We start from the raw sequence: 57,671 nt of genomic DNA on the forward strand, positions 1-57,671 counted from the left end.
CCTTATTTATTTAGGGTAAATCAGGTGTCTCGGTCAGGGACAGGACATGGTCGAGAATCTGTCCTGCAATATTTTTTCTTGTTGCCCCTTCAAGCCCCCTAAATCCAGGGGAATAGTTGACCTCAAGAACCTTGACCCCATGGTCCGGGGTGAGGATCATGTCGACCCCGGCGATCTCAAGGGAACAGGCCCGGGCCGCTGCAACCGCTATTTTGGCCATGGATTCGGGCAGATCAAATTCACAGGCACTGGCCTGCTGGTGAATATTGGCCTTAAACTCTCCAGGTGCCGGAGTCAATGCCATGGCAGCGGCAATTGTATTTCCCGTGACCAGCACCCTTAACGCCTTGACATGGTCTATGAAAGACTGAACCACCACCCCTTTTTGGGCAAGAAAATTTGAGGCCATAAAATCCGCGGCATCCTGGTCGCAGGTGAGCATGGCCACCCCGTCCCCGCCCATGCCGTCCACCTGCTTGGCCACCACGGGAAATCCGCCCAGCCGCTCTATGGACTTAAAAAACATGGATTTGCAGGTCACAAAAAAAGACTTGGGTATGGGCAGGCCTGCCCGTAAAAGCTGCTGAAGACTGATATATTGATTCCGGGCAATCATAACCCCTTCAAGTGAGTTGACCAGAGGGATGCCAAGGGCGGCAAACTGCCCAAGCAGCACAAATCCGTATTCTCCCATGGGAGAGCCCTGTCTGGGCATGACAAGGTCGGGCAGGCGTTCATCCTTGTCCATGAATATGGCGGGGCCAATGGTTTGGTCAAGAACACAGCCCATGCCGTAAGGATCGATAAGCAGGATCTTATGGCCTTTTTTTTCAGCCTCGGCCCTGAACCTTGAGTTGGGGTGAAAATCAAAATTATTCACCGTCATGATACCAATCTTCATTTTTCAGCCCCTGTTGGATCAGGATTCATATGGGCCGGCATCCACACCCCCATTTCCTTTTTAAGTTTTTCTGAAAAATAGGTGGTGATTTTCCGGGTATTGTTTCTCTCGGCAATTTTCTGGGTGGCCAGATTATCCTCTGAAATAATGGAAAACACCTTTTTATCTTTTGCCCGTTTGGTCAGTCCTTCGAGCAGTCTTGCCCCGATTCCCATGGCCCGGTATTCTGGCCTGACCGAGGTATATCCTCGCTCCACGCAATGGGTAAAGTCAAGGCCGGTAATCCCTTTGATCCGGTCAATAAACACCTGCCGGGGATGCTTGAGACTTGAATTACCCACAATACACCCGTTTTCAACTCCATACCCGATCAAAAAGGCCCGTTCAAGATTGGCACGGACATGGGTGATATCCACAGACCCGCCCGCATCAACCATGGCCACAATCTCATCTAAAATAGGGGGGGATATCTGCCCGGGCTTTTTAAAATAAAATTTAATGTTCTGGCCCAGCCGGGACAGGGCCCCGTTTGCAGGACTCACTCGCATTCCGGCCAATTGCTTTTTTTCCATCTGCCCTAAAAAGGTCAAAATAAGGCCGGGATCCCGGACCGCCTGCCAAAGTGGAATATTGGGCAGGCAGCCAAGCCTGCCATAGTCCAAAAGATCGTCAGGCACCTGAAACCGATCAGACATGGTCCCATTTGCCGGGCTTAAATTTTCAAAAGAATGGACAATATTGGGAGTATTGCCAATCCAGGCGGCCAACGTTTTTTTTTCAGGATCTGACCCAAAAAGATCTATACCTGACACATGGTTCCAGACGCCCTGTTTTGACACCTGCCACAAAAGGGCTCTTGGCAGCTCTTTTCCATGGGGACCAAGACGCCAGTGAATCATCCTCAACCCCTTTTGATACCAGAAGGCCAGCCTTGATTTGACCCGGGTAAAATCCATTCCAGGAAAAAGACAGATTTCCAGACTAAAGGGGGAGGAATCTGATTTTTGATTCAGCCAGGGAGCTAAAAAAGCATCAAGCGCTTCAAGTTCTTGGCCCGGATCTTTTCCTGGCATACAGGTCTCGGACTTTCCTTTTAGATCAACGGCCCATAAAAATGAAATGGCGTGGGGTAAAATTGTTTTTACACCTGTTTCAATATAGTTTAAAACCCCATGACCATCCTTGAATCCCCACACACAGACCGGCAATACCGCCATGGGCATTTGTCCGGACAAAGGCCTTGTTTTGGCCGCAGAACACAAAACAAACCCGTGATCCCCCTTCTTTGACATTTGGATGCCCGGACAGGCCTCAAAAATCATCCGTTCAAGAACAGGCCCCCAACAATCATTAGGGGGTAAAAGTATCAAAGCAAAACAAGGGACCTGGCACAAAAGGATCTGATCCAAAGCGGTTTTTAAATCTTTGATAATTTCTTGCTCACCCTGGACATCCACAACCCTGCGAATGAAAAAACCATCGGCGTTGTGAGAAAAGGACAGGCCTGCACAGACCAGTTCAATTCCGGCAAAAAAGCCTTGGGAGCATGGTGCAAGTCCTTGGGTGATATTTGTTTCAGGTCTGCGGACAAATAAGATAGGTGACAAATTCATGGTGGAATATTATTAAACACAGGGCCGGCATTAAGTAAACCCCTTTCAAGCTTTTATTGACAATGAACAACCCCATGGCCTATTTTAAAGTAACTGACCCCACTTGTGACCCCGGCTAAGGAGGCAATTGATCCATGATCAGACACATGCTGGTATGGGCTTTTTTTTTAATTTTCCTGTTCCCGGCAGGCAGCATTGGCCGGACAATACCAAGGTGGACCGGGGATTTTGACCAATTGGTTGATCATAGAGTCATCCGGGCCTTGGTCCCCTACAGTAAAACCTTCTACTTCCTTGACAAGGGCCGGCCAAGGGGACTGACCTATGAAAGCCTCACAGCCTTTGAAAAAATGATCAACACCCGCCTTAAAAGCCGGCATCTGAAAATTCACCTGGTCATCATCCCCACCCCGAGAAAAGAATTAATCTCATCCCTTGTTGAGGGCAAAGGAGATATAGCTGCCGGAAACCTGACCATGACTGAAGAACGGTTGAAAAAGGTATATTTTTCCCATCCTTTTTTTACCCAGGCCACTGAAATCCTCGTCTCAGGCCCGAAAAGTCCCAAAATGACAGATATCCAGGACCTTGCCGGCCAGACAATCCATGTCAGGTTCTCTTCAAGCTATTATGCGAGTCTGGTCAAACTCAACACCCAATTCAGGCTTCAAAAGAAAAAAGCGATCCAGATCATCCGGGTTGATGATTTTTTAGAAGATGAAGATCTTCTGGAAATGCTGAATGCCGGAATGATCTTTCATCTGGTTATGGACAGCCACAAGGCAAAATTCTGGGCAAAAATTTTTGACCACATTGTTCTCCACCCCAAAATCGTGTTGAGAACCAAGGGACAAATTGCATGGGCCGTAAGAAAAGGCAGTCCCAAACTGATGGAACAGATCAACGCCTTTGTGGAAACAAACAAAAAAGGCAGCCTTCAGGGCAATATCTTGTTTGAACGCTACCTTAAAAATACCCGGTTTGTAAAACCTGCCGATCAACACCGGACAAATTTTGAAAAAACAGCTCAGATTTTTAAAAAATATGGGGACCAATACCAATTTGACTGGCTCCTGCTCAAGGCCCTGGCCTTCCAGGAATCAGGCATCAACCAAAATAAAAAAAGCCATCAAGGGGCGGTGGGAATAATGCAGGTTATGCCCTCGACCGCAAAAGACCCCAATGTCAACATTGGCGACATCCACCTTTTGGACAATAATATCCATGCCGGTACAAAATATCTCAGATTTTTAAAAGACCGGTATTTTTCCGATGCCCAAATAGATGACAGAAACCAGACGCTGCTGGCTTTGGCAGCCTATAACGCCGGTCCAAGACAGGTGGCACGCCTGAGAAAAAAGGCAAAAGAATTAAACCTGAACCCGAATATCTGGTTTAAAAATGTAGAAGTTGCCGCGGCCATGCAGATTGGGCGGGAAACGGTTCAATATGTAAACAATATATTTAAATATTATATTGGCTACAGCCGTATCCATACAATTCAGGATCAAAAAAAAGAGGAGAGATAAGCCTTTCTCCTCTTTCTTTAACAGATCGAACAAATGGCTTATTCAGCCGTCTTGGTTTCACTGGTGCTTGAGGGTCTGCGAAGGTAATATTCCCAGCCAAGCTCTCTCATGCATCGCCTGGCATGATCTGTCTCATCTTTATAGGTCATCTGCTCACGACGCTCCATGGTATATTCCCGGGCTTTTTTCTCGCAATAGGCCTGATCTTCATAATATTCCTGATTGCTTTTTTCAGGGTGTTTGGCCATAAACTGATAACATCCGGCCAGTCCGAGACTTAAAACCAATACCATTAATGCAAATAATAATCTTTTCATTTTTTTTCTTCCGTTTGTTTTAAATCAGACTTTTTTTATTGTTTTTCTTCTGTGATCACGACCACCAGCTGTTTTGATATAAGCTTGCCTTTGACTCTGAGGGCAAGACGAATACCATTTTCACCCGGAGGAAGAATACCGCTGTATATCCCGGACTTATCCTTGCCTGCGGCATAATCACTGCGATGGGCAATGGCCAGCTTCTCCACGGGAGAAATCTGCCTGGAAAAATGTTGCCCGGGAGCAATCTGGGTTTCCGGGATGGTCAATTCTTTGATTTGCTCGGGGTTTATGCCTTTCCACACAAAAGGCCCCGGTGTTTTCCATTCAAAAGGTAGGCGGTCTTGTTCCAGTCAATCTCAATGGGATCCTGGGACAGGTTCTTTAAATCAAGCTTAAAATAGGTAAAATAACGGGTTTGATTTTTCTCTGGTGTAAACCTGGCTTGAAACAACTCCGTTTCAAGATTCTGGGATACGGGTGCGCTTTGATAATCATAAACAGCAACAGAGCACCCGGCCAAAACCAGGGCCAAAATACAGATTTTAATTACAAAAATTATTGGGATCTTCATTGAACCTCCGGGCAGATGTGGCAACTTAGGGTTACAATTGATACCCTAAATTGTATTCAAACTTGAGGATGAAGTCAAGATGAGAAAATTTTGTTTAGCATGGACAAATCCGGTATAAAAAGGTATGACCCAGATAGAAGCAGGCGCAAATCAGGCTCTGCTTTACCTGCTTTTGTCCTCTGAAACCAAAAAAATATTGACAAGCCAAAGAAATAATTATAGAATTCAGAGTTTTTTAAACTTGCAAAAAAGTATTGAGATAATGAAGGAGAGTGTAACATGTACGCAGTAATCAGAACCGGTGGAAAACAATACAAGGTTCATGAAGACCAGGTACTGAGAGTTGAAAAACTGGACGGATCCGAAGGATCTGAGATTGAATTCAACGATGTCCTCTTGTACTCTGATGGTGAAACCGTCACCCTTGGAGCGCCCCAGGTCGAAAATGCAATTGTCAAAGCCCATGTTCTTGAACAGGGCCGGGACAAAAAACAATTGGTATTCAAGTACAAACGGCGCAAAGGCTATCGTAAAATGAGAGGCCACAGGCAGCATTACACTGAAATCAGGATTGAATCCATTTCAGCATAATTCAGGCCTGTTGGTTAACTTAAATCAAGATTTACAAGAGAGAAAAAAATGTCACATAAGAAAGCAGCAGGTAGTACTAAAAATGGTCGTGATTCAAACGCCCAGCGGCGTGGAGTTAAAAAATTCGGCGGAGAAAAAGTAGTTGCCGGAAATATTATTGTCAGACAGGTCGGCACCAAAATCCATCCGGGCAACAATGTAGGTGTGGGTAAAGACTATACCATTTTTGCTAAAATGGACGGTGTTGTGACCTTTGAAAGAAAAGGCCGCGACAGAAAAAAAGTCAGCGTTTATGAAGCGTGAAATTTGTAGATGAAGCAATTGTTACCATCAAGTCCGGTGACGGTGGAGCTGGCTGCGCCAGTTTCAGGCGGGAACGGTTCATTGAACGGGGCGGACCTGATGGTGGAGATGGCGGCGATGGAGGGGATGTACTTTTCCGGGTAAACCCGGCAAAACGGACCCTCTACGATTATCGCCGTCAAAAGCTCTTTAAGGCCAAAAACGGGGCTCCCGGGCTTGGCCGCCAAAAACACGGCAAAAACGGTCCTCACTGCGTTCTTGAACTTCCGCCAGGCACTCTGGTTTCCGATGCCGAGACCCTGGATCCCATTATGGATCTCACCGACCTTGACAGGGAATTTGTCATTGCCCAGGGCGGTAAAGGCGGGCGGGGAAATAAACGGTTTGCCTCGGCCACCAACCGAGCCCCCCGATATGCCCAGCCCGGTCTTCCAGGCATGGAAATGAAACTGCGCCTGGAACTCAAGCTTTTGGCGGATGTTGGCCTTGTAGGCCTTCCCAATGCAGGAAAATCCACCCTTATTTCAGCCATGTCTGCAGCCCGTCCCAAAATTGCAGATTATCCTTTTACCACCCTGACCCCCACCATCGGCATGGTCGAGCCTCCCTTTGGAGAGCCTTTTGCCGTGGCAGACATCCCAGGGCTGATTGAAGGGGCCCATGAAGGCATCGGTCTTGGAATCAAATTTTTAAAACACATTGAACGGACCGGTATCCTCATCCATCTCATTGATTGTGGTGGTATTGATCCTGAGGACCCTTTGGCCGCCTTAAATCTGATCAACAATGAATTGTCCATGTACTCCAATACCCTGGCAGGAAAAACCCAGATACTGGTTCTTAACAAAATCGATCTCACCGGAACCAAAAACCGGATCAATGCCTTTAAGGAACAACTGCCGGACCGTGACATTCTGACCATTTCCGCGGCAACCGGTCAAGGGGTAAAGGCCTTGATCAAAACCCTGGCAAAAAAATTAAAAAAAGACTAGGCCGACAATGGATGCAGGACTTTTTGGAGGGACATTCAATCCGCTTCACAATGGTCATTTGGGTATCATCCAATATGTAAAAGACCATTGCGGCCTGGATAAAATCTTTTTATTCCCGTCTGCAACACCGCCCCACAAACCAGATCATAACCTGGCCCCGGCAGAAGAACGGCTGGCCATGGTGACGGATGCCATAGAGGAATTGCCCGGTTTTTTTGCCTCGGATATCGAACTCAAACGCCGGGGGCCCTCGTTCACCATCGACACCATCCAGACCTTTAAAAAAATCCATGGGCCCCATTTAAACTTTTCTCTTTTGATGGGATCTGATGCTTTTTTTGATATCACCACCTGGAAGGAAAAAGAAAAAATTTTTAAAATTGTCCCGATCATTGTCATGCTCAGGGGCAAACCCATTGGACTTGATTCCATTGTATCCTTTATTGACGAACAGATTTCAAAAGGATACACATTAAAAGCAGAAAATTTTTTTATCCATGACCAACTTAAACCCATCCGTATCTGCAAGGTACCCAGGATAGATATCTCATCCACCCAGATCCGGAACAGGGTTAAGGCAGGACGCCCCATCACGGGGTTGGTCCCGCAAATCATAGAGACACGCATTAAAACAAAGGATTTATATAGATGACTTTTCTGACCCAAGAGTACCTCCCTTATATCACCCCGATATTTGAACGCAAACCCAAGGCTGTTACGGCGATCAATGTAAAGGACATGACCTCGTATACGGATATGGTGGTCATTGTGGAGGCAGGATCCAACCGCCAGGTCACCTCTTTGGCTGAACATCTGATCAAAACGCTCAAAGGACAGAATATCAAGGCCATGGGGGTTGAAGGGGTAAAACAAGGAGAGTGGGCCCTCTTGGATTTCGGCCATATCATCATTCATTTTTTTGAATCCCAGGCCAAGGGATTTTATGATATTGAAGGGTTGTGGAGCGATGCGCCAAGGGTGGACCTTGCCGAATTTGCCAAAAACATCCCGGACCCAGAGGACGATGATGAGTTCTGAAGCCTTGCCCGTAAACATCCTCATGATTCTGGACGGATGGGGAATCAGTGCACCCGGTCCGGGCAATGCCGTTGCAAAAGCCAACACCCCGTTTCTGGACCATTTGACCGAACAATTTGCCCATACCCATCTTAAATGCTGCGGCCCTGATGTGGGTCTGCCCGACCGGACCATGGGCAACTCAGAGGTGGGGCATATGAATATCGGTGCCGGACGCATTGTCCCCCAGGACTTTGTCCGGATCAATACCGCCATTGAAAACAAGCGCTTTTTTGAGAATTCAACCCTGAAAAAGGCCATGGTCCAAATCAAAGCCCAAAATCAATCCCTCCACCTTCTCGGCCTGCTGTCCGATGGCGGTGTGCACAGCCATATTTCCCACCTTTTTGCCCTCATGGACATGGCCAAGGCCATTGGCATCCAAAATCTGTATATTCACCCCATCCTTGACGGCAGGGACACCTCTCCTCGGAGCGGAATCAGCTTTATCAGACAGGTCCAGGAAAAAATCAAGGCCTTGGGCTTGGGCAAAATTGCCACCCTTGCAGGACGGTTCTGGGCCATGGACAGAGATACCCGGTGGGACCGGGTTCAAAACGCCTATGATCTTTACACCCAGGGCAAAGGCATTTTTTCTGCCGGACAAAATCCTGTTGATCTTGTCCAAAAGGCCTATGACCGGGATGAGACCGACGAGTTCATCAAGCCAATCTTTCTGGGCAAAAAAAATGAGGGGGTTATCCAGGACCACGACGGGGTTATTTTCTTTAATTTCAGGGCGGACCGGGCCAAGGAGATCACCCGGACATTTACCCAGAAAGAGTTTACAGAATTTAACCGGCAAACCTGCCCGGATTTATCTGCCTTTGTGTGTATGACCCAGTACGATGAAACATTTAACCTGGATTCAGCCTTTGGCCCCCAGCATCTGACAGGAATTTTAGGTGAGACTCTCAGCAAGAATAAAATGACCCAGCTGCGCATCGCAGAAACAGAAAAATATGCCCATGTCACTTATTTTTTCAACGGGGGAGATGAGGCCGTATTCAACCTTGAAAAACGGATTTTGGTTCCCTCGCCAAGGGATGTAGCCACCTATGACCTCAAACCTGAAATGAGTGCTCAAAAAATAGCTGACAACGCCTGCGAGCAGATTGAATCCCAAACCGTCCAGTTTATTGTCCTCAACTTTGCCAACATGGACATGGTCGGTCATACCGGGATCATGGATGCGGCAATTCAGGCCTGCGAAACCGTTGACAGATGTGCTCAGCAAGTGGTCGAGGCCATCTGGAAAACCTCCGGTACCGCCTTTATCACGGCAGACCACGGTAATTCAGAACAGATGATTGCAAAGGACGGGTCTGCCCACACGGCCCATACCCTGAATCCTGTCCCCTTTATCCTTGCAGGGGAGGCCTTTAAACAGACACGGCTCAAAAACGGAAAACTCGGGGACATTGCCCCCACAATTCTAAAGGCCCTGGGGATCAAACCGCCCAAAGAGATGACAGGCACCCCTTTATTTTAACAGCTTAGGCTAAGTTCGGGCCGGTTTTACTCTGGCCTTACCTTTAATAGAACAGGATATACCATGTTTGATCAGATCACCGATTTTATCACGGGACGTGAAATAGACAATGTCGGCGCAGAAGCCAGCCGGCAGATTTTTGAAAAGTTTTTAGTAAAAACCAAGGGGTATGAAAAAACCGATATTCAGGTGGATGTGCCGCTCATTGTCCAGTTTAAAGGAGAGGATTACCACTCTGCCATAGACCTTGTGGTCTTTTGCCAGGACCGGCCCTTGATGGCCGTCACCTGCGTGGCCGGATCCATTGGCTCCTATGAAAGGGAAATCCTGGCCGGGGCCCGCCTTTGCCATGATCATATGATTCCCTTTGCCGTGAGTACAGATGCCAGGGATGCCATTGTAATGGACACCCTGTCAGGAGAAACCGTGGGCAAGGGCCTTGATTCAATTCTTTCCCAAAAACAGGCCCAGGCAGAAATAAAAAACATCACACCCGCACTTTTAGATCCGGCCAAACGAGAAGGAGAAATGATCATTTACCGCTCTTTTAACCTGGAAAAGGTCAACAAATAGCCGAATATGTCATCACCTGAAGGTCAGAAACTGACAATTTGAAAAAACCGGATCTTAATATCTTTAAATATGCGGAGTGTCCTTTAACCCGCATATTTCACAAAGCGTTTTTGCCTTAGATGCAAGGCACAGACCGAGAAGCCGTAGTCTTTACTGCGAGCGGACTGTAACCCAGCAGATGAGGTAAAACGCTTTGCCCGGAGGGTGAGATTTTATATAATGGGAAACGACTTAAAAAACGACCACAAAAAAAAACGGTACCACAGAAAAGAGTTCTTGGGTACCGCTTTTTTTATTCTTTTAAAAAAATGTCCTGCCTTGAATTCAGGCCCGGGACACCTCTTTGCCGCAATGTTTACACACCTTGGCCCGTCGCTTAATAATCTCGGCACAATAGGGGCATTCCCTTGTAAAATGACGCTCATGGAGCTGGTCTATGGCCTTTTTCACCCCCTCCTGAAGCACGGGCGTGGGAAAATTATGGTTGAGCAGATGCTCTGCAGCCTCGGTATCTCCTAGTTCTCCGACCATCTCTGCTGCCTTGAGCCTGGCCTTGGCCGGTATTTTGGGATCCAGACAGATCTTGAGGATCTCATCCCAGTCCTTGGAAATATAATAATCAGTGAGCAGAGAAAAAGTCTGCTTCATCAACTCTTTTCTGGCCTCCTGCTCGATCAGGGCCGCATCATCCACCTTGCCGCCGGTCCCGCCCATGGGGCTGAACACGGGCATATAGTCAAAATGGTCATTGCCCGGCTCATTGATACACCGATAGGAGGCCGGTGATGCCATGGTCTCCTGAAGATGCTCCCACCCCTTTCTAAAGGAGGGGCAGTCGTCATTAAAGCAGATGAACAGATATGGGGTTCCCCATCCCAAGCCATCGGAAAAATTAAAGGGCGGCACCTCCCAAAGCGTCATTTCCTGATCACAATGGGGACAATGGGGTTTGTCCATTTTTAAATATTTTTCAAGAAGTTCTTCTCTTGTTTCAAAAGCCATTATTACTCTCCTTATGCGGGTTCTAAAATACCTTGAACCAGCATAATAAGCATGGGAGTTTGCTTGTCAAACTCCCATGCCCTATCCAGATTACTCGATTGTGGCAAGTACATCATCCTTGGCCACGGAATCACCCGAGTTGTAATGAATGGCTGTAATGGTGCCGCTGGCCGTTGCCGGCAATGCGTTTTCCATTTTCATGGCTTCAATCACCACCACGGTTTCCCCTTCATTTACCGCATCCCCCACATTTTTTTCGTACTTGATGACCATGCCGGGCATGGGCGCCTTGACCGGGGTACCGGCACCTGTATCCGCAGCAGGCTTGGGTGCGGGTGCCACAGGCTTGGGAGCCGGAGCTGCAGGCGCTGCTGCCGGAGCAGGCTTGGGTGCGGGTGCCACAGGCTTGGGAGCCGGAGCTGCAGGCGCTGCTGCCGGAGCAGGCGGTGCAGGAGCCGCAGGCGCTGCAGCAGCTGGAACTGCAGCAGCAGGAGCTGCGTAGGTGATCACAGGAGATCCGCCCACCTCATCCACGCCAACCTCAAAATATTCCCCTTCCACAAATACATTAAAGGTCCTTGCAAATTCACTCTTTTCAGGCATCTGCTCAGCCGGTTCAATGAGTTTGCCTGCCTTGGCCTTTTTAATGATCTCGTCTTGTTTTTTCACGTCATCCAGGGTAATGGGCTTGATGGCGTCAGGCACCTGCTCCTTGCCGTATTTTTGCATGAGATATTTTTTCCCGGTCACCGGAAACAGGGTGTAAAGGATAAGATCTTCATCATCCATGGCCAGATCTCCGATCTGTTCTCTGGCCTTTTCAAGTTCAGGCTCAAGCACTTCGGCAGGACGGCAGGAAATGGGTTCTTCACCCCGGTCATAGCCTTTGAGGGCCTTTTGCTGAACCTCGGCATCAATGGGCACGCTGGTTTTTCCGTACAGACCATAGCAAAGATCTTTGACCTGGGCGGTAATCATCTTGTACCGCTCGCCATCACCGTCAAACAAGACGTTGTTCACAGTCTGGGTGCCAACGATCTGGCTTGTGGGAGTCACCAGGGGAATCTGGCCCAGTTCTTTTCTCACCCGGGGCAGTTCCTTGTATACCTCATCAATCTTGTCAATGGCATCCATTTCACGCAGCTGGTTGACCAGATTTGAAAGCATGCCCCCCGGCGTCTGGTGAAGCAGCACGTTGATATCGATCATGGACACCTTGGTGTCGTCCAGAAGATGCTTGTACTTGGGCATGACATCTTTTTCCAGGGTCTCATTGATGGCGGCCAGGGCCTTAATGTCAAACCCTGTATCCCGGTTGGTTCCCAAAAGGCTCATGACCAGAGGCTCAAGTGCGGCATGGGAGGTTCGGTAGGCATAGGGCGTCATGCAGGTGTCAATGATGTCCACACCGGCTTCCACAGCCTTGAAATGGGTCATGGGCGACATGCCGGAGGTAAAATGAGAATGAAGATGAATCAAGGGTTTAACCTCGGCCTTCATGGCCTTGATCAGTTCATAGGCATCATAGGGAGACATGAGCCCTGCCATGTCCTTGATGCAGATGGAATCGGCCCCCATGTCCTCAAGGTCTCTTGCCTTTTGAAGATAATAGTCCAGGTTGTAGACCTCTCCACCCAGGCGGGGTTCGGTCAGGGTATAGCAGATACAGCCCTGGAAATGGGCCCCGCATTCCTTGATCACAGGGACCACGGTTTCAAAGTTTCGATAGTCGTTGAGGGCGTCAAAGGTTCTGAACACTTCCAGGCCGTTGTCCACCGTCTTTTTAACAAAGAGCTTGGCCACGTCATCGGCATAATTCCGATAGCCCACCAGGTTCTGGCCGCGAAGGAGCATGGAAAAAGGGGTTTTCTTAAAGTAGCGTTTCAAGGTCCGCAGCCGCTCCCAGGGATCTTCTCCCAAGAATCTGTGCATGGTGTCAAAGGTGGCCCCGCCCCAGACTTCAACCGCCCAGAACCCGATCTCATCCATCTGCTCGGCCACCGGAATCATATCTTCTGTGCGTCCCCTTGTGGCAAACAAAGACTGATGGCCGTCACGCAGGGAAAGATCTTCCACCATCAAGGGCTTTTCCGCCTTGGGCCGGTCCTTTTTGTAGTTCATCTCAACCATTTTAACTTGATTGTGCTCACTCATAATGTCCTTCCTTTATATAAAATATTTATCTCTTTTTTTTCGTTGCAGGATCTTTATTCCATCATTTGAACATCCGCATCTGCATCATGGTGTTGGCGTTCATTAACGCCTGTCTTCCGGTCATGCCCCAGGCATTCATCAAAAAGGCCTGGGCGTTGTGTGAAGGTTCACTCACAGCCTGGGCAGGCGGCTCAACCGCGGTTGCGGCAGCCGTTTCTTCCCCGGTTCGGATGGCCATGTACACGGCAGCCATGGCTGCGGCCAATTTTTTATTCTCCATTGTATTTTCCTCTCCTATGGCGTTGATTAAACCGGAATATTTCCGTGCTTCTTGGCCGGCCGCATTTCCCGTTTGGTGGACAATGCCTCCAGGGCGTCTATGAGTCTTGGCCGTGTTTCAGAAGGAACAATCACCGCATCCACATAGCCCCTTGCTGCCGCGCAATAGGGATTTGAAAACTGTTCATTATACTCATCAATTTTTTCCTTGCGTTTGGCCACAGGATCATCTGACCCTTTGATTTCCCTTGCATGGATAATATTAGCGGCACCCTCAGCGCCCATGACCGCAATCTGCGCCGAGGGCCAGGCAAAGGCCATATCTGCCCCAAGGTGTTTGGAGCACATGGCAAGATAGGACCCCCCATAGTCTTTTCGGGTGATGAGCAAAAGCTTGGGCACGGTGGCTTCGGAATAACACCAGAGCAGTTTGGCCCCATGGCGGATGATCCCGCCCCATTCCTGATCTGACCCGGGCAGGTAGCCGGGCACATCAGCAATGGTGAGCATGGGGATATTAAAGGCATCGCAGAACCGGATAAACCGGGTGGCCTTGTCCGAGGCGTCAATATCAAGACACCCTGCCATCACCTTGGGCTGATTGGCAATAATCCCGATGGGCCGGCCGTTAAGACGGGCAAAGCAGATCACGATATTTTTGGCAAAATACTGGTGGGGCTCAAATATGGATCCATTATCCACGATGGAAGCGATCACCTCTTTGATGTCATACCCCTGGTTGGGGTTGTCCGGAATAATGGTATCCAAAGAGGCATCCATGCGGTTGGGATCATCACTTGGGGGCAAAATTGGCGGATCTTCCATGTTGTTTGAAGGCAAAAAAGATAAAAGTTCTTTCATCTGATTGATGCAGTCCTCATCAGACTCGCAGGCAAACTGGGCCACCCCTGATTTTTCATTGTGGGCCATGGCACCGCCCAAGTCCTCAAAACTGACCTCTTCGCCAGTCACCGCCTTGATCACATTGGGGCCTGTGATGAACATGTAAGAAGATTCTTTGACCATAAAAATAAAATCGGTCATGGCAGGTGAATATACGGCCCCCCCGGCGGTGGGTCCCATGATGGCCGATATCTGGGGAATGACGCCGGAAGCGCCTGAATTTCTAAAAAAGATTTCCCCGTATCCTGAAAGGGCGTCAATTCCCTCCTGGATTCTGGCCCCGCCCGAATCGTTCATCCCGACGATGGGCGCACCTGATTTCATGGCAAGATCCATGACCTTGCAGATCTTTTTGGCCTGCATCTCACCCAGAGAGCCTGCCCGGGCAGTAAAATCCTGGGCATAGGCAAAAACAACTCTTCCGTCCACCCGGCCATGACCTGTGACAACCCCGTCTGCCGGAATTTCCTTGGTCTCCATCCCGAAATTGGTACACCGGTGGGTCACAAACATATCCACTTCCCTGAAACTGTTGTCATCAAAGAGCAGGTCAAGGCGTTCCCTGGCATTGAGTTTGCCTTTTTCACGCCGTTTGGCCAGGGCTTTTTCCCCGCCCATGGCCTTGATCTTTTTTTCTTTCAACTTTAATTCCTGGATCTTGTCCGATACGACTCCCATAGTACAATCCCTTCCTTATATATTTACAATATCTTGTTTTATCATTTATCAAGGCTGAACCGCCATGCGCAAAACCATTCCTTGGGATGGGCATCCGGCGGGCAGCCAATACATTGGGTCTTAATCCGAGTATCAATGGCCTCGGCAAAATAGGCATATTCAACGAGCCCTGCGGACTTGCAGGGGTAATCGTCCAGATTTTTCCTCTGCCTTGCCAGCTGAACCCTGCATTCATTCATCTGAAATACAAAACTTTTGGGTCCCTCGTCAACAATTGTCTGCTGGTTTATGAAGGCGTACATCCTGAAATTCAAAGCTTTTTTCAGCCCTTCCAGCCCTGGATTTTCTCCCAGCCCCAAAATATTTTTTATGGCATGGGCCTCATAGGGTGAAAATTTTGTCCAACACGAATCATTGCACCGTTTGGCATCGTTCATTCCATGGTCAAACTCCACCGCCTGGAACCAGACCCCGTCATTGGCCAGCCAGGATTTGGCCACGCCGGCCATGAGCTTTTCCATGGTATCATCCTCCAGATTTACCAGGGCTTTGGGCATTTTGTTGTCCAATTCAAAGCCCAGAGTCGCGGACAGATGCTTCATGGCAATGGCCACAGAATTTTTTGTGGCCTTGTCCAAAGCCGTTAATGCTTTTTCCATACCCATCTGGTGGCGAACCTCATTAAACCAAAGACCGTGGTGAACCATGATCCGGGTGAGCATGTCAACCACCAGGGCGGATTTATCCTCTTTGCTGAACTGACCGGGACCAAAAGAATCAAGACCAACTGAATCAAAATTAGACGGAGCATCTTCCATGGGGCAAGCCTCCTTTTTTATAAAAAACCATCGTGGGTAATTTTCCAAACTAATCAATCCCTCCGCACCTTGTCAAGCACCTTGTGCATATCCGCCCTGTTTGCCTCTTTTAAATGCCTAAAAAAATAACCACCAGGATAATAAAGGTCAACGGCCAGGCAGGATAACAAGAATAAAAAGAAAGGCGCCCCAAAAACCCATAAACGGGGCCCCACAAAAGTAACCATAGAGAGGTTCGGCTGAAAATTCAATCTTGGCAAACCTGATATAAGGTAAAATCCCATAAAAAGCGGGCTTGAGCCTTAGGTCTTCTTGTTCATGATCCTGGACTCCCTAAAATCAAGTTTTATTCATCCGGACTGCCCTTTGGAGTGGACAATTGATTTTATTTTTATTAGAAATTGTCTCTAACTCCTGAATATTATCAAACATAAACGCCAGCAGAGGAGATCATGTCCATGACAGCATATCTTGGAGCCGTAGACCAGGGAACCACCAGTACACGATTTATCATCTTCGACAAAAACGGGGCCATCATCGGTTTGAGTCAGATGGAACATGACCAGATATGTAATCAGCCCGGCTGGGTTGAACACGATGCAATGCAGATCTGGAACAATACCCGGGTGGTGATCCAAAAGGCCCTTAAAAAAGCCGGCATCAAAGGAAGCGACCTGGCGGCCATTGGGGTGACCAACCAGAGAGAGACGGTTATGGCATGGGATAAAACCACAGGAGAACCGCTTTACAACGCCATTGTGTGGCAGTGCACAAGAACGGATAAAATCTGCCGGGAGTTGGACAAAGTCCATGGCCAGAACGGATTTAAAAAAATAACAGGCCTGCCCACGGCCACCTATTTTTCAGGACCGAAAATCAAGTGGATGCTCGAAAATGTACCGGCGGTAAAACAGGCCGCAGATAAAAATCAGGCCTGCTTCGGCACCATGGACACCTGGGTGGTTTGGAACCTTACCGGAGGCCCGAAAAAAGGCCGATATGTCACGGATGTGACCAATGCATCCAGAACCCTTCTCATGAATTTAACCACCCTGGAATGGGATAAAGATATACTCAAAGCCATGGGTATCAGCCTTGGCTGTCTGCCAAACATCATTGCCTCTTCAGATGCTGAAAATTTCGGAAGAACCGATCCTGAGGGTCCTTTGGGAACAGATGTCCCCATTGCCGGCGCTTTGGGTGACCAGCAGGCCGCCCTGTTCGGCCAGACCTGTTTTTCACCGGGAGAAGCCAAAAACACATACGGTACCGGGTGTTTCCTTCTATTTAACACCGGCAGTGAAATCAGGTTCTCCAGCCATGGACTGCTCACCACTCTGGGATACCAGATCGGCTCCCAGCCACCGGTGTATGCCCTGGAAGGTTCAATTGCCTATGCCGGAGCCCTGGTTCAATGGGTCAGGGACAATTTAGGGTTGATCAAAGATGCACCCCAGATTGAAACCCTGGCCAATACCGTTCCGGATAATGGGGATGTCTATTGCGTGCCTGCATTTTCAGGTCTGTTTGCCCCCTATTGGCGGTCCGATGCCAGGGGCGTGATCACAGGACTCACCCAGTTTGCAAACAAGGGACATATTGCAAGGGCCGTGCTTGAAGCGGCTGCCTTTCAGACCAAGGATATTGCCCAGGCCATCCTCAAGGATCTTGAGGATGACCAGGAAAAGGACTGGGAGCTTAAATCCCTGAAAGTAGACGGGGGCATGGTGAACAACAACACCTTGATGCAGTTCCAGGCAGACATGCTCAATGTCTCTGTCACCCGTCCCAAGGTGGCTGAGACAACGGCCCTTGGCGCCGCCTATGCCGCAGGACTGGCCGTGGGATTCTGGCCGGACACCCGGGCGCTGAAGGAAAACTGGCATGTTCATTCCACCTGGGACCCCAAAATGGAAGATGACCAGCGTGAGGACCTTTACAAAGGATGGAAAAAGGCCGTGGACCGGACCTTTGGCTGGAAGGATCAGGCGTAAGCCAGACCGCCGTCCATGATCCAGAGCTTTGCCATATCTCTCACTAAAGCCGGATTTCAGCAAGGAAAGGGACATCAATACAGCTATGTTTACCCAATAGGCTTGATTTTATACCCCTTTCCCTTTAAACTGTTAGCAGTTATAATAGGGTGAAATTCTTCAGCTTAACCTTAAAAAAGGCTCTTTCATGACGCTTAATTCCGGACATCCCCCCCATAAACACAAGGTTTTGATCGTGGCTCACAAAGTGCCCAAAGACCAGACAGTCGGCCCTGTTCTCGAAGATCTGGGCCTGGGATTTATCCACGATGAGACCGGAGAAGAGGGCCTTGAAAGCGTCAGAAAAGCAACCACTCCCTTTTCCCTGGTGCTGTGCGACCAGCGTATGCCCGGCATGAAGGGCAGCCAGTTTCTGGCAAAGGTAAAAGAAATTTCCCCTGAAACCATCCGGGTTCTGATCACGGGATATTCTGACATAAAGACCATTATCCGGGCGGTCAACAAGGGCGCGGTTCAACGGTATATCTCAAAGCCCTTAAAAAATGATGACATCACCCAAACCATCCGGTCAGGCATCGCACAATATGAAAAATACCTGGAAAGTCAGCAATTATATGGGGTGGCCAAAAAACAAAACAAAAAATTGTACGAACTCAACTGCGAGCTTATGGAAGCCACAAAGGCCACGGAAAAAAACTCACCCGTCTTGAAAAGGAAATCCTGACCATTGCGGCCCAGCTCAAACAAAAGACCGCCCAAAGGCCCCTGACCCAGGCGCAGGCCGTTGGCCTTGTGGTAAAATGTATAGATGCCATCCCGGGCGACAGCCAAAAAGAGTTGAATTTTCTGTATGAAAAGTCCATCCAGACCCTGTACAAACACTTTGAAGAACTGGCCTTGAGAAACGGAATTGAAATGCCTGATCCGCTGGGCCAAGGGGAGAACCATGACTGAGACCCCCAGAATCCTTATTCTTGAAGCAGAAGAGGCCGTAAAAAACAACACCAGACAACTATTGGAAGAACGAGGATGGGATGTGGTCTGTGAAACCGTTTCCAAAGACGCATTGGACCGCCTGGAACAGGCAGGAACCTCTTTTTTTCATCTTTTTATATCCAGTTTTAAACTTCCCAAAATGGAAGGAGATGATATTCTTGAAAAAGCCAGGGCCCTCTCCCCGTTGACCCAGCGCATGCTCATGGTCCCCTCAGACCAGTCCGAAATGGTTATCCGGGCCATCAACAAGGCTGAGATAAATGCCTGCATCGTGACCCCGGCATCGGACCAGGACCTTTTAAGCCAGGTTGAATCCAGCCTGAGAAGATTTGCCAAAGATATTAAAAATGAACGATTAAAACGGGTGATTGCCCATCAGAACAAACAAATGTTTATTGTTGCCCAGCGGCTGAAGAAAAAACATGCACTTTGCCAGGCCCGGATTAAAAACAAAACAGCAGATAAAATAAAGCTGGGTTCAAAATTGAGCCAAGCCAAAAAGCAGCGCAAAGATCCTGTAACTCTTGTAGAGAGGATTGACTTTTTCGGCATTCCCATCACTCCCCAGACCCTGATGGATGAGTTTGAAAAACTGGCCGGACACACCCGGGAACTATTTGTCAAAGCTGCGGCCCAAAAAGATCTTGACACCACCCTGCCAGAGCCCCAAACCATTATGATTGCACCGGAGACAGATCAGACAGAGACTGAACCAGACAAAAAACAAAAAATAATGGCCAAAATTCTCAGATCTGTTTTTTCCCTGGCGGAAACCCCGGATACAGACATGTCAGAGGACAAAAACAAAACCGCTGGGGAAGATGCCCTGTTAGACGAATTTATTGATGTATTGATATCCAAGGATCAGGCCCGGGCATTTATCAAGATGAAAATCCGTCCTGAAAACAAGGATGTCCTGACCACGGAAAGCCTTCTTGAATTTCTTCGCCAAAAAGGAATCAGCTTTGGCATTGTTGATGACAAGGCCATTGAGACCTGGATAGACTCTGCAACCCCGAAAGATGAAACCTTTATTGTGGCTCAGGGTAAAAAACCGATTTTAAGCACAAACGGCACCATCACCTATGAATTTGAAACCCTTTACGCCAACCCCGGAAAAATAATGGAAGATGGCCGCATTGATTTTCGGGACAGGGGTGATATCCCCTATGCAAGCAAGAATGACCTTCTGGCCACCAAAACCCCGGCCCAGGAAGGCAAGGACGGAATCAGCGTTGCCGGGTTGCCCATCCTTATAGAAGAGGCGGAAGACCCTGTCTTTACGGCCGGAAACGGCACCCGGCTTTCCCAGGACGGATTAAAAATTTACTCGACCCTGGACGGCCAGCCCCACCTGGACCCTCTGGGCGAAATCAGTGTGAACCCGGAACTTTCCATTGCCGGAGATGTGGACTTTGAGACCGGGAATATTGATTTTAAGGGAAATGTTGTTGTGGCCGGAACCATCGAGGGCGTTCAAAATTCTGTGTCAGTTGAATGAAAGCTGATATACTCAGCTAAATAAGGAGAACTGACATGACCGAAGAAAACACCGAATTTGATTTTCAAAAAGCCCTTAAAGGCATCCAGGAAGGTAAACCCTTCACAGGTAAGGGCGGCGTCCTTACATCATTAATCAAAAATCTTGCTGAAGCTGCTCTTGAAGGAGAGTTGGAGTCCCATCTCGGGCAGGAAGTTTCTGCCAACCGCCGTAATGGAAAAAGCAAAAAGACCATTAAATCCCTGGATGGTAAATTTGAGCTAAAAACCCCGCGTGACAGGGCCGGAACCTTCTCTCCACAGATCGTCAAAAACATCAGACAACGCTCAGCGATGAAATTGAAAGAAAGATAATAGCCCTTTACGGCCTGGGCATGAGTTATAATGATATGGCTTCCCATTTACAGGAAATCTATGGACTTGAGATTTCAAATGCCACTCTGAGCACCATTACCGATAAAATCATCCATACCGTCAAAGAATGGCAGGCCAGGCCGTTGGAAAATGTGTACCCAATCGTATGGTTGATGCCATACATTATAAAGTACGAGAAAACGGAAAGGTCAGCAGCAAAGCCGTTTACACAATTCTTGGGGTGAATATCGAGGGCCGCAAAGAGGTTCTTGGGCTGTACATATCCGAGAATGAGGGTGCGAACTTCTGGCTGCAGGTGTTAACAGACCTTTCAAACCGAGGGGTAAAAGATATCCTGATTGCCTGTGTTGATGGTCTAAAAGGTTTTCCCGAGGCCATTGAGACCATATTCCCGGACACAGAAGTTCAACTCTGCGTAGTCCACCAGATCCGAAATTCATTGAAATACGTTGGTTCCAAAAATAAAAAGAAATTTATGGCAGATCTAAAACGTGTTTATAAAGCGGTCAATAAGGATCTGGCCGAAGAAGAACTGGATATCTTGGAAAATAAATGGAATGACAAATACCCGATTGTGATAAAATCCTGGCGGAACAACTGGGAACGCCTCAGTCATTTCTTTAAATATCCAGAAGAGATTCGACGGATAATATACACCACAAATACCATTGAGGCTGTGCATCGACAGTTTCGAAAACTGACCAAAACAAAGGGATCATTCCCGAACCAGGACAGCCTGTTAAAGCTGCTTTACATGGGGATCCAGAACGCCAGTAAAAAATGGACAATGCCGATTCAAAATTGGTCACTGACAATTTCCCAGTTGGCAATTTTCTTTGACGGAATGTGTCAATGACAATGAGACACTTTATGCCTAAAATTAGGCTCCAATCTTATCCTTCTCTTCCTGTTCCGGTTTGTTGATCCAGGCTGCTTCTGGTAAAGCTGGTGGCCGAGGGATTTTCCCCTTAAAGCGTATTGGGTTTTTAATAAACACCTCTTTCAAAGTTCTACAGCGAGACCCATAAATCTCTTTAGCAATGCCATAATGAAACTGTTCCGGGGTTACCAGGCCAATACCAGAATGGTAATGCTCTTTATTGTAGTATCCAAAGAAATCCTGGCAAAAGGTTCTTGCATCCTCAATCGAACCAAAATGATTTGGAAATTTTGGACAATATTTCAATGTTTTAAATTGAGCTTCAGAGTAAGGGTTATCATTGCTGACGTGCGGTCTGTGTGGGTTTTGGTTACCCCTAAATCGACAAGAAGCTGGGCAACCCCTTTGGATTTCATACTGGCTCCCCGATCTGCATGAAGTCCAAGCTGACCGGGTAATATATTTTGGTTTTCACAGGACTTCTCAATAAGCCTTTTGGCCAATGCTGTTTGTTCCCTATGGGCGACCATCCAGCCGACAACATACCTGCTGAAAATATCCATGATTACATACAGATAGAAATAAGTCCATTTTGTGACGCTTTTCAACTTGGTAATATCCCAGGACCAGACCTGATTCGGTCCGGTTGCCAGCAATTCAGGTTTTTTATATTTCGGGCGATTTACCTGCCGTCTTCGTTCCGGCACAGAACCATGTTCTTTGTGAAGAAGCCGATACATCGTTCTGATGGAGCAATAGTATTTTCCTTTCTTTATCAAGAAGAGAGGCATAGACCTGGTATGGGGCCTGGTCTCGATACGTGTCCGAGTGAAGAATATCCAAAACCGTTTGTTGTTCATCAGGATTCAAAGAAAGAGGAGAGCTGCCCCGCTTTGATTTCACCTGTTTTTTCGGAGAATAAAACCTATAAAAAGATGAGCGAGGGACACCGAAAGCCTCACATGAAGGCTTTTTCCCAAGATCGTGACTTAACGTTAGGGCGGCATTCATCAGTCGTCTCCTTTGAGGTCGTCCAGATTTTGTTGGATTCCCAGGATCTGAAATTTTTTTTTTTTTGGGCTTCAATGATGAGTTCCGCCTGTTTTAACTTATGCTCTAATTTAGATTTTTCTTTTTGAAGTCTGGCGACCTCTGTTGCCAATGGGTTCTTCTCTTTGGATTTCCTCCCTCGCTTTCGAGGTGCCATGGCGTTGAGAAGTCCTTTATTCCGGGCTTTGCGCCAATCGGCTAAATTTGAAGAATAGAGGCCCTCTCTTCGAAGTATCCTACCTATTCCTCCGGATTCATTGCAGTTTTCAACCTCTTGGAGAATACGCAGTTTATAAGAAGCAGTGAAATTACGCCGGGGCTTTTTCTCAGGAACTTCAGGATCAGTGATTGAATCCTGTCCCCCCAAGGAGGCACCAATTCCAGTCGCCCTATGGGCTCCTTCCATTGGTGCCTCCTTGGGGACTGCCTGTTTTTCGGACTCTGGTAGTGGGTTCATTTTTATCGGTTTCATATAAGTATTGCCTTACCCGCCCTACACTAATTTATCAAGGGGTAAGTGTCTCACTTATATTGTCACAGAGGGGAAGGCCGGCTGGATAAAGAGCTGGGAATTTGATAGGGATTTATTTACAGATGGAAAAGATGGTTCCAGGAACTCCACTCCAGCAAAAGTCAACTCCTCCGACGTGGCTGATTGAAGGCCCATTCTCGGACCTGACTTTTACTTCCGCTGGCGCTGAGGCAGATCCGGGAACCGAAACCGTGACACAGAATTCTGAACATTCCCGAACCATCAAGGAAGGCTTTACCGTTAAAGGCATCAATCTGACGGCCAAAGAAATTGAGGGTGCAGTGATTGATCTGACCGGTGATCTGCATATCTCAGACGGGATCAATGATGCCACCATCAATTCCAAGGGAAATATCTTTGCCAAATTTATCAATAATTCAAAGGTCAGCGCCTTTGGAGACCTGGAAATTCAAAAAGAGATCATTGATTCAAACATCATGTTGTCCGGGTGTTGTAAAAATCCCGGGGGCGTAATTATATCCTCACAAATTATTGCAAAGGCAGGAATTGAGGCAGGCAAAATCGGCACGGAGACTTCCGACCCGGTCCAGCTCAAGGTCGGGGTAGACGAACATATCAGAACCCAGACGGCCCTGATCGATGGCCAGATCCAAAAATCTTTGGACCAGCTTCAGGAGACAAAAGAAAAAATACAAACCATCGAACAAGAGGATCAGCAGCTTTACCAGCTCATCACGGAAAAAGCCCAGGCCCAGGAAATGGCAGAAAGACAGATCAAAGAAACAAAATTAGAATTGACCCAGCTCAAAAAAGCAAATGATGAACCCAGGTTGAACCAGGCCCTGGAACAATTAAAAACATTGGCGCAGACAGCCAAAACAGCAGAAACTGAATTGAACACCATCTTTCAAACCCAGGACCGGTATGCCAGGGAAACAGAACAATTAAAAACCCGGATCGACCAAATAGAAAACGCCAACAAACTTTTGGTTCTCAAGAAAAAAGGGCTGCGGGAATTTTCAAACAAAGCCCAAGCCTCACCCAAAATCCTGGTTCAGGGCAGCATTACCCAGAATACCATGATTGCAGGGCCCAATACCAGCCTCACCCTCATGGAAGACCACCGCAAATGCACGATCATGGAAAAGGCCATGGAAGAAGGCGGGCTTCACTATTCTACCATGGATATTTTAGATCAATAAGACCCTGCTATCCCGGATCAAACCTCTGGCACAAGGAGATATAATACTCTCCTTCACGGATTTTTCCCCGTTTTATGCACCCGTTTCCATACACCCTGGATTTTTTCACAAGCACATCAATTGCGGCCGTTTTTTGATCACAGGTCAATGTTTTTTCCCGGATCAGGTTTAAAATCGCCTTGATCCTGTACTTATCCTGGGAGTGGGAGGCAGAGAGCTGATCATCATGGCCCCCGTATTTAACGGTGCACGGGGTATCCACCAGATAGACCGGAATATCCCTTGAGATGCGCAGCCACAGATCATAATCCTCACACACGGGAAAATCTTCGTTGAACATGCCCTTAAGATCAAACAAGGTCCTGCGCATCATCACGGCAGAAGGACTTACCAGGCAGAGCTTCAGACTATGCTCGAAAATAAAGCCTGAAGGCTTTTTATGCTTGACCCTGGGATTGACCCGTTTTCCGTTCCTGATCCAGATCTCTTCGGTCTGGCAGATCATGGCATGGGGATGGGCCCTGAAAAAATCCATCTGCACCATAAGTTTATCCCGGGTCCATTCATCATCTGAATCCAGCAGGGCAATAAAGGCGCCTGAGCTTTCCCGGATTCCTGTATTCCTGGCACCCGAGACCCCCATATTGGGCTGGATAATCACCCGGATCTGATCTTTGTATCCATCCAGAAGCGCCCTGGTATTGTCGGTGGAACCGTCATCCACAACAATCAGTTCAATGGAGGGGTAATCCTGGGCCAACACCGAATCCACCGCTCTTTTCAGGACATGGGCCCGGTTAAAGGTGGGGATAATCACCGAGACCTGATTTTCTTTTATCGTTGCCATGGCCAAAGGTTATATCACTATCGCCGGGCCGGGTAAATCTTGAAATTCTCACTCTCTTTTTATTGCCCTTGCCTGCCCAAAATCCTAATCAGCGAAATTTTCATGGGATTAAAAAAAAACAACAAAAGAGTAACCCCTTATTGACGACGATAATCTTCAGACAAAAACGTAAATTTTATCCACGCGGATACTGGTCTAACCTATTTTTTTTCTTGCTTTTTTACCTGGAATAAAAAACAATGAATTTCGTTCATCTTTAATGAGAGAAATCCTTGACATACGAAATCAAATCGCTTAATGAAGTGCCTTGTTTTTTGGCTAGCTTTATCTATTTAAGAGGGAATTATGGGAAAAGGCAAATCAGTCACACATGTAATCGACAAGGAATGGTGTAAAGGGTGCGGCATCTGCGTTCATTTCTGTCCCAAAAAAGTGCTTGAATTGGACAAGCAGGGAAAAGTGGAAGCAGTTCGCCCGGAAGACTGTATCGCATGCATGCTTTGCGAACTTAGATGCCCGGATCTGGCAATTCAAATCAAAGAAAATCAGGAAGGGGAAAATGACTAACACATCGAATATCAGGTTTGTTCAGGGGAATGAAGCCTGTGTTGAGGGTGCCCTGTACGCAGGTATCAATTTCTTCGCCGGCTACCCGATTACTCCGTCCACTGAAATCGCAGAACACCTGGCAGGAAGACTGCCTGAGGTTGGTGGTAAATTCATCCAGATGGAAGACGAAATCGCTTCCATGGGGGCTATTATCGGTGCATCGCTCACCGGCAGCAAGGTCATGACCGCAACCTCGGGGCCCGGCTTTTCTATGAAACAGGAAGCTTTGGGCTATGCCTGCATGGCAGAAATCCCCTGTGTCATTGCCAATGTACAAAGGGGGGGGCCCTCCACAGGAAATCCCACCCATGTCAGCCAGGGGGATATCAACCAGGCCCGATGGGGCACCCATGGGGATCATGCCATCATTGCCCTGACCGCTTCCAACCACCAGGATGTATTTGAGATGACGGTTGAGGCCTTTAACCTGGCAGAGACTTACAGGACACCGGTCATCCTTTTGTTTGACGAAGTCATCGGCCATATGCGGGAAAAACTGATCATCCCTGAAAAAGGAGAGTTGCCTGTTGTTGACCGCCTTAGGACCTCGGTGCCCAAGGGTGTGGATTATCACCCTTACCTGCCCCGGGAAGACGGCAGGCTGCCCATGTCAGATTTCGGTGCAGAACACCGGTATAATGTCACCGGTCTTTTCCATGACATGTGGGGATTTCCCAACAACGATCCCAAGGTGGTCAGCGAACTGCTCCGCCACTTGGTGGATAAGATTGAAAACAACTGGGAGAACATCTGCATGTACAAGGAGCATTGGCTGGATGATGCAGACTATGTGCTGGTCTCCTATGGTTCCTCTGCCCGGTCTGCCAAACATATTGCCAAAAACCGGAGGAAAAGAGGGGTAAAAATCGGTGTGCTTGAGCTCCAGACCATCTGGCCCTTTCCCACAGAAATCGTCAGACAAAAGTGTGCCAATGCAAAGGCCGTTCTCGTGGTTGAAATGAACATGGGCCAGGTGGTCACCCAGGTCAAAAGTGCGGTGGACAACCCGGAAAAAGTCTTTTTAGCCAACCGGATTGACGGTCAGCTCATCTCACCCACGGATATCAAAACAGTCTTGAGAATGATCCAGGGAAAGGGGGTCTAACATGAGTACCAATACAGAGTTTGATTTTAAAGACTATGTCAGGGGCAGATACTTTCCCCATATGTGGTGTCCTGGATGCGGCCATGGTATTGTCCTGGGTTCTTTGCTCCGGGCCATCCACGAGCTGGAGCTGGATAAAAACGAAATTGTCATGACTTCCGGGATCGGTTGTTCTTCCAGGATTTCAGGGTATGTGGATTTTCACTCCCTTCACACCATTCATGGAAGAGCCCTGTCCTTTGCCACGGGCGTTAAAATGTCACGACCCAACCTCAAGGCCATTGTGCCCATGGGTGACGGGGATGCCCTGGCCATCGGCGGCAATCATTTTATCCATGCGGCCCGGAGAAATATAGACATCACGGCCATTGTGATGAACAATAAAATCTACGGAATGACAGGGGGCCAGTTTTCTCCTCTGTCAGGACCCGGCAAAAAAGCCACAACAGCTCCTTACTCGACCATTGACAACGATTTTGACGTGGTGAAACTGGCTGCGGCCGCAGGGGCATCTTTTGTGGCAAGGTCCACCACCTTCCATGCCAAGGAAGCCAAAGATATCCTGAAAAAGGCCATCATGCACAAGGGATTTTCCGTGGTTGAAATCATGAGCCAGTGCCCCACCTATTACGGGCGTAAAAACAAGGAGGGGGATGCCGCCCAGATGATGGAGGGCTATAGAACCAATACGGTAAAAATCGGATCCAAAAAACTGGAAAACAATCCCGAGCTCATCCAAAGGGGCATCTTTGTGGAAGATACGGGCAGGCCTGAATATTGCGAAGCCTATGACCAGGTGATTGAAAAAGCAATGAAAGGAAAAGCATAATGGAACGTTCAAGACTTGTGTTTTCGGGTTCAGGCGGCCAGGGCGTGATCACCGCTGCCATTATTCTTGCCAAGGCTGCAGCCATCTATGAAAACAAAAATGCCATCCAGTCTCAGAGTTACGGGGCCGCTGCCAGGGGCGGCGCCACCCGGAGCGATATATTGATTGCAGATACTGAAATTTTATTTCCCAAGGTGCGCCAGCCCAATATCCTGGTGAGCCTTACCCAGGAAAGCTATGGAAAATTTTCCCCGATCCTTCGGCCCGGCGGACTATTGCTCATGGATTCCAGGTTTGTGACCATGGAAAAAAAAGTGGCTGCCCACCATGTGGCCCTGCCCATGTATGATACGGTCATGGAAAAAATCGGCAAGCCCATTGTATTCAACATCTGCATGCTGGGTACCCTCATCGGGCTGACCCGTGTGGTCAAACCCGAGTCCATCCTCAAGGTCCTTGAAACCACGATTCCAAAAGATTTCATGGATATGAACAAAACAGCGCTTCAACTGGGGTTTGATATGGGTGAATCCCAGGCCTAAAACCAGACAGGATAAAAAAAAGGCCTGCTGCCTGACCAGGGCCGCAGGCCTTTTTTTATATTTTAAACCTTATTCGGGCTCATCTTGGGAATCGGCGGTGGCCGGGGGCACGGCAGCGGGAAAAAGATCTTCCAGGTTCAGGCCTTTAATTTTTTTCAAGCAGTCTGACAGGGCCTCTTCTTCTGTATTTCCCGCCCCCTGATGCTCGGTCAAACGATATTCACCAAATTGGGCACGGCAATAAAATCGCCTGCCAGCTTGCCCTGAATCCGTTTATGGACATCAATGTATATCATCCGGCCATTGCGGATAAGGTTGTACCGGGTCACCCGGGTTAAAATATCACTGACATGAAGTTCCATTTGATTTTCTCCTTTTTTTAAGGTAGACCTGCCATACTTTCAGCCTGTTTTCAAGGGCTTTCTTTTAACCCTTGGGCAGGTGGTATTGACTTGATCCCCCCAAGGGGGCATTATTGGCTTTTTAACACCAAGACAAAGAGATAATTTCCATGCCTGTCCAGCCTCCCTGCCGTAACAGCAATAAGGCCCAAACCCGTGAACTGATTGCTGACTGGCAAACCCTTTACCGGGTCTTTATCCGCCCTGAAGATGAAAACTCCAAAAAAACCCTGATCAAGTATATGGAGCAAATCCTGTTCGGGCTTCACGATTTTCTGAACCAGAATGTAGGTGTCACAGAAGAGATAAGCCTGGCACAGCTCTCCAAAAAATTCACAGAGGTCGCCATCAACCGGCAACCCCAAAAAAAGCTTGAACAGGTCATTAAGGATATTATCACACAAATTGCCCCCAGGGCTGTAAATGTCGCCTCCCCCTACTTTATCGGACACATGACCTCTGCCATCCCCTTTTTCATGGTTCACCTCAAGGCCATTACTGCGGCCTTAAACCAGAACCTCATCAAGGTAGAGACCTCCAAAGTCCTTTCCGTATTGGAAAAACAGGTGCTGGCCAAAATGCATTGCATGATTTTTAAAAAAGATAATGCGTTTTACCGTGAACATGTCCAGAATACAAGGACAGCACTGGGCTCATTTACCACCGGCGGCACCACTGCAAATATGACGGCCCTGTGGGTGGCCAGAAATCACTTGTTTCCTGCCAAGAACGATTTTTCAAGCGTTGAAGAAAACGGCCTTTTGCAAGCCATGATTGCCCACGGTACCCAGAGGGTGGTCATCATTGTGTCCAAACGGGGACATTTTTCTTTAAAAAAAGCCGGGGGGCTCCTGGGCATCGGCAACCAGAACCTCATTGGGGTGGACGTGGACCAGAACCGGGCCATAGATCTTGGCAAACTCGAATCAACGATTAAAGCCCTTAAAAAAGAAGGCCGAACAAAAATTGCCGCCATCGTGGGACTTGCCGGGGCCACCGAGACCGGGGTGATTGATCCTCTGCCAGCCCTGGCAGATATTTGTGAACGTGAAAAAATTCATTTCCACGTGGATGCAGCCTGGGGCGGGCCGGTACTCTTATCGGAACAATATTCCCACCTTTTGGCTGGGATCGAACGGGCCGATTCTGTCACCATTGACTGCCACAAACAGTTTTACATGCCCATGACTGCCGGCATGGTCTATTTCAAGGATCCCAATGCCCTGGACTCTATTGCCTACCATGCACGGTATGTGAACCGGAAAGGATCTGTGGACCTGGGGATAAAAACCCTTGAAGGCTCAAGGGAAGCCTCTTCTCTCATACTGGATGCCGCCCTTAAGATTATGGGCGCAAGGGGCTACGGCCTCATGATCGACCACGGCATTGAAACGGCCAGGGCCTTTGCCGAAAAAATCAAGGCCAGACCCCTGTTTGAGCTGGTCTCCTCACCGGTCTTGAATATTCTCACCTACAGGGTGGTGCCCGAAAAAATCAAACAGGCACTAAGCCTGGCCGGCGAGAAAGAAAAAAGAGAACTCAACAGCACCCTGGACCAAATCAATAAAAATATCCAGCGCATTCAGCGGGAGGCCGGCAAAAGCTTTGTATCCAGAACCCGGCTGAAACTTGATCCCGCAGAGGAACAGAATGTAGTAGTCCTAAGATCGGTAATCATGAATCCTTTGACCACTCCTGATATCCTGGATGATATTTTGGATGAGCAGGAAGCGATCCTGTCCACTCTCAACACGGTCAAATTTTAAACCCGCCGACCCGGCCTGCAAATGGATCAGAGCAGGCCTGCGGTTTTCATCTCGGCAATGACCAGGGCCACGGCCTCTTTGGCGATCTTCTGATCTGAAGAGGGATTTTGGCTGCTTGTCATACCGCTCCAGACCAGCTTTTGGGTGTCCACGCAAAAGAGTGTGGTTTCAAGATTGACAATGGTATCTGTCACCGTATACCCGGGCTGATAAACCGAATGATAAGAGGCCCCATAATACCCGTAAAGCCCATGCCGGACGCCCATGGACGGATAGTAGTCCACCCGCGGCGGAACCACCCGTTCTTTTTCTTTGACCCCCACAAGCCTTGCAATGATCACCCCGTCAGCCCGGCCTTTTTAACGGCCTCACGGATCTCTTGTTTTTCATCATAATCCTTTACATCAGGCATGAGGGTATAACCGCCTACAGCCCGGGTATCCTGGGCTTCCAGGGCCTGGACCAGGGCATCCTCGTAAATCCTCCGGTTGACTTCCTGGTTAAAAACCCCGAGAACCAGTATCCGCTTGAAGGGTTTTGTCGAAAAGGTCTTGTCATGCCAGGAGTTTACAAGCTTTGTGGAAGCGCACCCCCCCCCAGGTAAGCGAACAAAAAACCAATACCATTACCCAGAAAATGGTCCCCTTTTTTATCCTTTCCATTCCCCGAACTCTCCTTTTAAATATGGGGATCATAGCCCCTCATAGATATCGTCATTATACCCGATAAAAATCTTTGTCCCGGTTTTTACGGCAGGCGCCCTGAGGTTTCCGGACCGTCCCATGGCGGCCTTGAGAATCGCTTTTTTGGAATTTTGATCCGGTTCAAATGCCAGCACCTTTTTTCCCTTTCCAATATAGACCTTTGGCCGGGTGCAGATCAATTTCCAGGCCTGGTCATAATTAATTTTTTCTTTTCTGGCATCAATGACCTGGTCAAGCTGAACATCATTTTGCTCAAAATACCGTTGAGCTTTTGTGCAGGAGACTCAGCCCTTTCTCATATAGGCCCATTCAATCGTCATAGGGTTTTCCTTTTTTATCATATTGTTTTTTTAAAACCTGTGAATCAAAAAACTATACCCGCACCCCAAGGTTTGATTCAAGAGAAAAGATATTCAAACAGGGGTAAGCATGCAAACAAACCCAGCCGGCACGGGATATCCATACAAATGAAATACTCGAACACTATTCATTCTCTTTGCCGGCATTATTTTTCATTAACCCCTTTGCCGGTTGTCCAGAATTTGACTTGAATTTCATTTAAAAGGGTAAATCCTAAAATCATTATCCCGCCCATGATCTGGAACAGGTTCATTGATTCGTTTAAAATCATCACAGAGATCAAAATCGCCACAAGGGGATCAATATAGCTGAAAATGGCGGCTTCCTGCCCTGTCAAATCCTTGAGAGATGAAAAATACAGGCAATAGGTGATGCCGGTGTGCACAAGGCCCAGAACGAAAAGATTGGCAAAGCCCCAGGCGTTCAGGTTGCCCAGGCTGATACCTGTTGTGAAAAAAAGATAGGGCATGAGAATCGTAATGGCGGCAAAAAACTGGATCAGGGTCCTGTCGATTCCGGTCACAGACTTTATATATTTGTTGAGAATGATCACCCCGGCATAGAACACGGCCGCGCAGAGGCCGAACCCGATCCCGGCCAAATGTCCGGAGTTCATACCGGCACCGGAGACCCCGATGACCATGACAAGCCCTGCACTTGCCATGAAAAAACAGATCACCTGTTTCAGACTTAATGTTTCCTTGAACAATAAAGGAGAGGAGACCATGACAATCACAGGGGCAAAATAATAGCTCAGGGTTGCAATGGAGACAGAAGTATGGATATAGGCCTTAAAGAGAAAAATCCAATTAAAGGCCATGGCAGCACCGGAAACAAAAAGAATGGGGATCTCTTTTCGTATTGAAGCAGGAAAAATGGCCTCTTTGACAGCAAGCTTGTAAATGATGATGGATACCGCAGCAATCAACGCCCTGAACAGAGCAATTTCTCCGGCAGTCAAATCAATATTTTTCACAAAAAGGGCAAGGGTGCCAAAAACGGTCATGGAAAAAATGATTTTCAGCTTGGCACCCATGTCAATGTCTCCCTTTAATATGTAAATTTAAAGGTCTGTCCCCAACCAAAGGAGAACTACCCGGGTCCATAACTCTTTGATCCAGGTTAATATCATACTATAAATCGGGCCAACCATGGATAAAGTGTTTGCACGGGTTTGTCAATTATTTCTCCTTTTCCCTGACCCACCATACAATACCATCTTCTTTGTTGCCTTGGGTTGCACCTCACTGCGGAGTACAACTTATACACCTCATTCGTCGCTTGTTTGGCACCGCAACATGGTACCGCCTGGTGGCCCAAAAAGCACGAAACATCCCCATATTTAAGCAAATATAAAATTAGGCGGTGAATTTGGGCAGGTTCAAGGCCAAAGCGCTTTGCATTGGACACATCCGGTTGTCCGGCCTTTGGCCAAATTCAAAGACTGCTTGACAAATGCCGCATATTTTCTTTATCTCATGTACAAGCCCTTGAGCTTTTCAGCCTGTCTGAAACGGGTTAAAAAACCCGGGGAATGAGATATTTTTTTCAAGGCAGCAATTCAAGGCAACAAAAGCGTGGGGATACCCATCCCCGCAAAAGGAGACCATGAAAAAAATTTTAGGGGTCATCTGGGTCATCATCCTGGTCTTTTCTTCCCCGGTCCCGGCAGAAGAAACAGATGCAAAAGCCCTTATTGCCAGGGCCTGGGATCATATGCGGGGAACCACCTCGGTCTCTGTGGTACATATGACCGTTCACAGAAGTGACTGGGAAAGAAAATCCACGATCAAGGCCTGGACAAAGGGGCGAAAAAATTCCATTTTCCAGATCCTGGCCCCGAAAAAAGACAAGGGCAACGGCACCTTAAAGCTCGGGCCGGACATGTGGACCTTCAACCCCAAGATCAACCGGATAATCAAAATCCCGCCGTCCATGATGTCCCAGTCCTGGATGGGGTCGGATTTTTCCAACAATGACCTGTCCAAGGCAGATTCCATTCTCAACGATTATACCCACAAGATTGTTGAAACGAACAAAGTCCTGGCCATGACTGTATACACCATCAAGGCCCTTCCCAAACCACAGGCCCCGGTAATCTGGGGAATGCAGACGCTCAAAATCCGGAAAGACGGCATTCTTCTGGAACAATCCTTCCATGATGAAGATATGGCACCGGTAAAAATCATGACCACGGATAAAATTGCCGATATCGGAGGCAGGCCCTTTCCTGCCCAATGGACCATGAGGTCCGTGGATGCCGAATCAAAAGAAGACTACACCCTTTTAGAGTATGAAGATCTCAAGTTTGACATCCCCCTTAAAAAAAATCTATTCACCATTAATGCCCTGAAGCATCCTTTGAGGTAACCATGGAAATCCTCATGGCATGGCGAAATATCTGGCGGAATCCCAGACGGACCCTTCTCACGGTCATGGCCATTGCCTTTGCCTCTCTTTTGCTGGTCTTTATGCTCTCCTTACAGGTTGGGATGTACGAGGTCATGATCAATGCAGGGGTGAAAACCCATACCGGCCATATCCAGGTCACAGCAGCAGACTATAACAAGGATCCCAAAATCAGAAAAACAGTGGCAGATCCCAAGGCCGTGGCCAAAATCATGGACAATACAGACCATGTCAGCGCCTATACCCTCCGGGCCAACGGGTTTGCCCTGCTCTCCTCCAGCCACAGGACCTACGGCGGCATGGTCACCGGAATTGACCCCGGCAAAGAGCCTGAGATTTTTTCAACCGCCGCAACCATCCGCCAGGGCAAATATCTTTCTCCCCAAGACAGGGATATGGCTGTTGTGGGAACGCTTCTGGCCAAAAACCTGAAAATCGGCGTGAATGATGAAATCGTGATTCTGGGGTCTGCCCTGGACGGGTCCATTGCAGCGGCCGTCCTCAGGGTCAAAGGGACCTTTTCTTCGGGCATGGACACCTATGACCGGTCCGCCATCCAGATTCCTTTGGCCTATTTTCAGGACATATTTGCCATGGCAGGTCAGGTCCACCAAGTGGTTGCGGTCTGCGATTCCCTCTGGTCCGTGGGAAAGGTTAAAAAAACCATATCAGACCAGCTGCCCTTTTCAGGATCCAGGCAGGATCTTATCTGCCAGACCTGGGATGAAATCATGCCCGGACTGATCCAGTCCATCCAGATGGACCTTGGCGGGGGCATCATATTTTACTCGATTTTAATCGTGGTGGTGGCCTTTTCCATCATGAATACCTTTCTCATGTCCGTGTTTGAGCGGACCCAGGAATTCGGGACCCTCCTGGCCATCGGGGCCAGGCCGGGACGGTTGACCAAAATGCTTTTGATTGAATCCGGATTTTTAACCCTCTGGGGAATCCTGCTCGGGATTGCAGCAGGCGCAAGCCTGACCCTCTGGGCCGAGAGCCATGGAATCTCTTTTGGACAGGCCCAGGACATGCTCAGGCAATACGGGATTCCAAGCCTGATCCGGCCCAAGCTGAGCCTTGGCACTGCCCTTGCGGGTCCTTTTGTTGTCTTTATCATCACCATGCTCACCGCGGTTTACCCGGCAATAAAGGTGCATAAACTCAACCCGGTTGAGGCCATGCACTCAGCCTAAGGAGGCCCCATGCATCTGCTATTGTCATGGAGAAATATCTGGCGCAACCCCAAACGGACCTTGATCATCCTTTTGGCCGTCATCATCGGCGCCTGGTCCATGCTGGCATTTTCCGCGCTTTCCAGGGGAATCATGGCCTCTGTCCTGTCCAACGCCCTGAACACGCTTACCGGCCATATTCAGGTCCAGGCCGAAAAATACAGGGATGATCCTGTGGTAGAAAACAGAATCAACACCCCGGGGCCGTTAAAAAATATCCTGGACAATCATCTGCCCAAAGGGTCGGTTTGGGGATTTCGCATCCAGGTGGGAGGGGTGGCCTCCAATGCAAGAAACGCCCAGAGCATTACCATTGTTGGCATTGAACCCCAAAAAGAGGCAAGCCTTTCTTTTTATGCAGATATGATGACCCAGGGGGATATTTTAACCCCCGGGGATGACAAAGAAATTATTGTGGGAAAAGCCCTGGCTGACACCTTTGAAACAAAACTGGGCAGAAAAATTTTGCTCATGAGCCAGGGAGCAGACCAGGAAACGGCATCACGGGCCTTTAGAATCAAAGGAATCTTCAAGGCAGAATTGGAGGCCACGGAAAAACAATTTGTCTTTATCTCCCTTTCCGCTGCCCAAAAAATGCTCAAGATGAACACGGCCGTGACCAACGCCGCTGTCAAACTTCCGGATCTGGAACTTGTCGGGCCTGTTGCCCAGACCCTGTCAGATCAACTTCCCCGGGATATGTCGGTGCTGACCTGGCAACAATTGCTGCCCCTGGTCAAGGGATATATCTCCATGTTTGATTCGTTCATGCTGCTCTGGTATGTGGTGGGATTTTTGGCCATGGCATTCGGCCTGGTCAACACCATGCTCATGGCGGTTCTGGAACGGACCCGGGAATTCGGACTGCTCAAGGCCCTGGGCATGAAACCTGCGCGCATTATCATCAATGTACTTTTGGAATGTCTCTTTCTTCTGATCATGGGCCTTTTGGCGGGTAATCTTCTCGGGGCAGCCACAGTCTCGGCCCTGTCAGGGGGGATTGATCTGTCCTTTCTGGCCCAGGGCTCTGAATTTTTCGGCATGGGCAACAGGGTCTTTCCCTTTCTCATTGCCCGGGATATAATTTCAGTTAATCTGGTCATCCTTGTGCTGGGGCTTTTGGTTTGCCTCTACCCGGCGGTCAAGGCAGGCTGCATCACTCCAAAGGATGCCATGGCCAAAGCTTAAAACCATTCAATAGGAAATGCAAATGAATATTGTTCAGGCCATTGATATCACCAAAACCTATAAACAGGGAAAATTGTTCGTCCATGCCCTGGCAGGGGTTTCCATAAACATTGCCAAAGGAGAGTTTGCCGCCCTGGCAGGTCCTTCAGGGTCCGGCAAAACCACCTTGCTCAATCTCATGGGAGGGCTTGACTCTCCCAGCTCCGGGCAAATGATTCTGGACGATGAAGATATCACAGCCCTTTCCCAGTCACGGCTGGCCCAGATGCGGTTGAAAAAAATCGGGTTTGTGTTCCAGTCCTATAATATCATTCCGGTATTGTCTGCCCTGGAAAATGTGGAATATGTCATGCTCATGCAGGGGGTGCCCGTAAAAGAAAGAAAGGAAAGGGCAGGGGCCATCCTGGATGAGGTGGGTCTTGTGAACATGCACGACAGAAGGCCTTCGGAACTTTCAGGGGGCCAGCAGCAGCGGGTGGCCGTTGCAAGGGCCCTGGTTTCCCGCCCTTGCCTTGTACTGGCAGACGAACCCACGGCCAACCTGGATTCAAAAACAGGCAGAGGCCTTTTAGAGATGATGCTGGAAATGAACCAGAAACATAACGCCACCTTTATCTTTTCCACCCATGATCAGATGGTCATGGACTATGCCGGAACCATCATCCGCCTCAAAGACGGACAAGTGGTTCAGTCAGACTGACCCATGACAAAGATGAGACAATTTCTTGCCCTTTATACTCTTTTATCAACCATTTGCATTTTTTATCCCAGCCTGGAAGCAAAGGCTGTGGATATTGAGTGGGACGGCCATGTCAAACTCTATACCCAGGCCGTATTCCCAAGATCCGGCACCGTATATGCCCCCCTTGGGCTGGCCCCTAATTTTGACGGGGCTGCTGAATTCAGGCTCAACAACCAAAGTTTTTTCACAGAGACCCTTTACACAGAAATCCACTATGAGGCCATGGCCGGCGGGGGCGGTTCCCGCAAAGACAGCCAAGATCTTGCTGCCCTTTATCCAAATCTTTTTTTCAAAGGGCTTTGGGAACCGCCCAATGATGATTCAAGATTCTTTGATCTGACCGCTGTTGTCCATGAGGGCCGGTCCGGTTTTTCATACCACCGCCTGGACCGGGCCTTGGTCTCTTTTTCCCCGGCCTGGGGAGAATTTAAAATCGGGCGTCAGGCCCTGACCTGGGGACATGGATTCACCTTTAACCCCATGGATCTGTTCAACCCCTTTGCCCCCACAGACCTTGAACGGGAGTATAAAACCGGAGATGACATGGCCCTGGTCCGGTTCCCGGTTGGCCAAACAGATGTTGAACTGGTCTATGTGGCCCGCAAAGACCCCGATACCGGCAAAACCGGGGCCGCTGAAAATTCGTTTGGGGCCAAACTCCATTTTTTCACAAACACGATTGAAATGGATATTGTGGTCACCCGACATTATGAGGATTATGTGGCCGGGGTCGGGGCCGCAGGAAACCTGGGAGGCGCGGCCTATCGATGGGATGTTACCGCCACCTTTTTAAAAGAAAACAGCCGGGGCAAATCTGCCTATATTTCCGGTGTGGCCAATTTAGACTATTCATGGGTATGGCTTGACAAAAACTGGTACGGGTATGTGGAGCTTTATTATAACGGACTTTCCAACAATAATTATCAGGATGTTTTTACAGATTCTGCCATTTTTAAACGCGTGGCAAGAGGAGAGCTGTTTGCACTGGGCCGAATATATGCGAGCGCTTCGGTCAACCTTGAAATCCATCCCTTGGTCAATCTGTATCTGACCCCGATTCTCAACCTTTACGACGGCTCCGGGATCCTGCTGCCCAGAATCGTCTATGACTGGGCAGACAATATCTGCCTCAGCGTTTCCGGGGCCTTGAACTTTGGAAAAACCAGTACAGAATACGGGGGGTATGAAATCCCGAACACCGTGTTTACCACCCAACCCAGTGACAGCATTGCCGCCTGGGTCACCTGGTATTTTTAATCCCTTTGCCCCTGAATTATCATTGGAATGCCCTCCAGGTTCTATATATCTAAATTAATCAAGATAGAACCTGCCAAACATGATAGAATCCTAAACAGCAAATCATGTACACCGGCCGGACAAATCCGGACAATACACGGAATATTTAATGCTGAAAAAATAAAAAAGGTAACCATGAAATACTATGAAAAAAACAAGGTACAGACCCTTGCTGGCCCATATCAACCATATTCCGGTAATCGGGCTGCCCGGATGTATGATGTACTACAGGGCAGCCATCTTTGATCTGGTGGTGCCCCGCATCCTTGCAGGAGAACGGGTTAAAAAATCAGATATTGTCGGCATGGGCCATGGGGGATTTTGCTCCACTTGTACGGAATGCAGATATCCTGACTGTAATTTCGGCAATTAGGGGGAACCATGACATCCTTGATCAAAACAGCATTAACTCATTTAAAAGAGGCCACCCCCTTTTCCATTGCCACCATTATCAGCCACCAGGGATCTACTCCCAGAACCTCGGGCAGTAAAATGCTGGTGCTAAATGCCCATTTTATATCCGGCACCATTGGGGGCGGCCTGGTAGAGGCCCGGGTTATTGAGGCCTGTGTTGGCCTCATGAACAGGGAAACATCCAAAAACCAATCCCAAATACTGGACTTCACCCTGGACCAGGAAATCAAACAGGGCATGGACATGGCCTGCGGCGGAAGCCTCACCGTCTGGATCCAGACCTTTATGCCTTTGTTTTCCGATTTTTTGATTCCCATCTATGAGAGGCTGGCAGATCTGGAACCCCGGGGTCAAAAAGGGCTGGTTATTACCAGGCGGCAGGCAAAAGGATCAGCAGACATTTGTTTGTTCTTTGACAAGGACAAATTTTTAGGTCCGCCCATACTTCCCAAAGCCCTGATTGAGGCGGCACTGGACAATCAATTTTCAGGGACCGGCCCTTTTCGAAGGGTGTACGGCCTTGAAGAGTTTATCATTGAACCCCTAGCCCCCAAGGACAAACTCTTTATTTTCGGAGCCGGCCATGTGGGATTGCAACTGGGAAAAATGGCCCATCTTACGGAATTTTCCTGCGTTGTCATTGACGACCGGGCAGAATTTGCCAATGCCCAGCGATTTCCCCATGCCGATGAGGTCCATGTGGTTGAACAATTTTCCCAATCCTTTGAAACGCTCAACATTGATTCAAACGCCTATATTGTTATCCTCACCCGGGGACACCTCCATGACCAGGTTGTGCTTGAACAGGCCTTAACCACCTCTGCCTCTTATATCGGCATGATCGGCAGCAAAAAAAAAACGGGAACAGATCTATGCCAATCTCATGAAAAAAGGCATAAAAAAAGAACGTTTAAACCAGGTCTATTCTCCCATCGGCCTGAGACTTCCCGGGGAAACACCTGCTGAAATTGCCGTGAGCATCATAGGCGAACTGATCACGGTCCCCCTGTGTCAGCATAGATGTCGCCTCAACTGAAATTTTTTTGGGGCATTAAGGCGACGAACATGGGATATTCTATCCAGGTAAAAGAAGCTGTGTTACAAAAGGTTCTACAAGGAAACAAACCTCACCATGAAATAGCAATGGAATATGGGATTGGCCGCTCAACAATCGGCAAATGGCTGAGGCAATATAAAGATAATGGTGGTATCAATTTGACATCAAAAGAAAAACGACCAAGAGACTGGACTTCTGAAGAACGTATAACCGCTTTAATAACAACCGGTTCTATGTCTGCGGAAGAATGCGCCTCCTGGTGCCGTAAAAAAGGCATTTTCCCTCATCACCTGGAACAGTGGAAAAAAGGGTTCATCCGATTAATGCGTACCTTTTATTGTGAAGGTCCAAAAGTTTCAACCTGAAAAACTCCGAATCCCTGTATCCATAAGCTTTCCGTTTCATGGTTTTTATCTTGTTATTTGTCCCTTCTAAAGGACCTGTAGATATCCTGTAATCATAGTATGAAAGGATTCTTTGCCTGTGCACAGCCAAGGTCTTGGCAAATTTCATCAACATTGAAATTTTGGAAATATTGGCCAGATTGATCCAATTGCTGACTATCTTTTCAGCTGTTTCTTTTTTCTTTTGATTCCATATTTGCCTGAGTTCCTCTTTCATGTAGTAGACTACCAATAGCGGCTGATTTATTTTCAATGCTTCTTCTAACCGTTGGGCCTCCTTCTTGTCATCACTGAGGTTTTCGGGATTTTTTAACAAAAGCCACCGGACTCCCTTCAGAAGTTTTTGTTGCCCGGTATTGGCAAGAAGGTTGTAGAGCTTTCGCCTGAAATCCGACAGTTTCTCATTGAACAATTTAACAACATGAAATCTGTCAAAGACAATTGCTGAACCAGAAAGATTTTCAATAACAGCACTCAAGTATGCCGGGGACATATCGATGCTGACGGCTTTGATTTTTGCTTTCGATATTTTCACTTTTGTCCAAAAAGATTTCAAAGCTTCACCACCTTTTCCTTCTCCCACGTGCAGAATTCTACCGGATTCCAGATCCATCACGATGGTCAAGTATTTATGCCCTTTCCCTATGGAAATTTCATCTATGGCAATCTGCCGGACTTTCTCAAGGGGGATATTTCGATAACGCCTCAGCAGGTCTTCTTTCTGGATCTGCTTTATCGTATCCCAGCTGATCCTTAAATGGATGGCAATATCTTTGATTGTCATGAACTGAGACAACTCCAAGACATACCGTTCAAAAGCCCGGGTATAGCTTTTCCCCTCCTGGGCAAAGGATAGTTTGATTTGCCGGACAAATTGACAGAACGAACACCAAATTCTCTGGATAGCCGTCCTGAGAATCACGGGTTTTGAACCTACCGGTATTGTTCTGAGATCTCTTGTCACAATCCCTTTCCTGGTGACGGACCTGGAATTACATTCCGGGCATTTTACCGCCTCCGGTTTTGGTATGAGTTCAAAAGTGATTATTCCACCGATGAAACGCGTTGTTTTATAAAAGTAGTCACGAAGGCCAAAGGCATGGTATATGAAGCTTGTGGACATTAATTCATTCTCCGATTTTGTGCGAATAACACAAAAAAATTAGAACATGATCATGTTCACACCATCATTTCAAGCATAAAAATCCTTACTGTGTTATTGCCTTCCCAGTGATGTTTCTCAGTCCAGGTACGCGATTTTCTGATGAACCGAAAAAAGATGCCATCTCAGGGATGACAGCAAACGCAGGTAAAAAACAGTCTGAAACTGAAAAGCAATTACGAAAAAAGGTTTCGGTCTTAAAAAAGGATCTAAACCGTAAAGAAAAGGCCTTGGCAGAAACCGCAGCCTTGTTGGTTCTCAAAAAAAAAGCCCAGGCAATCTGGGGGGAGCCCGAGGAAGATCGATATCCTCTAAAGACAAACAATCGGTTTTGCAATTGATCTCGGAAGTTTGTAAGTCAGGCGCCAGGAAAAACATGGCCGCCAGATTGTTGGGGCTTACGATCCGAACACTTCAACGCTGGGCCAAAAGCGGGATGACTGATAAACGTAAAGGATCTCGTGCTACGCCTGCAAACAAAATGTCCGATGCAGAACGGCAGCAGATCATTAAAATCCTTGAATCTCCTGAATTTGCAGGATTGAACCCAAATCAAATAGTACCAAGACTTGCTGATCAAGGCATTTTTCTTGGGTCTGAATCGACAAAGTATCGAATTTTAAGAATGCTGAAAATGAACGCCCATCGGGAAGCCAGCAGGCCGAGTCAGAAAACCAGCCCTATTCCATTATCAACAAATGGCCCTAATCAACTATGGTCTTGGGATATTAGCTACTTACCGTCCAAAGTAAGAGGTCAATTTTATTACCTTTATATGGTGATGGATTTATACAGCCGGAAAGCAGTTGCTTGCCAGGTTTATGACTCTGAATCCGGCGACCTTGCAGCCGATCTGATAACGGATGCCTGTATCCGAGAAAAGATCTCAAAAGACCAGATCACCTTACACTCTGATAACGGTTCTCCGATGAAATCAGCAACCATGCTGGCAAAATTACAAGATTTGGGAGTGATGCCATCCTTTAGCAGACCCTCTGTCAGCAATGATAACCCGTTCTCAGAGTCGTTATTCAGAACCTTGAAATACAGGCCCGAATATCCTGAAAAGCCCTTTGAAAATATTGTGGAAGCACGAGACTGGGCTCACCGTTTTGTACGCTGGTATAATACCGAGCATCTCCACAGCAGTATTCGTTTTGTTACCCCGGAAGACAGACACACAGGTAAAGATTTTACGATCCTGAAAAATAGGCATCGAATATATCAAGAAGCCCAATTAAGGCATCCTGAAAGGTGGAGCGGAGAAACGAGGAACTGGAACCCGGTCACCGAGATTGTTTTGAAAAAGTTCAAGCGATTAAAAGCAGAAGATAAAGTTGAGAAGAAAGCGGCATGACCGTTTGAATTTGGTACGGCATAGCAAAAGTCCCTCATGGGCGAGAATGGGCCTTAATTTACCCGTCGGAGGTCGTGAAGGGATTTTGCGGCAAAGGCGACAACGGGCGCATTCCCATTTTCCCGGTTTTAAAAAGGCCTGTCTTTTAGAGCAAAAAGAATGATATCCTCTGTTACGCTGAAATGAACATAAATGGATTGTGCTAATGAAGAAAGCTGAAGATTGTAATACTGTTGATGAAGTCCTTGCATGCCTCAAAGAACTGGAAGAAGATCCAAATCGCTTGGTTCGTAACGCTAACGAATTAGAACAGATGGAGCAGGAAATCCTTGAGTATACAAATCGGATAAGCGCCTTTTTTTTAAAAAAAAGATCCAGGCCTCAGTAGATTCCTCTGAACAGGTCGACCAAGAAAAAGAATTGATGTCCAATTGGCCGGGACGGATGAAAAGCGAAGGGCTTGAGACCGTTTGGATTCAGCTTTGTACAGATAGTTCGGTTGATATTCATGTTCGATACTATCGAAGGTCCTGTGACCGCCGAAAAGGAAAAAGATATAAAGGTGCATACGCTGGCTTAATCCTTCTTGGAATCCATGATCGCTGCTCGCCTGCTTTGGCTTCTATGGTGAGTTCTTGGTCAGCCTTATTAAGTTCTTTTGAAGAAGTCCGTCAAGTGCTTTGTGACCGTGGGATGACGTTGGGTATAAAGGTCATCCGTAAACTGACCTATCGGTACGCATAGCGGGCTCGAGCCGAACAACAAGCGGGCCGAATCCCATTAAATGATAGAGATTTACTTGAAGGGCGGCGAGTCGTTATCAGCACTGATGGTGGCCGCACTCGGCTCAGAGAGAAGAAAAGGGGACCAAAAACCCAAAAGGATAGAACCCGATTTCGTGGGGCATGGCGAGAACCCAAGCTTTTGATCATTTATGTAGTGGACGCCCATGGAAAACAAGAAAAAAGCTTTTCACCATTTATTGATGGCTGTTTCAATGGACCGGATGGTGTATTCCACTTGTTAAAGGGTTATTTGAACTCCCTTCATATTCAGAACTCAGACAAAATACTGTTTGTTGCAGATGGGGCACATTGGATTTGGAATCGAATCCCCGGACTGCTAAAAGCATTGGGGTTGGCTCCTGAGCGTGTGTATGAACTTCTCGATTTCTACCATGCAGTTGAGCATCTGGGTACAGTAGCAGGCTTAAGGAAGACCTGGTCATCCAAGGAACGCAAACGCTGGGTATCGAAGCAGCGAGGTCTTCTGCTGAAGGGAAAGGCGATTGAGGTGGTACAGGCCGTCCAGAAGCTTTGTAGAGGCAGAAACAGTAAGGCTATCAAGACGGAACGGGATTATTTTGTGCGCAATGAACTGAGGCTTAATTTCTCAACTGTAAAAGCGTTGAACTTATCTATTGGCAGCGGTGCTATTGAAAGTTCGATTCGGAGAGTCGTGAATTTACGTCTTAAAGGTCCATGCATCTTTTGGTATCGGGAGAATGCAGAAAAAATGATTATGCTGCGATCATTTTATAAAGCAGGGCGTTGGAACTGCCTGAAGCAGATGGCAAACATGCACAATCCAGTGCCAGCGGTATAACCGGGAAAATGGGAATGCGCCCGGCGACAACTTGCTTGACACACACCGCGGTGAGGGCGGCAAAAAGGCGGGGACCTGCCTGATAAAACCGGACCCCATGCTGAAAAAAAAGATAATTAATCACCTTGAAACTATAGGGTTCATACGTGCAGAATTGAAAAAATCTTTAAAACGGCAGTCAATTGCTCAATGGGCGTTTTGAAAAACAAATGCCCATTATACGGTTTCAAGTTTTTTTTGGGGAAGTTTGATCACAAATCTGGTATTGGTGTCAGGAGTGGATTCCACTGTCAATTCACCTTTATGGTCTGTGACAACGATAAAATATGAAATAAAAAGGCCAAGGCCGGTACCGTCACCAATGGGTTTGGTGGTAAAAAAAGGCTCAAACAATCTCTTTTTAATCTCATCATCCATTATAGGCCCATTATTTTCAATCTCAATGCAAACCATGGATTCCTTTCTGTATAACCGAAGAACAAATTGTGGGGAGCAGGTATTTATCTGGCTGTCAAACATGGCATGGGCCCCGTTTTTCAATATATTTAAAAATACCTGCTGGAGTTTATCTTTATCACAGAACACAGGCGGAACCCCATGGTCAAAGTCTTCGATAATTTGAATGGATTTAAAATTATACCTGTTTTTATATTGACAGTCATTTTGGGCAAGTTCAACCGACTTTTTTAACAATTTTCCAAGATCATGGCACTTTTGCACGGCATTGGTTTTTCTGGCAAAAAAAAGCATGTTCTCAACAATTTTTGCTGCCCGCTTTCCCGTATCATTGATCATGTGCAATCGTCTAAACACCTCTCTTTTTTCCATATAGGCCTTTATGTCATCCAGGGATATCCCGATTTCCCGTGCCGCAGCATGATTTGCCGGCAGATCCCCTGAAAGACGATTGATCGCCACCTGGGCATTTTGCATCATCCCGGCCAAGGGATTGTTGATCTCATGGGCCATCCCGGCTGCAAGCCCGCCAATGGACAGCATTTTTTCGGACTGGATCATCATTTCTTCCATGCGGACCTGGTCGGTGATATCGTCGATTCTAACGACCACGCCTTGGATTTTCTCCGTCTTTAGAGGATAGATAATAATGTCCTCATACCGTATGGTTTTACCGATAAAAGCACCCTGCTTTAAGATGGTCTTCATTTTTTGGGACTGGATGCTCTCTTTAATTTGACCCATATGCTGGGAAAGTCTTGGAAAGACATCCACCAGTTTTTCCCCTATGGCACGATTTTGGTTTATACCGGTGTCAAGTTCGGCCTGGTGATTCCACTGGGTGATTTCACCGGTTTTATCCACCCCCACAAGAATGGACGGCATGGAATTAATGATATTGGAAAGATAATTTTCCAATACATTTCGTTCATCAAGGGATTGTTTTATCTCAATGGCCAAGGCAATCTGGTGGGATACGGAGATAAGAATATTTTTATCCGCTTGGGAAAACTGATTTGGGTTGTCATAACTATGCACAGCAATAATCCCAAGAACCATTTCTCCCCTGATCAAGGGCACACCAAACCACACCTTGGAGGGGGTACCGATCACCCGTCCTTGTTCAACTCTTTTACGAATCTGGGTTTCGTTTAAAAACAGGGGTGTTTTTTTATTTAACGCTTCTCCGGTCAATGAATTGTTTTGGGTTAAACAAATTTCAAATTGTGAATGATCATCGTAGTTATCCACAAAAAAAGGGATGTTGACCCGGCCCTTTTGCCGGGTGCAGACAGCAATGTAAAAATTGGGAAGCCCCATGAGTTTGTTCAAGGATTTATAGATGTGTTCATATAGCTCATCTATATCCGTGGTGGTGTTCACCGCATTTGAAATATCAAAAAGTGTCCGGGTCAGTTTTTCAGAAAACACACTCTTTTTTGCCAACTTTTCTGCTTTTTCAACCCGTTCTTCCAATTCTTCGTATGTGGGCTTGATCTTCATTACCTGTCCTTGGGTTTTATTTAACTAAAGCCTGATGTTTATTTTTCCAAGAATGTACCTAAACAATATCTATTAATTCTGCAACACCCAATTATCAGAGATAAAAGATACCAGGGTGCTTAAACTCCACGGTTTAATTTAAGATTTCTTAAATCTGGCACTATTCCGCCCCGGTACCATCAAGGTGAAGATTGCATCGCCCCCAAAAAAAGAATGCGACATATTCCCAGAAAAAAAACAAAGGCAACCGATACCTTGATGGCTGGATGGCAGATTTTTTTTGGGGGGGGATGTTTAATTGAATCTATTTGTTTTATCTGCTATACCTTTGGCCTGAATCAAACCGGTGTATGGATACAATCCCAAGGCCCGCCGTTTGAACCGCAGATCAGAGAACAGGGCCTTGGGGTTAGAGTCGGCCCTGCCGGATAAGGAATCGCCGCTTCAGCAATTTTAAAGGCATTCATTCTTCACAAGGCTCAAAAGACCCAAGCGTATAGAAGAAAAGAAAAAAATGCATCTAACTTGAGACTGACAAGGAGAACCAATGAAAAACATTCTGATTCTGGGAGCCGGGCTTGTGAGCAGACCCGGCATCATCTTTCTTCTGGAAAACAAATTTAAGGTCACCGTGGCATCAAGAACCCTGGAAAAGGCCCAAAAAATGGTCCAGGGATTTGAAAACGGCACCGCCGCGCAAATCCTGGTGGATGACACCAGGGCATTGGACGCCCTGGTAAAACAACATGATATTATTGTCAGCCTCCTGCCCTGGACCCACCATATCCTTGTGGCCCGATCCTGCCTTGCCAACAATAAACACATGGTCACCACCTCCTATGTCAGCCAAGAGATGAAAAACCTTTCTGACCAGGCAAAAGCCAAAAACCTCTTATTTTTAAATGAGATCGGTGTTGATCCTGGAATTGACCACATGTCAGCCATGAAAATCATTGATGAGGTCCATGCTGAAAATGGTAAAATCCGGCATTTTTATTCTTTTTGCGGCGGCCTCCCGGCACCTGAAGATAATGACAACCCCCTTGGCTATAAATTTTCATGGAGTCCCAAAGGCGTTGTTCTGGCATCTAAAAACCCGGCCCGGTTTCTTGAAAACAAGGAACATATAAATATCAAAGGAGAGGATCTCTTTCTCAATTACCGCAGGGAAACGATCAAAGAACTGGGTGAATTTGAAGTTTACCCCAACAGGGATTCCATGCCCTATAAAGAAATTTACGGACTTAAGGATGCCCACACGGTCATGCGGGGAACTTACAGAAACATCGGGTGGTGCGATACGTTCAAAAAAATCGTTGACCTCGGCCTGGTAGATGATACGCCAGTGTCACATTTGTCCAATATCAGCTTTAAAAAAATGATGGCGACTCTCCCGGGCATACCTGAAAATAAAAACATAAAAACTACCATTGCCCAAAAAGCCGGAATTGCTGAAGATCATTTTGTCATCCAAAACCTGGAATGGCTCGGATTGTTCAGCAATGATCCCATCCCTGCCCTGGACAATTACCTGGATATCTTAAGCGAAAAACTTTGGGAAAAACTGGTATACAAACCCGGTGAAAAAGATATGCTGGTGCTGCGCCACACCTTTGTGGTTGAAAACCAGGATGGCTCGGAAAAAACCATTACATCCACCCTGATCAATTACGGCATTCCCTTTGGAGACTCGTCAATGGCCAGGACGGTCAGCCTGCCATTGGGCATCGGCATCAAATTAATAGCCCAAGGTAAAATCGACCTGACCGGTGTCCAGATCCCCATTAAAAAAGAGATTTACACCCCCGTACTCAAAGCGCTTGAAGACCTGGGAATTCAAATGGTTGAAAAAACAAAGCCAAAACCATAAGGGGACTGAGGTCACCAGAATAGCTGCAGAAAGGTTTTCCAGGCAAATTAAATGCCGGAAAACCTTTTTACATTTCTTTATAAAATATTCTTCTGTTTCTAAAAATTGGGGATGGGATAATCTATTCCTAACTGCCGAATTTTGAAATCGACTCACCAATAACGAAAGAAGTCACCATCAATTTGAACGATAGCCGAGGTCAACAAAGATAGGACAGGTTGAGGGGTTTTCTTTTACTTAAAATTTTACTGGAAATCAGACTCTCAACATCATTAATAAATATCACGGAGACAGCTTTTAAAAAGATAAAAAACTTTTAAAATGTTGAAATTTATTATATTCCAAAAAAGCTTCCATTTTTTATCAGTAGTGTCCGGTTAGGTTGTTGCATATAAAAAGCATCTAAAATCATTGAAAAAACAGTCGGTTTTGTGTTGACAAATGTGCGTAAAAATTTTTGTGCGCCTTGAAAATTTAACTCAAGGAGCTCAAATGACGCACATCTCAGTCCCTAAAAAACAACTACGGTCCCTGAACTTTGACAATTTCAGGTGCCCTCTGATAAAGTCACTTTCAAAAGCACCGGAATTACAATCTCGAGGAGACCGCCCTTTAAAAATGACATTCGAAGACCAGATAAATGCTTTGGTTTATTTCCATCTTCAGGAGCACAAGTCTGCCCGACATTTAATTCAGGATCTCAAGGAGAATGTTTTTGCTAAAGAAAATATTGCGCCAGACGGTGGTATCAGCCGTAGTAGTTTCTGTGAAGCCATCAATCACAGGGGACTCGAACAACTGCAATTTATCTTTGAGGATCTTTATAAACAGGCTCTTGAGTGTCATCCGGGTGAACACGCCGAGTTAGGAGAGTTGGTTTCCATTGACGGTAGTCTCATAAATGCAGTCCTTTCAATGCACTGGGCGAACTACAGAAAAGGAAGTAAAAAAGCCAAAGTACATTGCGGATTTGACATTAATCACGGAATCCCAAACAAAATCTTTTTGACTGAAGGCAACGGCGCTGAACGCACTTTTGTTCCCAAAATACTTTCCAAGGGGCAAACAGGTGTTATGGATCGTGGATATCAATCCCATAAAGAATTTGACCTGCTTCAGGAGCAAGGCAAACATTTTGTCTGCCGTATAAAAACCAGGACAACAAGAACAATTATTGATAACCACGAGACCCCTTCCGACAGCTACATTTTTTATGATGCACTGGTTAAACTTGGTACTCCGAATCAAAACCAGACGAAAAGGCCTGTTCGGGTTGTTGGCTATAAAATTGCTGGCGTCAAATACTATGTGGCAACTGACAGGCATGATTTAACAGCGGAACAAATAGCAACAATTTATAAACTCCGGTGGACCATTGAGGATTTTTTCAAATGGTGGAAAGAACATCTGAAGGTATATCATCTCATTGCCCGCAGTGAATACGGCCTTATGGTTCAGATTCTTGGCGGCCTTATCACTTACCTGTTACTGGCAATCCATTGCCAAAAACAGTTTAATGAAAAGGTCACGATCAAAAGAGTTCGGCAGCTGCGAACCGCCATTCTAAATGACCTGTTTGGCTGCGAGGAGCAGGGCTCTCATAATTCAAACAGGGACAATATTGTCAAAGATCAAAAAATTATTGAGCAAGCAAAAACCTAACCGGACATCACTGCATTTTTTATTAAAATGTGACTGCTCCTTTTGAGCAGAAATACTACAAATTAAAATATGCAATTCGACTTGATTTTTTCAGGACGGGGTTTTCTGCCTGAAATATTAATGCACAGGTAAAAAAGGAGATACGTATGCGTAGATCTGTTCTGGGGCTATCAGCGATTCTGCTTGTGATGTTTGGGATTTTAGCAACGGGTTATGCTGGGGGTAAAAGCAATTTAATATTGATTTTTGATGCATCTGGTTCCATGTGGGGGCAGATAAACGGTAAAGCCAAAATTACCATTGCCAAGGAGGCCATGGACCTGATTATCAATGACCTGCCAAAGGACATTAATATCGGCCTGGTGGCATATGGTCATCGCCGTAAAGGAGACTGTGATGATGTAGAGACCATGATTCCGTTAGGTCCTTTGAATGCCGAAACATTTCTTGCGAAAATTAAGTCATTGAACCCCAAGGGTAAGACCCCCATGGTTAGGTCCATCCGCAAAACGGCTGAAGCGATCAAGCACCTGGAGGATGAGACCACCATTTTGCTTGTCTCGGATGGTGAGGAGACCTGTGATCCTGAACCGTGCAATTTTGTGGTACAATTGGAAAAACTTGGCATCAAGTTTGTACTCCATGTGGTGGGCTTTGATGTGGGGGGCCAAACAGAGGCACAGCTCAAATGCATGGCCAAGGCAGGAGGAGGTGAATATTTTCCGGCCAAGGATGCGGGGAAATTAAAACATGCGCTGGATACCGTGATTAAAAAAACGGTGGCAAAAAACCTTGTGGTCACCTCTTTTGACGGTAAGAACAATCCGGTTTCCGTTATGATCAAGGTGGTTGATTCATCCGGCAACACAGTGGCAACAGATGGGGGCAAAAGGGTCAGCTTCGGTCTTGTACCCGGCACATACACCTTGAAAGTAAACCCGGATACGCTGACACAGAAGATAACCGTTGAAAATGTTGTGGTAACCGAAAGCAAGGTCACCCAAAAAAAAGTTGTCTTTGCAAAATCGCAAATTATCGTGTCCATGAAAGACGGGAATGGAAACAACGTTCCCGGCTACATTAGAATTGTGGACCAAAAGAGCGGCCAGTCTGCTGAAGAGGGCGATCACAAGGGCAAAATTTCAGGTTTTATCGTATCCCCTGGAGAGTACATCGTGGATATGGAGTGTTCAAACACGGGCAGGCGAATAAAAAGTGAACCATTCTCAATTCAGCCCGGTGAAAACAGAAATATTAACGGCATCTGTGCCAATGTACGCATCGGCGTACTTGTAACCGATGCTGAGGGCACCCCCATTAAAGGGTATATCCGCGTTGTAAACCTTTCTCCAAATGAATATGGTGATGAAGCCTATTCAGAATCCGCCATGCGATTTTTTGAAGTACCCCCGGGCCAATACAAGGTTGATGTGGAGTGTCCCGGTGACTCACGCCTGCGCAGTACTCCTTTTTATATCCGGCAGGGCCAGGAAAACAAAGTCAGGGTCAATTGTGGAACTAAAGAGATTAACTCAGCCCTGCCTTCGGGAGATACGGGTGCTGCAAGCCCAGCCAAGGCCGGAAAATCAATCTCAGCAGTGGGCGCTTCACCAAGTCCGGTCAATCAGACTACCCAAAAAACCGTAACTCAGCCTGGGGCTTCTGGAAATCCGCAGGATATGCAAGCCATGGCGGATCAGATGCAGGCGACAGCCCAGAAACAAGCTGCCCAGGCCCAGACCGATGCCATGGCATAGATGCAGGCAGCCCTGGCAGGGATGCAGGGAGTCCAACTGCCCCAGACCCCTGTCCAGCAGGCCCAGGCCAGCGGACAGGCTGTCCGGCCCGCATCTGGGGGGCAGCCGTCTGATATCAATGAATCCCCTAAGGATATTTCGCTGCCCAAAGTGGCAGATTCGCAGGCCGGATATTCCATCCATCAGCCTACGGCTGATGATCATGGTGCACAGGCCCAGCCGCAGGTGGGCGCTCCCATGACCGACGCCGATATTACAGCAAAACTGGCTGCCATGGAGGCAAGGGATACCGGCGGCGGTCTCACCCCTGAAAATGAACGCCCGGAACAGGGGAATAACCCATATGAAGGAATGACAAAAGAACAGATGCAGGCGGCATTTGCCAGAGACGTTGGTATGCAGAGCCAGCAGGGAACGACCTATGATCGGGACAAATGGCAGTTGAGTGCCAAAGGGTGGCCCCTGCAATGCGGACGCTATGAGGATACCTTGAAAAACCGCCTTAAAACAGACAAGGGGCGGGCCCAGAGCATGGGGCGTTCAGATATCATTGCACGGATCAAGGTCGTCAACGAGAATCTTGAAAAACTCGGCAAGCTGCGCAAAAAGAGATATCCCGTGGAGGTGGTGCAAAAGGCGCTGGACGCCTGTGTGCAGGAAGTTCATGCCATCGACGTCAGTACTGCTCAGGCGCAGTAAAAAGAGGGAAAACTAATGAAGAAATTAATTGTAATGATGGCGCTGCTTATAATTTTGCCTGTCACAAGTACGGCCTCTGACAACGGCTGTAAGCTGAAGTATCGGGAAATCCGGGCCAATGCCATGATCAGCGGTAAACTCAAGGACAAGCAGGATATCGACTATTATAAAGTCACTTTGAAACGGGAAGGAAAACTCACCGCTTCGGTCCGAAAGCTGAGATCAGCCACCGTAGAAATTCTGGACGGACTTTGTTTCAATATCCCTGAACGGGGATCGTTGACCAGCAAAGCCGCCACCCTTGGCCCGGGAGACTGGTTTGTCAAAGTCTATTCGCCCCAAAGGATAACTGGCAAATACGACCTTTATGTCCGCTTTAAACCAGGAGAACGGGAAGAGGATATGGAACCGCTCATGGGATCTTCAGCTCTGCCTGAACCCGATTCCGGTGACGATCACAGCAATGATTGCGGGCATACCACTGAAGTTTTTATGGAGTCAACGGCCACCGGAGTATTCCATGACGCAAAAGACATTGACGTATTTCACATCCTCCTGGCCCGGCCTACCAGTCTGACGGTGTGGACCAAAGGGAAGGCTGACACACGAGGGATACTCAAGGACAGTTTTTGCAACCCGGTAGCAGCCGATTCAAAAAGCGGAATAAACAAAAACTTCATGCTGAAAGCAAACCTTGAACCGGGCAAGTATTTTATCAGTGTCAACCGAGAAAGCGGTAATATAAAGGAATATGAACTATTGGTCCGGGGTAAGCGTTTTATACCCCGGGAAAAGGTTCAAAAACCATTGAGTCCTCTGGATTTGACCGGGAAATGGAAGTGGTCAAAGACCGGCAAATCCAACACACTGAACTTGCCCATGAATACCTTGAAAGGGACGGCTGACTTTAGACAAAGCGGGAAGAATGTTCAGATTACCCTATCAAAAAAATACCGATTTTCAGGCGTGGTTCAAGGTAATGTTCTCTCCTATAAACGGACTCATTCCAAAGGAGGGACCGTCATTAAAGAGGAGGTGAAGATCACCTTCCCAACCGGTGCCAAGGGAACTGGAATCAGCAACTGGACAATCACAAACAAAAAGGTGAAAGGACAGGGTATTGATGAATATATTTTTAACAGGGCCCATTAACGGTTATTCATAATAAAGTAAAACCAACGAAGGTTCAGGAAAGTCTTTGTTTACCGATCCTTAAAATAATTTTCGAATTCTCATTGGATTATTTGCGACGTCCAGAATACGATACATATGGTGTCTGAATTTTAAAACGATAATGTATTCAAATGGTATCCGCAAGGTAGATGAGCAATGCCAGGGTGTTCAATAATGGTATAAAAGTTGACCGGTCCCGATTTTAACCCCGGCAGGATTGGAAAATGTAGTACGGGATGATCCGCCTTGAGGTCCGGGCGGGAACTATTAACATGAAGCCCGGTTTTTTTAAAATTGAAAATCCACCCCTGACTTTCCCTTCACAGTCTACACTTTATTTAAATAGCTCAAACACGACAAAAGATATTTTCGAATCTTAAAATAATTTGCATTATGTCTGATGGTACAAGGATAAAAAATATTGAAGATCATCCTTATCCCCCACCGGATTACAAGGGGAAGATCGTATTTTTCCCTCATTTAAAATCTACACTTGCCTTAAGGCAGACAGGCTGATAAACAACATCCTTTAAATTTAACAAAAGGAAACTGCCATGTCCCAGCATGGAAATTATCATACCCATCCATGGTATAAGGCCTATGATGCAAAAATGGTCAAAACCATTCAATATACGCAGACCCTGATCCCGGATTTCCTGGACCGGGCAGCCCTTGAATATCCAAATCAAGTGGCATTGATTTTCCAGGGCTATACCATTACCTTTCAGGAACTAAACAGACTGACCGACCGGTTTGCCGCAGTGCTCCAGGACTTTGGAATCAGCTCAGGTGACCGGGTTGCCATCCTCTTACCCAATACGGTTCCCTGCGTGGTTGCCTACTATGCCACCCTGCGCATCGGCGCTGTCGCCGTCATGAACAACCCTTTGTATTCAAACAGGGAACTTGAATACCAGTTCAACGATTCAGGGGCAAAACTTCTGGTCACCATGGATCTTCTGGCCGAGCGAATGGTCCAACTCAGGAAAAAGACCCGGATCCGGGTGATCATCCACACCTCAATGGGAGATTTTCTCCCCCTTGCCAAGCGGCTGCTCTTTCCTCTGGTTGCCAAAAAAAGAGGGCTTTCAGCAACCCTTCCCTTGGCAGACAATCTCTTTCAATTCAAAGAGGTTCTCAAGGCCGCCCGAAAAACAGGAAAAAGACCGGCCATTGCCATGGATGATCTGGCCATGGTCCAGTATACCGGAGGCACCACCGGGATTCCCAAAGGGGTCATGCTGACCCACAGGAATTTGAGCTGCCAGATCCAGCAGCTGGAATCCTGGTTTCCCAATTTTGTCAGAGGAGAGGGCACCCTGCTGGGGGCATTGCCCTTTTTCCATGTATTTGGTCTTTCCACTTCCATGAACTTTGCCATTTACATGGCCTGGACCAATGTGCTTGTACCCAAACCCCAGCCCCGGCAATTGTTTGACGCCATTGAAAAATTCAAGCCCAGCTTTGCCCCCTTGGTCCCCACCATGTTCATCGGCATGCTGAATCATCCGGAGATGGAAACCCGGGATTTGAGCAGTCTTGAAGAAAGCTTTTCAGGCAGCTCTCCCCTTCCGGTGGAAATTATCAACACCTTCCAGAAACGGACAGGCTCCATCATTATCGAAGGATACGGGCTGAGCGAATCCAGCCCGGTCACCCATATCAACCCGTTCAAGGGCAAAAGGAAACCCGGCAGCATCGGCCTTCCCCTGCCCGACGTCAGCTGCCGCATCGTTGACACCGAAGACGGAATAACCCCAATGCCCGTGGGAAAACCGGGAGAACTTATGATCAAAGGCCCCCAGGTGATGAAAGGATATTTAAACCGCCAGGAGGAAACCTGTAAAACCCTTACCCGCGATGGATGGCTTCACACGGGAGATATTGCCTTTATGGACGAGGATGGCTATTTTTTCATTGTCGACCGGATAAAGGACATGATCATCTCGGGCGGGTACAACGTATACCCAAGAGAAATCGAAGAAGTCCTCTATGGACATCCCAAGGTGGCGGAAGCCTGCTGCGTCGGTATTCCCCATCCCAAACGAGGCGAGGCAATCAAGGTCTTTTTGCAGCTCAAACAAGGAGAAATTGTCACCCAGGAGGAAATCATTGAATTTTGCTCCAAAAAACTGGCCAAGTACAAATGGCCCATTGAGGTGGAAATAAGAGACACCCTGCCCAAGTCCACTGTGGGTAAGATTTTAAAAAAGGACCTGATCGACGCTTGAAATGTCTTCCTCTAACTTAGCCAACACCTGAATTGTTTATCTGCATAAATCTGGGTTTTGCCCTTTCCCGGCCTCCATCAGCCCGGATATTTCATAACCTGAAGGCCAGAAACTGGCAAGTTGAGGAAAATCGGTTCGTGAAATATTCGGGCATAGGAGATGGTGCCTTGATGGAGGATCAGGCCCAGCCTTGCAATTGACTTGTTAATATGTGATCTATATACAAAAAAATCAACCGGACAAACCTGGACCCGAATAAAAGCGGTTCCAACGGTACATCTGCAAAAAAAAACAACAATGAGAATGGGGAGTCAACTGTGAGAACCGTCACCCTGGAAAGAGATATTATCATGCACCCGGCAGGATCCTGCATGGTCTCCTTTGGCAATACACGTGTAATTTGTACCGCCACTATTGAAAATACAGTGCCATCTTTTTTAAAGGAGAGCGGTAAGGGATGGCTTACCGCCGAGTACGGCATGCTTCCTGGGAGCACCGGAGGGGGGAGAAATCACCGGGACGGGGTCAAAAAAGACGGCAGGAGTACTGAAATTCAACGGCTCATCGGACGAAGCCTTCGGGCGGCCGTAGACCTGACTCGTTTGGGGCCTGTAAGTATCCTCATCGATTGTGATGTGTTTCAGGCAGATGGCGGGACCCGGACGGCGTCCATTACCGGGGCGTGGGTAGCCCTTTATGATGCCCTGGGCAAACTTGCCAGTCAGCAGGGGCATACCGGACCTGAGTACTATCTTACAGGCCAGGTTGCAGCTGTGAGTGTGGGGATTGTGAACGGAGGTGTGGTGTGTGATCTGGACTATGAGCACGATTCCAATGCCTGTGTGGACATGAATGTGGTAAAATGCGGCAAGGACCTTGTGGAAGTTCAGGGTACCGGGGAGCAGGGGACCTTCACCCGGCAAGAATTGAATCAGCTTCTGGATGCGGCAGATAAGGGAATTGAAACAATTTACAGGATACAAAGAAAAACTCTGGGAATTTAATTCATTTTGGCAACCGTGGCCAGCCAAAGGGTCAAAACAACCATCCTGGATTTTTTGAACTTAGATAAAAATCCCCCATAGATTCTTTGGATAGACCCCGAACCGATGTATACTTCTAATTTTGAATATCTTTTGTAAGTATTGCTGAGACCAATCCCATCACAGGCTTTATATATATTTATAAAATCAGTTATTTATATTAATTGACAATCCTTTTTTTATCCGTTATTACTATCAGGGTGAGCATGGTCCCCAACATCTTTATACTCTATTAATTCCACACAAGTTTCTCCCCGACAGTGCCCTTTTTTAGTGATCAACAAGCCCCCAATCCTTTTTTGTCTGATAGAGGCTAATTTTAAATTTGGTATTTTCACAGATGCATTTATTCAAATGAATCAGGATAATTCCAGCGTATGACATTTAAATTTTATTAGGAAAGGAGTGATTTATGAAACGCATTATTTTAACAATTGGTATAATCATTTTAAATTTATTTATAATATCTGCCGGTTATTCCCAAACAAATATGGAAGGGTGTAATCTAACCGGCGCATCTCTGAAGGCATGCAACCTAAATGGTGTCAATTTTAAAAATGCAACCTTACGCAATGTGAATTTCCAAAAGGCAAATCTTAGAAAGACTATTTTCCATTTATCCATTTTACGTGGAAGTGATTTTCGCAATGCAGACTTAAAAGGTGCCGATTTAAGCTCATGCGACCTGTCTAACTGCAATTTTGAAGGTGCTGATTTAACTGGAGCGATTATCAGCGGTTCTAATATTCAAAGTGCTAATTTCAAAAATGCTATTTTAGAAGAAATCGTTTTGGACTCTACTGTGTGGCCGAATGTGATCTGTCCTGATGGCACGATCAGCAATGAAAACCAATATAGCTGTAAAGGAAAATTAGGAGTGGCGTCTAAGTAATCGAGATGACAGGAGCATGGTCGTTGCTCCTGACCCAAATATACCGCTTATGATTTCAATATCCTGG

The 57,671-nt window shown here is 47.2% G+C and carries 55 protein-coding genes and 4 pseudogenes; 39 read left to right on the forward strand and 20 right to left on the reverse strand.

Annotated elements, in window-relative coordinates; translation table 11 throughout:
• Nucleotides 1-10: 10 nt before the first annotated feature.
• Both HUN05_19100 and HUN05_19105 read right to left on the reverse strand, forming a co-directional pair.
• Entirely contained in the window at nt 11-901 is an 891-nt protein-coding gene (locus HUN05_19100) for a RimK family alpha-L-glutamate ligase (GenBank protein WDP86973.1), read from the reverse strand.
• Complete coding sequence (locus HUN05_19105; protein WDP86974.1) at nt 898-2,514, reverse strand: GNAT family N-acetyltransferase; 1,617 nt, start codon at nt 2,512-2,514, stop codon at nt 898-900. Before HUN05_19105 ends, HUN05_19100 begins: the two co-directional genes overlap by 4 nt.
• Nucleotides 2,515-2,648: 134 nt before the next feature.
• Between HUN05_19105 and HUN05_19110 the strand changes: the two genes are divergently transcribed.
• Nucleotides 2,649-4,043 carry a lytic transglycosylase F gene (locus HUN05_19110; protein WDP86975.1) on the forward strand — a complete coding sequence of 465 codons (1,395 nt, stop codon included), beginning with the start codon at nt 2,649-2,651 and terminating at the stop codon, nt 4,041-4,043.
• A gap of 38 nt (nt 4,044-4,081) precedes the next feature.
• Here the strand turns inward: HUN05_19110 and HUN05_19115 are convergent, their stop codons facing one another.
• The 3 genes from HUN05_19115 to HUN05_19125 are packed head-to-tail and all read right to left on the reverse strand — an operon-like array spanning nt 4,082 to nt 4,934.
• Nucleotides 4,082-4,360 carry a hypothetical protein gene (locus tag HUN05_19115; protein ID WDP86976.1) on the reverse strand — a complete coding sequence of 93 codons (279 nt, stop codon included), beginning with the start codon at nt 4,358-4,360 and terminating at the stop codon, nt 4,082-4,084.
• Nucleotides 4,361-4,395: 35 nt separating this feature from the next.
• Entirely contained in the window at nt 4,396-4,665 is a 270-nt protein-coding gene (locus HUN05_19120; GenBank protein WDP86977.1) for a hypothetical protein, read from the reverse strand.
• On the reverse strand, nt 4,650-4,934 hold the full coding sequence (locus HUN05_19125; protein WDP86978.1) for a hypothetical protein: 285 nt from the start codon (nt 4,932-4,934) through the stop codon (nt 4,650-4,652). The genes HUN05_19120 and HUN05_19125 overlap by 16 nt, the downstream gene beginning before the upstream one ends.
• A 279-nt stretch (nt 4,935-5,213) precedes the next feature.
• On the opposite strand from HUN05_19125, the gene rplU reads away from it, so the two are divergent.
• The 7 genes from rplU to HUN05_19160 all read left to right on the forward strand — a co-directional run bounded on the left by rplU (nt 5,214) and on the right by HUN05_19160 (nt 9,962).
• Nucleotides 5,214-5,525, forward strand: a complete 312-nt coding sequence (gene rplU, locus HUN05_19130; GenBank protein WDP86979.1) for a 50S ribosomal protein L21 — start codon at nt 5,214-5,216, stop codon at nt 5,523-5,525.
• 48 nt (nt 5,526-5,573) lie between these two features.
• A complete protein-coding gene (gene rpmA, locus HUN05_19135) occupies nt 5,574-5,828 on the forward strand; it encodes a 50S ribosomal protein L27 (GenBank protein WDP86980.1) in 255 nt (84 codons plus the stop codon).
• Nucleotides 5,825-6,820 carry a GTPase ObgE gene (gene obgE, locus HUN05_19140; GenBank protein WDP86981.1) on the forward strand — a complete coding sequence of 332 codons (996 nt, stop codon included), beginning with the start codon at nt 5,825-5,827 and terminating at the stop codon, nt 6,818-6,820. Before rpmA ends, obgE begins: the two co-directional genes overlap by 4 nt.
• A 7-nt stretch (nt 6,821-6,827) precedes the next feature.
• A complete protein-coding gene (gene nadD / locus HUN05_19145; protein WDP86982.1) occupies nt 6,828-7,472 on the forward strand; it encodes a nicotinate (nicotinamide) nucleotide adenylyltransferase in 645 nt (214 codons plus the stop codon).
• Nucleotides 7,469-7,858 (forward strand): ribosome silencing factor, encoded by a 390-nt coding sequence (gene rsfS / locus HUN05_19150; protein WDP86983.1) that lies wholly within the window; start codon nt 7,469-7,471, stop codon nt 7,856-7,858. The genes nadD and rsfS overlap by 4 nt, the downstream gene beginning before the upstream one ends.
• Nucleotides 7,848-9,389, forward strand: coding sequence for a 2,3-bisphosphoglycerate-independent phosphoglycerate mutase (locus HUN05_19155; GenBank protein WDP88144.1), 1,542 nt, complete (start codon nt 7,848-7,850; stop codon nt 9,387-9,389). Before rsfS ends, HUN05_19155 begins: the two co-directional genes overlap by 11 nt.
• Before the next feature lie 63 nt (nt 9,390-9,452).
• A complete protein-coding gene (locus HUN05_19160) occupies nt 9,453-9,962 on the forward strand; it encodes a type I restriction enzyme HsdR N-terminal domain-containing protein (GenBank protein ID WDP86984.1) in 510 nt (169 codons plus the stop codon).
• A gap of 324 nt (nt 9,963-10,286) precedes the next feature.
• Here the strand turns inward: HUN05_19160 and HUN05_19165 are convergent, their stop codons facing one another.
• From HUN05_19165 to HUN05_19185, 5 genes are all read right to left on the reverse strand, one after another.
• Complete coding sequence (locus HUN05_19165; GenBank protein ID WDP86985.1) at nt 10,287-10,964, reverse strand: zinc ribbon domain-containing protein; 678 nt, start codon at nt 10,962-10,964, stop codon at nt 10,287-10,289.
• A gap of 90 nt (nt 10,965-11,054) precedes the next feature.
• Nucleotides 11,055-13,118 carry a pyruvate carboxylase subunit B gene (locus HUN05_19170; GenBank protein ID WDP86986.1) on the reverse strand — a complete coding sequence of 688 codons (2,064 nt, stop codon included), beginning with the start codon at nt 13,116-13,118 and terminating at the stop codon, nt 11,055-11,057.
• 61 nt (nt 13,119-13,179) lie between these two features.
• Nucleotides 13,180-13,398 (reverse strand): hypothetical protein, encoded by a 219-nt coding sequence (locus HUN05_19175; protein ID WDP86987.1) that lies wholly within the window; start codon nt 13,396-13,398, stop codon nt 13,180-13,182.
• Between the two features lie 26 nt (nt 13,399-13,424).
• Nucleotides 13,425-14,978 carry a methylmalonyl-CoA carboxyltransferase gene (locus HUN05_19180; GenBank protein ID WDP86988.1) on the reverse strand — a complete coding sequence of 518 codons (1,554 nt, stop codon included), beginning with the start codon at nt 14,976-14,978 and terminating at the stop codon, nt 13,425-13,427.
• 41 nt (nt 14,979-15,019) lie between these two features.
• Entirely contained in the window at nt 15,020-15,712 is a 693-nt protein-coding gene (locus tag HUN05_19185) for a cytosolic protein (GenBank protein WDP88145.1), read from the reverse strand.
• Between the two features lie 542 nt (nt 15,713-16,254).
• On the opposite strand from HUN05_19185, the gene glpK reads away from it, so the two are divergent.
• The 5 genes and pseudogenes from glpK to HUN05_19210 all read left to right on the forward strand — a co-directional run bounded on the left by glpK (nt 16,255) and on the right by HUN05_19210 (nt 21,517).
• Nucleotides 16,255-17,790, forward strand: a complete 1,536-nt coding sequence (gene glpK / locus HUN05_19190; GenBank protein WDP86989.1) for a glycerol kinase GlpK — start codon at nt 16,255-16,257, stop codon at nt 17,788-17,790.
• Nucleotides 17,791-18,025: 235 nt separating this feature from the next.
• Nucleotides 18,026-18,514 (forward strand): response regulator, encoded by a 489-nt coding sequence (locus HUN05_19195; protein WDP86990.1) that lies wholly within the window; start codon nt 18,026-18,028, stop codon nt 18,512-18,514.
• Between the two features lie 68 nt (nt 18,515-18,582).
• Nucleotides 18,583-18,744 (forward strand): hypothetical protein, encoded by a 162-nt coding sequence (locus HUN05_19200; protein WDP86991.1) that lies wholly within the window; start codon nt 18,583-18,585, stop codon nt 18,742-18,744.
• Complete coding sequence (locus HUN05_19205) at nt 18,737-20,287, forward strand: DUF342 domain-containing protein (protein ID WDP86992.1); 1,551 nt, start codon at nt 18,737-18,739, stop codon at nt 20,285-20,287. Before HUN05_19200 ends, HUN05_19205 begins: the two co-directional genes overlap by 8 nt.
• Before the next feature lie 35 nt (nt 20,288-20,322).
• A pseudogene (locus HUN05_19210) lies at nt 20,323-21,517 on the forward strand (IS256 family transposase).
• A 24-nt stretch (nt 21,518-21,541) separates the two neighbouring features.
• Here HUN05_19210 and HUN05_19215 read toward each other — a convergent pair.
• Nucleotides 21,542-22,555: pseudogene (locus HUN05_19215) on the reverse strand (IS3 family transposase).
• Nucleotides 22,500-23,063, reverse strand: a complete 564-nt coding sequence (locus HUN05_19220; protein WDP86993.1) for a hypothetical protein — start codon at nt 23,061-23,063, stop codon at nt 22,500-22,502. The pseudogene HUN05_19215 and the gene HUN05_19220 overlap by 56 nt, the downstream one beginning before the upstream one ends.
• A 251-nt stretch (nt 23,064-23,314) precedes the next feature.
• On the opposite strand from HUN05_19220, the gene HUN05_19225 reads away from it, so the two are divergent.
• Nucleotides 23,315-24,286, forward strand: coding sequence for a DUF342 domain-containing protein (locus tag HUN05_19225; GenBank protein ID WDP86994.1), 972 nt, complete (start codon nt 23,315-23,317; stop codon nt 24,284-24,286).
• A 7-nt stretch (nt 24,287-24,293) separates the two neighbouring features.
• Here HUN05_19225 and HUN05_19230 read toward each other — a convergent pair whose 3' ends face one another.
• Nucleotides 24,294-25,133, reverse strand: a complete 840-nt coding sequence (locus HUN05_19230) for a glycosyltransferase (protein ID WDP86995.1) — start codon at nt 25,131-25,133, stop codon at nt 24,294-24,296.
• A 345-nt stretch (nt 25,134-25,478) separates the two neighbouring features.
• Between HUN05_19230 and HUN05_19235 the strand changes: the two genes are divergently transcribed.
• Genes HUN05_19235 through HUN05_19250 form a run of 4 tightly spaced genes read left to right on the forward strand, consistent with a single transcriptional unit; the run spans nt 25,479 to nt 28,218 of the window.
• Entirely contained in the window at nt 25,479-25,700 is a 222-nt protein-coding gene (locus HUN05_19235) for a 4Fe-4S binding protein (GenBank protein WDP86996.1), read from the forward strand.
• Complete coding sequence (locus HUN05_19240) at nt 25,693-26,847, forward strand: 2-oxoacid:acceptor oxidoreductase subunit alpha (GenBank protein ID WDP86997.1); 1,155 nt, start codon at nt 25,693-25,695, stop codon at nt 26,845-26,847. Before HUN05_19235 ends, HUN05_19240 begins: the two co-directional genes overlap by 8 nt.
• Before the next feature lies 1 nt (nt 26,848).
• A complete protein-coding gene (locus HUN05_19245) occupies nt 26,849-27,676 on the forward strand; it encodes a 2-oxoacid:ferredoxin oxidoreductase subunit beta (GenBank protein WDP86998.1) in 828 nt (275 codons plus the stop codon).
• The gene (locus HUN05_19250; GenBank protein ID WDP86999.1) at nt 27,676-28,218 is read left to right on the forward strand and encodes a 2-oxoacid:acceptor oxidoreductase family protein; all 543 of its coding nucleotides are present in this window, start codon (nt 27,676-27,678) and stop codon (nt 28,216-28,218) included. The genes HUN05_19245 and HUN05_19250 overlap by 1 nt, the downstream gene beginning before the upstream one ends.
• A gap of 69 nt (nt 28,219-28,287) precedes the next feature.
• Here the strand turns inward: HUN05_19250 and HUN05_19255 are convergent, their stop codons facing one another.
• Both HUN05_19255 and HUN05_19260 read right to left on the reverse strand, forming a co-directional pair.
• Nucleotides 28,288-28,431 carry a hypothetical protein gene (locus HUN05_19255; protein WDP87000.1) on the reverse strand — a complete coding sequence of 48 codons (144 nt, stop codon included), beginning with the start codon at nt 28,429-28,431 and terminating at the stop codon, nt 28,288-28,290.
• Entirely contained in the window at nt 28,428-28,580 is a 153-nt protein-coding gene (locus HUN05_19260; GenBank protein WDP87001.1) for a hypothetical protein, read from the reverse strand. The genes HUN05_19255 and HUN05_19260 overlap by 4 nt, the downstream gene beginning before the upstream one ends.
• 149 nt (nt 28,581-28,729) lie before the next feature.
• Between HUN05_19260 and panP the strand changes: the two genes are divergently transcribed.
• Nucleotides 28,730-30,385 carry a putative pyridoxal-dependent aspartate 1-decarboxylase gene (gene panP, locus HUN05_19265; protein WDP87002.1) on the forward strand — a complete coding sequence of 552 codons (1,656 nt, stop codon included), beginning with the start codon at nt 28,730-28,732 and terminating at the stop codon, nt 30,383-30,385.
• Nucleotides 30,386-30,411: 26 nt separating this feature from the next.
• Here the strand turns inward: panP and HUN05_19270 are convergent, their stop codons facing one another.
• From HUN05_19270 to HUN05_19280, 3 genes are all read right to left on the reverse strand, one after another.
• Nucleotides 30,412-30,726, reverse strand: a complete 315-nt coding sequence (locus HUN05_19270) for a hypothetical protein (protein WDP87003.1) — start codon at nt 30,724-30,726, stop codon at nt 30,412-30,414.
• A 350-nt stretch (nt 30,727-31,076) separates the two neighbouring features.
• The gene (locus HUN05_19275; GenBank protein ID WDP87004.1) at nt 31,077-31,268 is read right to left on the reverse strand and encodes a hypothetical protein; all 192 of its coding nucleotides are present in this window, start codon (nt 31,266-31,268) and stop codon (nt 31,077-31,079) included.
• A 326-nt stretch (nt 31,269-31,594) separates the two neighbouring features.
• On the reverse strand, nt 31,595-32,485 hold the full coding sequence (locus tag HUN05_19280; protein ID WDP87005.1) for a DMT family transporter: 891 nt from the start codon (nt 32,483-32,485) through the stop codon (nt 31,595-31,597).
• A gap of 572 nt (nt 32,486-33,057) precedes the next feature.
• On the opposite strand from HUN05_19280, the gene HUN05_19285 reads away from it, so the two are divergent.
• From HUN05_19285 to HUN05_19320, 8 genes and pseudogenes are all read left to right on the forward strand, one after another.
• Nucleotides 33,058-33,819: an outer membrane lipoprotein-sorting protein gene (locus HUN05_19285; protein ID WDP87006.1), complete on the forward strand. Its 762-nt coding sequence runs from the start codon at nt 33,058-33,060 to the stop codon at nt 33,817-33,819.
• A 14-nt stretch (nt 33,820-33,833) separates the two neighbouring features.
• Nucleotides 33,834-35,054: an ABC transporter permease gene (locus HUN05_19290; GenBank protein ID WDP88146.1), complete on the forward strand. Its 1,221-nt coding sequence runs from the start codon at nt 33,834-33,836 to the stop codon at nt 35,052-35,054.
• 9 nt (nt 35,055-35,063) lie between these two features.
• Nucleotides 35,064-36,281, forward strand: a complete 1,218-nt coding sequence (locus HUN05_19295) for an ABC transporter permease (GenBank protein WDP87007.1) — start codon at nt 35,064-35,066, stop codon at nt 36,279-36,281.
• 22 nt (nt 36,282-36,303) lie between these two features.
• The gene (locus HUN05_19300) at nt 36,304-36,981 is read left to right on the forward strand and encodes an ABC transporter ATP-binding protein (GenBank protein ID WDP87008.1); all 678 of its coding nucleotides are present in this window, start codon (nt 36,304-36,306) and stop codon (nt 36,979-36,981) included.
• 3 nt (nt 36,982-36,984) lie between these two features.
• Nucleotides 36,985-38,280, forward strand: coding sequence for a hypothetical protein (locus HUN05_19305; GenBank protein WDP87009.1), 1,296 nt, complete (start codon nt 36,985-36,987; stop codon nt 38,278-38,280).
• Nucleotides 38,281-38,488: 208 nt separating this feature from the next.
• Nucleotides 38,489-38,692, forward strand: a pseudogene (locus HUN05_19310) (molybdopterin-binding protein).
• An 8-nt stretch (nt 38,693-38,700) separates the two neighbouring features.
• Nucleotides 38,701-39,769, forward strand: a pseudogene (locus HUN05_19315) (XdhC family protein).
• Nucleotides 39,770-39,798: 29 nt separating this feature from the next.
• Nucleotides 39,799-40,155: a transposase gene (locus tag HUN05_19320; protein ID WDP87010.1), complete on the forward strand. Its 357-nt coding sequence runs from the start codon at nt 39,799-39,801 to the stop codon at nt 40,153-40,155.
• On the opposite strand, the gene HUN05_19325 is transcribed toward HUN05_19320, so the two are convergent.
• Nucleotides 40,103-41,317, reverse strand: a complete 1,215-nt coding sequence (locus tag HUN05_19325) for an ISL3 family transposase (GenBank protein WDP87011.1) — start codon at nt 41,315-41,317, stop codon at nt 40,103-40,105. The genes HUN05_19320 and HUN05_19325 overlap by 53 nt on opposite strands.
• A 376-nt stretch (nt 41,318-41,693) precedes the next feature.
• On the opposite strand from HUN05_19325, the gene HUN05_19330 reads away from it, so the two are divergent.
• The 4 genes from HUN05_19330 (at nt 41,694) to HUN05_19345 (ending at nt 44,318) form a co-directional block, all read left to right on the forward strand.
• Nucleotides 41,694-42,713, forward strand: coding sequence for an IS3 family transposase (locus tag HUN05_19330; GenBank protein ID WDP87012.1), 1,020 nt, complete (start codon nt 41,694-41,696; stop codon nt 42,711-42,713).
• A gap of 205 nt (nt 42,714-42,918) precedes the next feature.
• Nucleotides 42,919-43,101, forward strand: coding sequence for a hypothetical protein (locus HUN05_19335; GenBank protein ID WDP87013.1), 183 nt, complete (start codon nt 42,919-42,921; stop codon nt 43,099-43,101).
• A gap of 56 nt (nt 43,102-43,157) precedes the next feature.
• Nucleotides 43,158-43,457, forward strand: a complete 300-nt coding sequence (locus tag HUN05_19340; protein WDP87014.1) for a hypothetical protein — start codon at nt 43,158-43,160, stop codon at nt 43,455-43,457.
• A gap of 180 nt (nt 43,458-43,637) precedes the next feature.
• Nucleotides 43,638-44,318, forward strand: coding sequence for a hypothetical protein (locus HUN05_19345; protein ID WDP87015.1), 681 nt, complete (start codon nt 43,638-43,640; stop codon nt 44,316-44,318).
• Nucleotides 44,319-44,534: 216 nt separating this feature from the next.
• Here HUN05_19345 and HUN05_19350 read toward each other — a convergent pair whose 3' ends face one another.
• Nucleotides 44,535-46,277: a GAF domain-containing protein gene (locus HUN05_19350; GenBank protein WDP87016.1), complete on the reverse strand. Its 1,743-nt coding sequence runs from the start codon at nt 46,275-46,277 to the stop codon at nt 44,535-44,537.
• 547 nt (nt 46,278-46,824) lie between these two features.
• On the opposite strand from HUN05_19350, the gene HUN05_19355 reads away from it, so the two are divergent.
• The 8 genes from HUN05_19355 (at nt 46,825) to HUN05_19390 (ending at nt 57,604) form a co-directional block, all read left to right on the forward strand.
• Nucleotides 46,825-48,147 (forward strand): saccharopine dehydrogenase NADP-binding domain-containing protein, encoded by a 1,323-nt coding sequence (locus tag HUN05_19355; protein WDP87017.1) that lies wholly within the window; start codon nt 46,825-46,827, stop codon nt 48,145-48,147.
• A 492-nt stretch (nt 48,148-48,639) separates the two neighbouring features.
• Nucleotides 48,640-49,809 carry an IS4 family transposase gene (locus tag HUN05_19360; protein ID WDP88147.1) on the forward strand — a complete coding sequence of 390 codons (1,170 nt, stop codon included), beginning with the start codon at nt 48,640-48,642 and terminating at the stop codon, nt 49,807-49,809.
• Between the two features lie 146 nt (nt 49,810-49,955).
• The gene (locus tag HUN05_19365; GenBank protein ID WDP87018.1) at nt 49,956-51,566 is read left to right on the forward strand and encodes a VWA domain-containing protein; all 1,611 of its coding nucleotides are present in this window, start codon (nt 49,956-49,958) and stop codon (nt 51,564-51,566) included.
• Nucleotides 51,567-52,265 (forward strand): hypothetical protein, encoded by a 699-nt coding sequence (locus tag HUN05_19370; GenBank protein ID WDP87019.1) that lies wholly within the window; start codon nt 51,567-51,569, stop codon nt 52,263-52,265. It abuts the gene before it with no gap.
• Between the two features lie 15 nt (nt 52,266-52,280).
• A complete protein-coding gene (locus HUN05_19375; GenBank protein ID WDP87020.1) occupies nt 52,281-53,417 on the forward strand; it encodes a hypothetical protein in 1,137 nt (378 codons plus the stop codon).
• A 575-nt stretch (nt 53,418-53,992) separates the two neighbouring features.
• The gene (locus HUN05_19380) at nt 53,993-55,669 is read left to right on the forward strand and encodes a long-chain fatty acid--CoA ligase (GenBank protein ID WDP87021.1); all 1,677 of its coding nucleotides are present in this window, start codon (nt 53,993-53,995) and stop codon (nt 55,667-55,669) included.
• 230 nt (nt 55,670-55,899) lie between these two features.
• Nucleotides 55,900-56,673 carry a ribonuclease PH gene (rph, locus tag HUN05_19385; GenBank protein ID WDP88148.1) on the forward strand — a complete coding sequence of 258 codons (774 nt, stop codon included), beginning with the start codon at nt 55,900-55,902 and terminating at the stop codon, nt 56,671-56,673.
• 451 nt (nt 56,674-57,124) lie between these two features.
• Nucleotides 57,125-57,604 carry a pentapeptide repeat-containing protein gene (locus HUN05_19390; GenBank protein WDP87022.1) on the forward strand — a complete coding sequence of 160 codons (480 nt, stop codon included), beginning with the start codon at nt 57,125-57,127 and terminating at the stop codon, nt 57,602-57,604.
• The last annotated feature ends 67 nt before the right edge of the window (nt 57,605-57,671 follow it).

It is taken from the genome of Desulfobacter sp. (assembly GCA_028768545.1).
Classification (GTDB): Bacteria; Desulfobacterota; Desulfobacteria; order Desulfobacterales; family Desulfobacteraceae; genus Desulfobacter.

What these genes read in the sequence shown, in the direction of transcription:
- HUN05_19235 (WDP86996.1), top strand. Translation starts at nt 25,479, where the DNA reads ATGGGAAAAGGCAAATCAGTCACACATGTAATCGACAAGGAATGGTGT.
- HUN05_19355 (WDP87017.1), top strand. Translation starts at nt 46,825, where the DNA reads ATGAAAAACATTCTGATTCTGGGAGCCGGGCTTGTGAGCAGACCCGGC.
- HUN05_19180 (WDP86988.1), bottom strand. Translation starts at nt 14,978, where the DNA reads ATGGGAGTCGTATCGGACAAGATCCAGGAATTAAAGTTGAAAGAAAAA.
- HUN05_19350 (WDP87016.1), bottom strand. Translation starts at nt 46,277, where the DNA reads ATGAAGATCAAGCCCACATACGAAGAATTGGAAGAACGGGTTGAAAAA.
- nadD (WDP86982.1), top strand. Translation starts at nt 6,828, where the DNA reads ATGGATGCAGGACTTTTTGGAGGGACATTCAATCCGCTTCACAATGGT.
- HUN05_19100 (WDP86973.1), bottom strand. Translation starts at nt 901, where the DNA reads ATGAAGATTGGTATCATGACGGTGAATAATTTTGATTTTCACCCCAAC.
- HUN05_19370 (WDP87019.1), top strand. Translation starts at nt 51,567, where the DNA reads ATGCAGGCAGCCCTGGCAGGGATGCAGGGAGTCCAACTGCCCCAGACC.
- HUN05_19110 (WDP86975.1), top strand. Translation starts at nt 2,649, where the DNA reads ATGATCAGACACATGCTGGTATGGGCTTTTTTTTTAATTTTCCTGTTC.
- HUN05_19205 (WDP86992.1), top strand. Translation starts at nt 18,737, where the DNA reads ATGACTGAGACCCCCAGAATCCTTATTCTTGAAGCAGAAGAGGCCGTA.
- HUN05_19375 (WDP87020.1), top strand. Translation starts at nt 52,281, where the DNA reads ATGAAGAAATTAATTGTAATGATGGCGCTGCTTATAATTTTGCCTGTC.
- HUN05_19175 (WDP86987.1), bottom strand. Translation starts at nt 13,398, where the DNA reads ATGGAGAATAAAAAATTGGCCGCAGCCATGGCTGCCGTGTACATGGCC.
- glpK (WDP86989.1), top strand. Translation starts at nt 16,255, where the DNA reads ATGACAGCATATCTTGGAGCCGTAGACCAGGGAACCACCAGTACACGA.
- HUN05_19260 (WDP87001.1), bottom strand. Translation starts at nt 28,580, where the DNA reads ATGGAACTTCATGTCAGTGATATTTTAACCCGGGTGACCCGGTACAAC.
- HUN05_19285 (WDP87006.1), top strand. Translation starts at nt 33,058, where the DNA reads ATGAAAAAAATTTTAGGGGTCATCTGGGTCATCATCCTGGTCTTTTCT.
- HUN05_19390 (WDP87022.1), top strand. Translation starts at nt 57,125, where the DNA reads ATGAAACGCATTATTTTAACAATTGGTATAATCATTTTAAATTTATTT.
- HUN05_19325 (WDP87011.1), bottom strand. Translation starts at nt 41,317, where the DNA reads ATGTCCACAAGCTTCATATACCATGCCTTTGGCCTTCGTGACTACTTT.
- HUN05_19360 (WDP88147.1), top strand. Translation starts at nt 48,640, where the DNA reads ATGACGCACATCTCAGTCCCTAAAAAACAACTACGGTCCCTGAACTTT.
- HUN05_19300 (WDP87008.1), top strand. Translation starts at nt 36,304, where the DNA reads ATGAATATTGTTCAGGCCATTGATATCACCAAAACCTATAAACAGGGA.
- HUN05_19105 (WDP86974.1), bottom strand. Translation starts at nt 2,514, where the DNA reads ATGAATTTGTCACCTATCTTATTTGTCCGCAGACCTGAAACAAATATC.
- HUN05_19230 (WDP86995.1), bottom strand. Translation starts at nt 25,133, where the DNA reads ATGGCAACGATAAAAGAAAATCAGGTCTCGGTGATTATCCCCACCTTT.
- HUN05_19115 (WDP86976.1), bottom strand. Translation starts at nt 4,360, where the DNA reads ATGAAAAGATTATTATTTGCATTAATGGTATTGGTTTTAAGTCTCGGA.
- HUN05_19295 (WDP87007.1), top strand. Translation starts at nt 35,064, where the DNA reads ATGCATCTGCTATTGTCATGGAGAAATATCTGGCGCAACCCCAAACGG.
- HUN05_19125 (WDP86978.1), bottom strand. Translation starts at nt 4,934, where the DNA reads ATGAAGATCCCAATAATTTTTGTAATTAAAATCTGTATTTTGGCCCTG.
- HUN05_19280 (WDP87005.1), bottom strand. Translation starts at nt 32,485, where the DNA reads ATGGGTGCCAAGCTGAAAATCATTTTTTCCATGACCGTTTTTGGCACC.
- HUN05_19155 (WDP88144.1), top strand. Translation starts at nt 7,848, where the DNA reads ATGAGTTCTGAAGCCTTGCCCGTAAACATCCTCATGATTCTGGACGGA.
- rplU (WDP86979.1), top strand. Translation starts at nt 5,214, where the DNA reads ATGTACGCAGTAATCAGAACCGGTGGAAAACAATACAAGGTTCATGAA.
- HUN05_19305 (WDP87009.1), top strand. Translation starts at nt 36,985, where the DNA reads ATGACAAAGATGAGACAATTTCTTGCCCTTTATACTCTTTTATCAACC.
- HUN05_19320 (WDP87010.1), top strand. Translation starts at nt 39,799, where the DNA reads ATGGGATATTCTATCCAGGTAAAAGAAGCTGTGTTACAAAAGGTTCTA.
- HUN05_19380 (WDP87021.1), top strand. Translation starts at nt 53,993, where the DNA reads ATGTCCCAGCATGGAAATTATCATACCCATCCATGGTATAAGGCCTAT.
- rsfS (WDP86983.1), top strand. Translation starts at nt 7,469, where the DNA reads ATGACTTTTCTGACCCAAGAGTACCTCCCTTATATCACCCCGATATTT.
- HUN05_19220 (WDP86993.1), bottom strand. Translation starts at nt 23,063, where the DNA reads ATGAAACCGATAAAAATGAACCCACTACCAGAGTCCGAAAAACAGGCA.
- HUN05_19160 (WDP86984.1), top strand. Translation starts at nt 9,453, where the DNA reads ATGTTTGATCAGATCACCGATTTTATCACGGGACGTGAAATAGACAAT.
- HUN05_19335 (WDP87013.1), top strand. Translation starts at nt 42,919, where the DNA reads ATGAAGAAAGCTGAAGATTGTAATACTGTTGATGAAGTCCTTGCATGC.
- HUN05_19245 (WDP86998.1), top strand. Translation starts at nt 26,849, where the DNA reads ATGAGTACCAATACAGAGTTTGATTTTAAAGACTATGTCAGGGGCAGA.
- panP (WDP87002.1), top strand. Translation starts at nt 28,730, where the DNA reads ATGCCTGTCCAGCCTCCCTGCCGTAACAGCAATAAGGCCCAAACCCGT.
- HUN05_19165 (WDP86985.1), bottom strand. Translation starts at nt 10,964, where the DNA reads ATGGCTTTTGAAACAAGAGAAGAACTTCTTGAAAAATATTTAAAAATG.
- HUN05_19170 (WDP86986.1), bottom strand. Translation starts at nt 13,118, where the DNA reads ATGAGTGAGCACAATCAAGTTAAAATGGTTGAGATGAACTACAAAAAG.
- HUN05_19250 (WDP86999.1), top strand. Translation starts at nt 27,676, where the DNA reads ATGGAACGTTCAAGACTTGTGTTTTCGGGTTCAGGCGGCCAGGGCGTG.
- HUN05_19240 (WDP86997.1), top strand. Translation starts at nt 25,693, where the DNA reads ATGACTAACACATCGAATATCAGGTTTGTTCAGGGGAATGAAGCCTGT.
- HUN05_19290 (WDP88146.1), top strand. Translation starts at nt 33,834, where the DNA reads ATGGCATGGCGAAATATCTGGCGGAATCCCAGACGGACCCTTCTCACG.
- HUN05_19340 (WDP87014.1), top strand. Translation starts at nt 43,158, where the DNA reads ATGAAAAGCGAAGGGCTTGAGACCGTTTGGATTCAGCTTTGTACAGAT.
- HUN05_19365 (WDP87018.1), top strand. Translation starts at nt 49,956, where the DNA reads ATGCGTAGATCTGTTCTGGGGCTATCAGCGATTCTGCTTGTGATGTTT.
- rpmA (WDP86980.1), top strand. Translation starts at nt 5,574, where the DNA reads ATGTCACATAAGAAAGCAGCAGGTAGTACTAAAAATGGTCGTGATTCA.